Genomic DNA, 57,671 nt, shown 5'->3' on the forward strand with positions numbered 1-57,671 from the left:
TATTGACATTAAGTCCTAATAAGCGTCCTTTCTACCAACAAGGTCAAAGAGCTATGAGACTTATTCTGTCTGCATTCTAGCCCTTTTTGTAGCCCCTTAAGGCTTAAGAGCTTATCAAGCAAATTAGCGAAACATTTAGGTAAACCCGAATCATATGTCATGACAGCTTTTGAAGCAGAGGTTTCCATGACTTTTGCAGGCACTACAGACCCCGTTTGTTACATCGAAATTAAGAGTATTGGTACAATGAAGCCCAATCAAACGGAAGCAATGAGTCAGGATTTTTGCCAACAGATTAATCAAACTTTAGGTGTACCGGAAAATCGGATTTACATAGAATTTGCGGATGCTAAAGGTGCTATGTGGGGCTGGGATAGCAAAACATTTGGTTAATTCACGTGATTTTGACAATAGTCGTAGACGGCATATACAAAGGTTTTTAACGCTAAATGCCTTAAGTGTAGTAGTTTTGTGGTTTCCGATTATTGAAGCCCTAATTAACCAACACTTTCAACTGGGGTCACAATTAACAATTGCGATGGATAGAACACAGTGGAAAGAAAATAATGTGTTGATGGTTAGTGTAATTTACCAAAAAAGAGCGTGGCCAATATATTGGTGTTTGTTAGAAAAAGATGGTTGCAGTAACCTCAGCCAACAGCAAAAAGTATTACGCCCAGTAATTCGTTTAAAAGAGCGGGAGCTATTTCATTCATCTGATTCTTTGGGGAATTGGAGCAATTTAGCTGACAACTTTAGGTTTTTGCTGCCATTTTCTGACGTAGACTTAACGGTCTCATGTCTGTCCAAACTTCCTTAATATATTCAAGACATTCTGATTTAAGCCCTGATTTACCTACATCTTTCCAGCCAAGAGGATTTTCTTTTTCTGCTGGCCAGATTGAATATTGTTCTTCGTGATTGACTACGACTTTGTAAATAGTTGTGTCTTCTTGATCTCTTTGATACATTGTTATTTCCTTGAAATTAAGTAAGTGTGGATGAATTAAATTCGCACTGATCAGATGTTGAAGATATTAAGGTAAAAATTCACCTTCTCGTAGTTGTGATATGCCATTTTTCACAGCCTGGATAATGTGATTGATGTCCTCATCTGTATGGGCTGTAGATAAAAACCCTCCATTACCTCTCAGCATAATTCCCTGGTCAAGTAGATGGTAATAAAGTAAATTATAAGCTAAGGAAATTTCATTATTTTCAGCATCTTCGTTGCTATCATTTTCTGAATAAACTGGGCCAAAAATTGAGCCAAAATTTGTAAGTTGGATAGGTAATTCTTCTTGCTCAAAGTAAGTATTCAGGGTTTTGACAAACTTAGTTGTACGTTGATTTAAGTCATTTTGTAGAGTAGAACCTTGGGTTTTTAAATGTTGTAAAACTGCTTTAGCTGCTGCTAAAGCTAGGGGATGTTTGCAGTAAGTTCCCGCAAAAAAAGTAGTTTGCTGGTGAGGATATGATAAATCTCCATAATTCCACATTCCACCATCGATCGCATCCATAAAATTGGCTTTACCTGCAATGATGCCGATCGCTATTCCACCACCGACGATTTTACCATAGGTAGCTATGTCTGCTTCAATGCCAAACCAAGCTTGTGCGCCACCTGGATGAATGCGAAAACCTGTAACCATTTCATCGAAAATTAATGCTATTCCCGATTCTTTTGTTAGTTTGCTGAGTTGTTGAAGAAAGGCTTGGGGTTGTAAATCCAAATTTTCTTTTTGAACTGGCTCAACTAAAACAGCAGCTAATTCTTGAGCATGATTAGCGATCGCGTCAAGCGATTCCTGTTCCCCATATTTTAAAACTAAAATATCTGCAACAAAATTAGCTAGTATTCCTGATGCAATGGGTACAGTTTGTAAGGCATCATTTATAGTTTTTACCTTCCCTAAAGTACCATCAAAATGACCATGATATGAGTTAGAAAATATAACAATTTTATTACGTCTTGTAATTGTTCGTGCCATCCTGATTGCTGTCATGATGGCTTCTGTACCTGTGTTGCTAAAGGCAACTCGCTCCATTTTTGTGAGTTCACAAATCAATTGAGCAACTTCACCAACAATTTCTGATTGGGAACCTAGTTGTAGACCTGTTTCTATTTGTACAGCTAATGCTTCTTTAATAAAAGGTGGATTATGACCAAATAGATTTACGCCAAATCCCATGACTAAATCTATATATTCATTACCATCTACATCCCAGATTTTGCAGCCAGAAGAATGTTTGGTAACAATAGGGTAATAAATCTCTTTCAGAGGTAATTGGAAATCAATAAAGGTTTTATTGTCAGCTAAAAATGGCCGACTAGCTTGGGCAAGATGTTTTGAGGTTTTAGTTTTATGGCTATAGCGATTGATAAAATCTTCTAAATATTCTCGCTGACGTGGAGTTAGATTTATAGTCGATAATATTTCACCGATTTTTTTGGTGTCTGTTGGATAAATTTCTTGGGCGATAACCATATATTTTTGCTGATTAATGATTACTTTTATTTAGTGCAAACAAAATAGGCTAAAGTAGCGTCTTCTGTTCCTGTGAGGATGTTTTCTTTGTTGTAGGATTCAACTTTTTTGAATCCTACATTTTGCAGAGCAGATAATACTTGTATTTGAGAATAGCCTTTAACTAACCAAGTAATATCGTGACGTTGCCAATTTTGGTTAATTAATTCAAATATAGTAATATCGATTGTACCGATTTTTTCTTCTGAGTTATAGCTACGTCTTAATGCCCAAGCATATTCGTCTTGGATATCTCCAACCATTGAGTTATTCCAATCAGATTGATACCGCCTATCTAGGCTTAAGTCGAACATGAATATGCCATTAGGGAGAAGTGCTGTATATACGTTTTTAAATACGTTGGTTAATTCGTCTAGATTGATAACATGATTGAGTCCGTAATCTGTTGAAACTACCCCATGAAAGTTTGATGATAATTTAAAATCACGCACGTCATCAATGATGAATTTAGCACTGGGAGCGTTATCTCTGGCATATTTTATGAGTCTTTCAGAGCCATCAATTCCAGTGACTTGATATCCTTTTTGGACTAGTTTCTTAGCTAAATGTCCTGCGCCACAGCAAATATCAAGAACTTGAGCTTTTTGGGGAAGATGATTAAGTAATAATTGTTCTATATCAGGAAATTGCGATTCGCTAACTTCTGGCCCCCAAGTTTCATTGATGATACGTGCAAAGGAATCGTAAGCAGAATAACGAGTTGATGAAAGCATAAGTTTTGGGTTTTAAACGCAGAGTGACGCTGAGATAAACGCAGAGGTTCGCAGAGTTGCATTGTTAGTTATGGTTTGAGGGATTTTCTAAGGAACCACGGCTAATTAAATAAGAAAGATAAGTGGTTAACAATTGCCTATCCAGTGGTGGACAAATAATTGTAGTTTCTGCTAATCCAGTCAGGGTATTTTGAAAGTCAATTTGTTGGTTTGGGGAATCTTCTGTATTGGTGTTTTGAGATTCGCTATCAGTCAGTGTGCCAATGAGAGGATACAATGCATTTTCAGGCGATCGCTCAATTTCTTTTAATAGTTTTGAATGCCATTCTGGGTAGTAAATTTGTTGAAGCGGATAGCCAAAAGAGACGATTGAGTTAACAACTTCCCTCCAATGTAAAGGTTGAGGGTTGATGATGTGAAAAACTTTGCCTAATGAGGTTGGTTGTTGTGATAAATAAATTATGGCTTGACTGGCATAATCGACAGGCGTTAAGTTAACCATCGCATCTTGCTTAGGTACACTGCCTAGTTGAATGCAGCCGCGAATCATTCTAAAAGTATGGTCATCAGGATTACAAACACCTGTTTTACTATCTCCAGAAATCCGTCCTGGTCGATATATAGATATGGGAATGCCGCGATCGCCTGCTATTTGGACTAATTTTTCTGCTACCCATTTACTTTGGGTATAGCCACTACTAATGTTTTGGCTGTGATTAATTGGTGTATGTTCTTGGATGAGTTCTACAGCAGAATCAGCCGCACCAATAACACCAATGGTAGAAATAAAATGTACTGGCTTAACTTTAGTTTGTGCGGCTAATCTTAATATTTCTTGAGTTCCCAAGACATTCGCGGCTTTGAGTTGAGAATAAGGATAGGTAAAATTGACAAATGCGCCGTTATGATAAATGACATCAATTTGAGATGCGATCGCCGCAAATTGCTCTGATGAAAGTCCTAAAAGTGGCTGAGATAAATCTCCTATTAAGGGAATGATCCGTTGATTAAAACTTTCATTCCATAACAAATAGGATTTTAAATGATTTTGCAATCGTTCTGTGGCGATCGCCGTTGTTTTTGCCCGAATCAAACAATAGATATCTGCTGTAGTTTTTTGTAGGAGTTCGTAAAGTAAAAAAGCTCCTAAGAAACCTGTCGCACCTGTTAATAAAATAGCAGCAGGTGGAGTTTGTTTCTGTATATATTTAGCTGCGGGAACAATGCTTGAATCTAAAACTGCTTCGGCATCAAGATTGATAGTTGAGCTATCTGCTATTTGTGTACTATCTATCTGTGCAGCTAACTCAGCAATAGTAGGTGCATCAAATAAAACTTTTAAGGGAAGTTCTACACAGAAGACTTTTCGGATTTTGGCGAGTAGTTGAGTGATGAGTAAAGAATGTCCACCCAACTCAAAGAAATTATCGTAGATTCCTATTTTTTCTAAACCTATTATTTCTGACCAAATTTGTGCTATTTGTCTTTCTAAATCTGTACCTGGTGCTACATAAAGTTGCTCTAGTTCGGCACGGGTTTGTTCAGGACTTGGTAGTGCTTGATAGTCAATTTTACCATTAGCTGTTAATGGTAATGCTTTGAGTAATACGAAAGTAGAGGGGATAGCGTATTCTGGAAGTTTATCTAAACAAAAGCTGCGAAGAACACTGGCGATCACCTGAGAATTCTGATTGCTCAAGCGGAACTGAGGACTAGTAACTATATATGCTACTAAACGTTTGTTACCAGATGTTTCTTCTGTTGCTATAACTACCACTTCTTGCACGCCTGAATGTTGTTTAAGCGTCGTTTCAATTTCCTCTAACTCGATGCGGAAACCTCTAATTTTTACTTGGCGATCAACTCGTCCCAAAAATTCTAAATTCCCATCATTTAAATAGCGTACTTTGTCTCCTGTCTTGTATAAACGTGCTTGAGAATCATATACAAAGGGATTTTGAATAAATCTGGCGTTTGTAAGTTCTGGTTGATTTAAATAACCCCTGGCTAATCCCGCACCACCGATATACAACTCACCCGGTACACCGATAGGTACGAGTTGTAATTGTTCGTCTAAAACATAAACTTGAGTATTAGCTAAAGGTTGTCCCAAAGGAACGGTTGATGATAGTTGTCTTGTTTGTTTAGTGATTGAGTAAGTTAACGCTCCTACAGTTGTTTCTGTAGGGCCATAATGATTAAAAATCTGGCATTCAGGCGATAATTGTTGAATCTGCTTTATTAGTTGCCAAGTGCTGGTTTCACCACCTAAGATTAAACTCTTTTGAGGTAGGATTGAAGAGGTTGGAGATACAGCCAAAAGCGCAGTCAGATGAGAAGGAACTATTTTGAGATAGTCTATCGGATGGCGTTGAAAATAATCAGCGAGTGCTTGAGGATCGGCTGCTGTTTCTTGAGCAATTATATGCAGACATCCGCCTGTACACAATGCGGGAAAGATGACGGTATTACCCAAATCTGCTGCAAAGGTGGAAACTGTAGCAAAGCTAGCACCTTTTGCTAAGTTTAATCTGGCGATGATGGCGTAAATATAGTTAACAAGTTGACGATGTTCGACTAAAACAGCTTTTGGTTGTCCTGTAGAACCAGAGGTATAGATGGCATATACTAAGTTTTCTGGCTGTACTGTAGTTGGGAACTCTTCTTGATTTTCTTGGTTGATTAGTTCCCAGTCCGTATCTAGACAAATTATTTGTGTAGTGTCAGTAGGAATTTTATCAACTAGCGATCGCTGTGTTAAAACCACAGATACACCAGCATCTTGTAAACGATACCCTAAGGCTGTGGCTGGTAATGCTGAATCTAGGGGTAGGTAAGCACCTCCAGCTTTGAGGATACCCAAGATTGCAACTATGGTTTCTAGGGAACGCTCCATGTATACCCCTACTAATACTTCTGGTTTAACCCCTAGTTTTTGCAGATAATTTGCTAATTGATTAGAGCGAGAATTTAGTTGAGCGTAAGTTAATTTTTGGTCGGCAAATACAACAGCAATACTATCAGGTGTGCGTAATGCTTGTTCTGCAAATAGTTGTTGAAAATATTTATCTTGGGGATAATCTACTTGGGTGTTATTAAATTCGATTAACAATTGCTGACGCTTGTTATCAGTTAATATTTCTAAATTATCAATTCGAGTGTCAGGAGCATCAACAGCACTTTCTAGTAAAGTCTGAAAATATCCAGCTAAAAGTTTGATAGCTTCTGCGCTAAATAAATTCACATCATAGTCAAACTTAGCTGTTAAATAATCTATTTTTTGGTAACAGGAAAGTTTGATTTTAAATCGGTCTGTACAAGCAAACTGATTGTCAATTGAAAAGGAAACTTCCTCAGCATAGTACTTTGCTGTTTCTGTTTGAAACTCAAAACTAAAAGGTATATTGTCTGTAAATTCCGTCAAATTCTCCCAGGTTAAATATTCTTGCCATTCTCCAGATGCTTGTACTGATTCTCTAACTATTTGCAATACTTCTCTAAATAGTAAGTTACTGGATAAATTTACTGATATTGGTACATATTTGCTAAGAAGTCCGATGACTGTTTCTAATTCTTCATATTTACGTCCATCCGCAGCGATACCAATAACAATGTTTTCTTGTTGAGTCAATCGCCATAATAAAATTTGCCACGAGCTAAGTAAAAAGTCAGAAATTGATGATTGATTTTTCTCAACTATCACTGCTATTTTAGCTAACAATCTAGACTCAATCTTACACTCATAAGAGCCAATGCTAAATTTACCAGAATCAGCTATTAGCTTATTCTCAAAAGGTAGCGATACTTTGGGTAGTTTAGAAAGAGAAAGATTATATTTTTCCCAATATTGTTTGCCAACTTCTGCGTCTGTATCTTCTAGTAATTCATTCTGCCATTCAGAAAATTGCAAATATTGTACAACTTCTTCGTTACTTAGCTCTAGACCTTGTAAGCAAGCACTATAACATTGACTAATTTCTTGGACTAAATTTTTGACTGACCAGCTATCAGCGCAAATTGCGGGGAGATTTAGCAGTAAAATTGACTTGTTTAGCGACAACTTAATTAGGGAAGTACGCAACAGCGAACTTTGCTCAAAATCCCAAGGAATTAACCTTTCTTGTTGATATAAAGATTCAAGTTGATTTGATTCTTCTAAATAGGTGCGATTGCTTAAATCAATTTCTTGCCAAAATAGCAATCCTTGAGCATTTATTTTCTGGATGGGAGTTTTAATTCCCGGTGGCTTAATAAAGCTAGTTCGCAGGATTTCGTGACGATTTATGACTTTTTCTAATGCTAATTTTAAGAAATCTACTTTCAAATTGCCTTCTATAGTGACAGCAGCCTGAACGCGATAAACACTGCTATCTTTTTGTAAATTCCAAATACGTTTTTGTTGCGGTGAAAGTCGAAATCCATTGATAAGTTTTTCTTGAGTCTGCATTTATTTAACACCTAGTACTTCTATATTTTTAGCATTCACGATTTCGCCCATTGCTACGACAATCTTGCGACTTCCTACGTAGGGATTACGTGCGTGTGCAGCCAACATATTGTCGAGCATTAAAACATCTCCCTTTTGCCAAGGGAAAGCAATTTCAGCTTGTTGATAAACAGCAGTAACTTCATCAATTACTGATTGCTCAATTGGCTTACCATCACCGTAATAAACATTTCGCGGTAGGTTGTTTTCACCGAACAATGATAAGAGAGACTCGCGGACTGGTGTATCTAAATAAGCTATATGATGCAACTGAATTTGATTGAAAAATACTAATTCGCCTGTTTTGGAATGTTTAGCGATCGCTTGCCGAATTTCTTTCGTTTTTAAACCGCAGTCTGCCTTCCATTCCCACTCAATTCCATTTTGATTACAGAATCTTTCGACTGCTGATTTATCACTGGTATGAAAGAAGTTTTGCCAACTTACATCTAGTTCATCTGTGTAGTTACGGACATACATTAATCCCTTTTGGGCAAATTTTTCTCTGATTTCAGAATCTAGTAATTGATAAACTTTACGACAATCAACAATTGGTGTTTCTCCCCGTTCTTGTGCTGGTTGTACACAGTAAAACCAAATTTTCATCGGCCATCTGTGCAGGTGAGAACTTTCATTGTGGAATAAAATAGCTTTATCTGCGGGATAAGGTGTAGAACCATATACCTTTCCACCTAAACCTTCACGGGGTAAATCACCATATTCACCAAATAATTCTGCACAAATAGCTTGAGCAAAGTTTTCAAAATCCGCTACAGAAGTGGTGTTAAATCCTCTAAACAGAATAGCACCATGTTTCAATAAATTAGTTTCAATAAATTCTCGATTGTTTTTAGCCCAATCGATGATATCCAAGTCACAGACATTAGGTTGACAAACTAAAGGTAAAGTTTCTCCTGGCTGAAGATAACTAGTTTTAATTAATTGTTCTTGAGTCAAGCTGATAGCTTTAGGCTTGACCATTTTAAATTTTTGGAAGTTAGCAGACTGACGTTTAGTTTTTTCGCTAATTTGTTGTTGTTTCTCCTCTGGAGTCAGCATTTCTAAAGAATTAATCTTGGTATCTGGCTGCGCTACAATGCTAGTAAGGAGGGTTTTCAAGTGTGTGGAAAAGCAAGCGATCGCACTCTCATCAAATAAATCTGTTTTGTATCTCCAATTAAAGGAAATTTTCTGTTCTATTTCTACAGCAAATAAAGCTAAATCAAACTTTGATTGTCCATCTTCAATTTCTAGAGGATGTACTTTTAAATCAGTCAATTCAATTTCTGATGTAGGTGTATTTTGCAAAACAAACAGCACTTGAAATAGAGGCGTTTGCTGTAAATCTCTTTCTGTTTTTAACTCTTCTACTAGTTTGTCGAAAGGTAAATCTTGGTGAGCATAAGCTTGTAAAGTAACTTCACGCACTCGTTGTAATAACTCTTTAAAACTGGGATTCCCACGCATATCTGTGCGTAACACTAACAGGTTAATAAAAAACCCAATTAGTAATTCAGTTTTGCTCTGAGTACGATTAGCAATATCTGTACCGACAACAATATCATCTAGATTGGTGTAGCGGTAAAGCAAAGTTTGTAAACCTGCCAGTAAAGTCATAAATAAACTGACATTTTCTTGGCGACTCAATTCGAGAATCTGTTGCGATAAATCTCCAGATAGTTCAAAACTGTAACTCGCACCTTTAAAAGTAGGATTAGCGGGTTGAGGACGCTGAATAGGTAACTTTAAGGTTGGTAAATTACCACCTAATAATTGTTTTTTCCAATAGGCTAATTGAGATTCTAAAACATTTCCTTGTAACCATTGCCTTTGCCAAACAGCAAAATCAGCATATTGTATTGGTAAAGGTGCTAAAGGGTTAGGCTTACCATGAGAAAAAGCCTCATACAAAGTTACCAGTTCTTGAACTAAAATCCCCATCGACCAACCATCAGAAATAATGTGGTGCATTGTCAGCAGCAATATGTGTTCTGTCTCATGCAGCCGCAGCAGTTTGACTCGTAATAAAGGACAACAAGTGAGATCAAAAGGCGTTAATTCTTCTTCTGTAGCCAATTTCTGCACTTGGTTAGCTTGTTCTGATGCTTCTAATGCTTGCAAGTCTACAATCGGCAATGACAAATCTAAATTTGGCACAATAACTTGCATTGGCTGTCCTTCTACAGCAACAAAGCTAGTCCGTAAACTTTCGTGTCTTTGTACAACCGCATCGAAGCTATCTTTTAGTGCAGATATATCTAGTAAACCCGTAAGACGAACAGGTAGAGAAACGTTGTAGAGGGGACTATCGGGTACTAGCTGGCTGATAAACCATAACCGTTGTTGAGCAAAGGAGAGGGGTAAATCTCCATTGCGCGAAACAGGTTGAATAGGAGGATATTCGATAATTTTTGCCGACTGCAACGAGGTTTGGATATTTTCGGCTAACCCAGCAACAGTAGGGTTGGTAAATAAACAACTCAACGGTACTTCCACATTGAAAGCATCTCGCACCCGTGAGATAACTTGAGTAGCCAGCAGTGAGTGTCCACCAAGATTGAAGAAGTTATCGTGAATACCTATCTGCTGTACAGCTAAAATTTCAGACCAGATTGATACTAGTTTTTCTTCGATGGGATTACTTGCAACCACATAATCAGCTTCTAACTCTAGTCTTGTCTGATTGGGAGAGGGAAGCGATCGCCTGTCTATCTTACCATTTGCTGTCAGTGGCCAAGCATCAACTAGCACAAACGCTGAAGGCAACATATACTCAGGCAGCTTTGATTGGAGATACTGGCGCAGTTCTGGTACAAGCTGGCGAGCAATTTTACCCTGCAAGGGATTGTTTGCGTAATTATGCCAAGATTTGAGGTATTGTTTTTTTATTGGAAAAGCAACTATTTTTCCTGTTGCTGGGGTTTGTCGCTGGAATAGAACATCATAACAGCCATCAATACCACCATTCGTCCAAATAATTTCTATTTTGTAAGGTAATTTGTCACTTAAAGCCCATATATCTTCGGGTTCTACAGCTTCTTTTAAAATCTCTGGCTGCAAAGACCGCAGTTCACCCACTGTTTGCGGTGCTGATTCCTGTTTGAGCAATTCTAAAGTTTTCACTTCTGCTATCAAACGCGCATCTAGTACTCGGCGCAGTCCTAGTATTTGCGGTTGGGTGGACTCTAATAACTGTACAAGCGCAGTTAATGTTAATCCTTGCTGTTGCCAGTCTAACCATGTAACATCTCGTGGAATGTCAACTTGATTACCAACATGAAGAATTACGTCATAACGAAACAGGGTAAGTTCGTTGCGGTCATAGCCACGCTTCGGTTGAATTTGGACATAGGTAATTTGAGGTAAATGCTGCGGTAATGTGAGAAAGAAAGCCGGATCAACCACCAGTTCTTCTTCTTGATTCAGGCATTTTTGAACTTGCTGTTGTAATTCCTCAATCGATAAAGAATCAGGCGCATTATACAAAGCAATTGAAGTGTGAAACGCACTCAGTAGTGCTAAATTACGCACATCTCCGACAAAAATTTTACCTCCAGATTCAACTAATTGACTTGCCCCTTCTAGAACGCGCAATAGATAGTTAATACTCGGAAAATATTGGATAACTGAGTTAATAATTACAGTATCAAAACTAGTAGATTGAATTTCCTCAAAGTTATCTGCTAGCCTTTGAAACAACCGGACTTGAGGTAGTGGCTTTTGTTGAGTGTCTAAAACTTTTCGTACATAATTCAAAGCGGTGGCTGAGAAATCTGTTGCCCAATATTGGCTACAGTGGGGTGCAACACGCAGCAGCAATAATCCAGTTCCACAACCAATTTCTAGGACACGCTTTGGTTGACAAGCTAAAATTCTCTCAACTGTCGAATTGACCCAATACTGCATTTGGTCTTGCGGTATTGGTAAATTTGTATAGCTACTATTCCAACCAGTAAGATTTAACGATGCCTCGTGATTGGAATTAGTCTGACTATAGGTTTCATCATAGAGCGATCGCCACTCTGAAACTTGTTGTGCCAGCAATTCCTGTTCATTATATAAAGAAGACGGAATCAAATAAGATATCAATCGATTATCTTTGCTGATGACTAAAGCATCTTCTACAGACTCATGTTGTCTGAGACTCGCTTCTATTTCCCCTAACTCAATACGAAAGCCACGAATTTTAACTTGCTGATCGATGCGTCCGAGGTATTCAATATTGCCATCTGAAAGATAACGGGCTAAATCACCAGTTTTATATAACTTTGCTCCTGGCTGATTACTAAAAGGATTGTCAATAAATCTTTCTAAAGTTAATTCGGGACGATTTAAATAACCTCTAGCGACACCAGCACCACCAATATACAGTTCACCCACAACTCCAATAGGAACTAGCTGTAAATGGTTATCTAAAATATATATTTCAGTATTGGCAATCGGACGACCAATGGGAATATTCCCTAAAGGGAAGCTTTTTTTGTCCACTTCATAAATACAGCATCCTACTACTGTTTCTGTGGGGCCATATTCGTTAATTAATCTAGTATGTGGTGCTTGTTTTTGCCAGAAGGAAGTGATTTTCTCTGATAAAGCTTCACCACCAATAATAAATGCTTGCGTGTTGATGTTTACTTCTTCACCACCTAATAAATCCTTAAGTATTTCTAAATGAGCAGGGGTAATTTTTACCAAACTGAACTTACAAGCAGAACACAAAGCTTGTCTAAGTGCTTCTATTTCATCTTCCTCTGGTAAAAGGACTACTTTACGCCCTACTAATAAAGGAGAGAATAAACTGGTAATCGTGGCATCAAAAGCAATAGAGGAATTAACTGTAGATCCTTCTCCATCAGCAACATTATAGGCTTTTGTACACCAGCTTAAATAATTCACCATACCACTATGAACAATCATTGTGCCTTTAGGCTTTCCAGTGGAACCGGAAGTATAAATTATGTAAGCCAAATTGTCTGGTTTGACGGCACTGTCAGGGTTATTTTGAGAGTAATCAGCAAAGTTTTGCCAATCCTTATCCAGACAGATTGTTTGTGCTTGGTGTTGTGGAAGTTTGTCTAATAGTTTGTTTTGAGTTAATAGGACTGGTAATTGTGAATCTGCTAGCATATATGCTAAACGTTCTGGCGGATATGTAGGGTCTAAGGGTAGATAAGCACCACCAGCTTTGAGAATTCCTAACAGTCCTACCATCATTTCTAGAGAACGATTGATGCATATACCTACCAATACTTCTGGTGCAACTCCCAATGTTTGTAAATGATGTGCTAGTTGGTTAGCCTGGTTGTTTAATTCCCGGTAAGTTAATTGTTGTTCTTTAAATACAACCGCTACTGCATCCGGTGTTTTTTCTGCCTGGATTTCAATTAACTGATGAACACACAAATCCTGCGCCCAGGTTTTTTGAGTATCATTCCACTCTACAAGCAGTTGGCGTTTTTCAGTCTCTGCTAATAATGGCAATTCAGACAGCTTGGCTTGAGGGTTAGCAACAATACCAGCAAGCAAGGTTTGGAAATTTTCTATTATCCGCGCAATTGTAGCTGCATCAAATAATTCAGTGCTATATTCCAAACTGGCGCTAATTTCCCCATTAATTTCTTCTGATAATGTCAAATTTAAATCAAATGCTGCTGTTTGATTTTCGTATTCCACCATGCTTAAAGTCAAATCAGGTAAATCCAGCACTTCCATAGGTGTATTCTGGAGTTGAAAAGACACCTGAAAAAGTGGATTGTAGCTTAATAAATTACGCTCTGGTTGAAGTTCTTCAACTATTTTTTCAAAAGGAAAATCTTGGCGATCGTAAGCTCCTAATGTCACTTCACGCACTCTCACCAGCAACTCTCTAAAAGTCAGGTTGCTATCAAGATGAGTTCGCAATACTAAAGAGTTGACAAAAAAACCAATGAGTTTTTCCGTTTCGGCTCGGTTACGATTAGCAATTGGTGAACCTATGCAGATATCCTCTTGACCAGTGTAGCGGTGCAATAAAACTTTAAAAGCTGCTAGCAAAGTCATAAACAAAGTTACTCCTTCACTGCGACTTAAAGAATTTAATGCTTCAGTTAAATCCTTGGATAAAACAAAACATTGAGTCGCACCTTCCAAAGTAGAAATTGTTGGTCGTGGTCGGTCAGTGGGTAGATGCAGTATTGGAGGATTGGCTAATTGCTGCTTCCAGTAAGCTAGTTGCTCGTCCCAAACCTTACCTTGTAGCCAATTTCTTTGCCAAACAGCAAAGTCAGGGTATTGAATGGGCAATTCTGGCAGAGAAGGTACTTTACCATGATAAAAAGCTGGATAGAGTACGGCTAATTCATCCACTAGCACCCCTATCGACCAAATATCAGAAACGATATGGTGCATGGTAAATACCATCACATATTCTGTTTGATTTAACTGCAATAGCTTTACCCGCAGTAACGGGTCTCGTGTCAAATCAAAAGGAATTAGAGATTCTTCAATAATTATTTTTTGTAATTCTTGCTCTTGATCTGCTGATGGTACTTCACACAAATCAATTATTGATAGTTTTAAGCTTAAGGATGAAGCAATTACTTGAACAGGTTTTCCTTCTACGGCAGTAAAAGTAGTTCTTAGAGCTTCATGTCGTCTAATAATCTCATTGATGCTTTGTTCTAGTGCTGCTATGTTTAGCTTACCTTGCAAACGCACAGCATGAGTAATGTTATAGAAAACATTACCTGGTTGCAGTTGTTCAATAAACCACAGCCTTTCTTGGGCAAAAGATAAAGGAAAAGAGTTAGATTCTCGACTTTGAGCAGTAAGAACGGTAGGTGCAATTTTCTCTGTTTGCTGGTTCAGCCGTTGCAATAGCAGTTCGCGCTTTTCAGGAGAAAGAGCAGCAATTCGTTTAGTAATGTCTGTCATAGTTTTCGTTCTCCCTGATTAAATATTGTCTGCTTCTAACTCTGCTAACATTTCGGACAGCATTGCCTCATCTGTTTGTTGTGCTAATGTTTGGGCTACCATAACCGCTAAATCAGCAACAGTAGGAGCATCAAAAAACTGGCGCAAAGGTAACTCTACTTGCAAAGTTTGACGTAATCGCGAAATTACTTGTGTGGCTAGTAGAGAATGTCCTCCTAACTCAAAGAAACGGTCATGAATTCCCACTTGCTCAACACCGAGAATCTCTGACCAAATTTGAGCGATCGCTTCTTCTACAGGTGTCCGAGGTGCGACAAAATTAGCTGATACTTTAATTTTTTCTGGTGCGGGTAGTGCTTTGATGTCTACTTTCCCGTTAGGCAGATGGGGTAAAGAATCTAACTGCACAAATGCCGATGGCATCATGTACTCAGGTAACTTTTCTTGGAGGAAATGCCGTAGTTCATCAGAAGTGGGTGAGTATTCCTGATGCGGTACTATGTAAGCTACTAAACGCTTGTTTCCTGGTTCATCTTCTCTGGCAATAACTACAAGCGATCGCACTTGTGGATGTTGACTTAGTACTGCTTCAATCTCACTTAATTCAATCCGAAAACCTCGGATTTTCACTTGCTGATCGATTCGTCCTAGAAACTCAATATTACCGTTTGGAAGATAACGTGCTAAATCTCCAGTTTTGTAAAGGCGAACCCCTTCTTGATTGCTAAATGGATTTGGGATAAATTTTTGTGCAGTCAAATCAGGGCGATTGAGGTAGCCTTGCGCTAAACCCTCGCCACTAATATATAGTTCTCCAGCTACGCCTAAAGGAACTGGATGCAAATGCGAATCTAGTAAATAGATTTGCGTGTTAGCGATCGGGCGACCGATAGATATTTGCGTTCCTATTTCCGTCCTATGACAATGATATACGGTACTCCAAACGGTTCCTTCAGTAGGGCCATATTCATTAAACAGAGACGTGTTTGGTCGCAATTCCCAATGACGCATCACCAGAATTTTTGGACAAGGTTCGCCAGCCACAATCACGGTACGCAGTGATGCCAACTTTTCTGGTTGTGCTTGTTCTAAAAGTAGGGCATAAAGTGAAGGCAGGGTTAATGTATGTGATATCTGATTTTGGGCAATTAGTTCAATCAGTTCGGGTAAATCCAGTTCTCCACCTTCTTGAGGAAAGAACAGCGTTCCGCCTTGACATAAAGTCCAAAAAATTCCGGCAACTGAACTATCAAAAGCAAAAGATGAGAGTAATAAGAAACTGGTTAAAGGCTCTTGATAGTAATTAATCCGAGCAATGGTTGAGTGAACTAGATTACGATGGGTAATTTTTACGCCTTTAGGTTTACCTGTAGAACCAGAGGTGTAGATAACATAAACTAAATTTTCAGATGTGACTTCAGTAATGGGGTTAGCTGAATTTTGTTGGGTAATAATGTCCCATTCTGCATCTAAACAGATTAATTTGGCTTTGTGTTCAGGCAAATTTTCTACTAGGTGTTGCTGCGTCAGTAAAACAGGTGTTTGAGTATCTAATAATAAAAATTCTAGTCGTTCTTTGGGATATTTTGGATCTAGTGGTAGATATGCGCCGCCAGCTTTGAGGATACCCAGAATGCCAACAATCATATCCAGGGAACGCTCAACGCAAATCCCCACCAATACCTCTGGTTTTACTCCTAATTGTCTGAGGTAATGTGCTAGTTGATTAGCACGAATATTTAATTCACTATAAGTTAGTTTTTGATTGTTAAAGCTAACAGCTATTTTGTTTGGTGCTTTTTCGACTTGCTCCTCAAATAGCTGATGTATGCACTTGTTTTTTGGGTAATCAACCTGCGTATTGTTAAATTCAACTAATAGTTGCTGTAATTCATAGAAATTGAGGATTTCTAACTCACTGATAGTAGCTGACGGCTGGTTGACTGTACTTTTTAACAACGTCTCAAAATTTCCTGCCACGCTTTGAATAGTTTCTGCGGAAAATAAGTGAGAATCATAATAAAAATCAACAATCAACGCATCATTTTGATACCAACAGGAGCATTTAACTTTAAACCTGTCAGTACAAATATATTGTTTGTAAATTGAAAATTTAACATCCGTATTACAATAACTAGCTGGCTGTAAATTCGATTCAAAACCAAAAGGACAATAGCTGGCAATATTTATATTTGAAATTAGTTCCCAATTAAAACTATCCTGCCATTCATAAATTTCTGCAATAGATTTATTATTGTAATTTAATATATTCTTAATTTGGCTACTTTCTGATAAATAACAATGTAGAGGTAAATATTTTGTCAATAGTCCTAAAGCACTACTTAATTCCTCATATTGACGGCCATCACTTGCCATACCAATTACAATATCTGGCTGTCCAGTCAAACGCATTAGTAATATTTGCCAGCAAGTTAATAAAAATATATCTACAGAAGTCTGATATTCTTGCGCCAATGATAATATTTTTTCTGTAATTTCAGGATTGATTTTTACAGAAAAAACTTGCGGTTGCAAATCTGAATCAACTTCTTGCTTATTTTCTAATGGTAGATGCAAATCCAAAAACTGAAAAATATCTTGCTTACGCCAATATTCTCTTCCTATTTTTGTATCTTCAGCCTCAAGTAACTCATTTTGCCATTCAGCGATATCAGCATATTGAATTGAGTCATCAGATGATTCTTCACCAGTTGAGAAAAGTTGATAATAATTGCTAAGTTCACGTACTAAGTTTCTCAGCGTTGCCGAATCAGCGCAAAGTGCTGGCAAACTAATTATCAATAGATATTTTTGAGACGATAGAGTAAATAAAGATGCGTAAACAATAGAGTTCTGCTCTAAATTGAAAGGTAGTTGAAGCATTTGAGCAAAATTTTTGTCAATCTCTATCTCTTGCTGAGAAGGAGAATAATCACTCAAGTTACATTCTTCTTGCCATAAGATGCTGCCATCTGTTATTACCTGCACAGGAATATTCATACCAGGTAAGCATTTAAAATTAGTACGAAAAATTTCCTGCCGATTGACAATTTCTTGCAAAGCTTGTTTGAGGATAGCTGTATTGAGACTGCCTTCTATCAGAACAGCACATTGAGAGCGATAAGGCTGTTGATTATTATTTTCTTGCTGCAACAGCCACAGATATTTCTGCTGTGGTGAAAGTCGTATTCCTTCTAAAACTTCTGTTCGCATCTTCCTATCCTTTCGTGATGATAAATAAAGTTAACTAGTTTTTATTATTGTTATTAACTATTGCTAATATTCTCATTTTTAATAAACAAAAATAAATAGTAATCTTATCGATTGCCAAACGGTTCTGCCATGCCTACTAAAACTTGCCTTTGACCTATAAATGGCTCTCTTCCGTGGGCTATTGACATATTATCTAGCATTAATATATCTCCTGCTTTCCAAGGAAAAGATATTTTTTCTTGGTAATAGGCATCTCGCAATTCATCTAATACTGAAGCTTCTATTGGAGAACCATCACCATAATAGGTATTGTTGGGTAAATTTTCTTCTTTTAATGTTAGTAATGCTTCTCTTATTTTAGTTTCTAGTGTTGAGATATGAAAAAATGTAGCATGATTAAACCAGCTAAATTCGCCTGTTTGGGGATGTTGAGCCACAGCTTGACGACAGAAACGAGTTCGGAGCCGTTCGCCATCTTTCCACTCAAATTCAATATCGTTTTTACGGCAATATTCTTCTACTTCTGCTTTGTTTGTAGTTTGAAAAACTGTTTGCCAAGGAAGTCCCAACCCATCATTATAGTTGCGAACATATAAGACTTTCTTTTCGATAAAACGCTCTCTGACTTCGGGATTTATACGTGCAAAAATCTGGCGACAATCAGCGATGGGTGTTTCGCCTCCTTGTTGCGAAGGTTGCAGACAGCAAAAGTAGATTTTTAAAGGCCAGCGCAACCAATATGTACCTTCGTTATGCAAGAAGATACTATGCTCGGCAGGGTAATCTGTAGAAGTATAGATTTTATCACTAATAGAGTGACGAGGTGAGGAGCGATCGCGGTATTCTAATAACTCCCCGTTAGAAGTTGCTTGGATAAACTGGTTGAATTGGTTGGCTGTAGAGACACCGAAGTTTCTAAACAGTAAAGCTCTATGTTCTAACAACAGCTTGTCAATAATTTCTCGATTATTATTCGCCCAACTTGCAAGATTCACTCCTTCAACAACAGGTTGAATCAAGACAGGAATATTTTTTCCAGGAAGCAGTGGTTTGATTTCTACTAATTCTGCTGGTGACACCTTGATAGTTTTTCTTTTGATGTTTCCCAGATTGCCGATACTTTGTTTTTTTTGTGAGTCAAGATTGTTCATAATATTGATTAACGATGAGATTTCTGCTTAATTTGACTGAGCTTTTGACGAATTGTATTTTTATACTCTTGTTCCCTAACGATCTGTTTTTCTTGGTTTAATTCATGCAGTTTTACAACTAATTGATTGAGTCGAATCTCTGGTTGGGTAACTACAGATTGCAAAATCATTTCTAATACTTCTGTCATACCGATTATGGTGCTGGATGCAAATAAATCAGTTTTATACTCAAAGCAACCACTAATACCTTCCGCTTCTTCTGCAAGTAGAAGTCCTAAATCAAAGGGTGAACTTTGCTTGTCAATTTCAAATGGGCTAAGGGTGAGTTCAGGTAAAGACAAAGTGAGTTTTTGAATATCTGGTGTGGCTATATTCTGAAAAGCAAACCACACTTGGAATATAGGATTAGAATTCAAGTCTCTTTCTAGCTGCAATTCTGCAACTAACTTTTCAAAGGGCAAATCTTGATGAGAGTATGCTCCTAAACTTACTTTACGTGTCCGGCGTAGCAATTCACTAAAACTAGGATTTCCGGAAAGGTCTGTCCGCAGAGCTAAACTATTGACAAAAAAGCCAATTAATCCTTCAATTTCACTGCGGTTACGGTTAGCAATCGGCGAACCTACAACAATATCCTCTTGCTTAGTGTAATAGTGCAGCAAAACGTTAAACGTTGTTAGCAAGGTCATAGAGAGAGTCACATCCTCTCGCTTGCTAAGTAATTTCAGTGCATCGCTGAGGTCTTTGGATAGTTGAAATGATTGAATTGTGCCAGTATAGGTTGGTTGTAAAGGTCGAGGTTTATCTGTGGGTAATTCTAGCTTTGTTGGAGCATTTTTTAGTTGCTGTTTCCAGTAATTTAATTGAGTTTCTAGTACCTTTCCTTGCATCCATTCTCTTTGCCAAACAGCAAAATCTGCATACTGAATTGGCAAGTCTGGAAGTGTTAGTGATTTACCTTGGCTAAAAGCTGTGTAAAAGTCTGCTAGTTCTTGAATGAGTATTGTCATTGACCACAAATCAGAGATAATGTGGTGCATTGTGAGTAGTAAGACATACTCTGTTTTGTCTAGTTGGAGTAGGGTAGCTCGTATTAGTGGCCCTTGAGCTAGGTTGAATGGGCGTTGTGCTTCTTTGAGTGCGAGGTACTGTGCTTCTGCTTCTTTTTGTTGGGGCGATCGCTCATCTCCTCTTAAGTCTACTATCGGTATAGTAATCTGGGTAATCGGTTGAATTTTCTGAACTGGTTCCCCTGCGACTGTAACGAAAACTGTACGTAAGATTTCGTGACGATTGACGACTGCATTTAGACTTTGTTCTAAAGCGGTGATGTTGAGAGAACCCGTTAAGCGTACAGCCGTAGGATCGTTATAAGTATGGCTATCTGGATGTAATTGATCGAGTAACCATAGTCTTTGTTGAGCAAAAGATAAAGGTAAGTTTTCACTTCTGCTAATAGGTTTGATTGGCGGAATCTCTAATTCTTCCCCAGTTCTGATTTTCGTTTCTATTCGCTGGGCGCATTCTGCTATAGTTGGCGACTCAAACAAATAACTTAGCGGTATCTCTATTCTAAAGGTATCTCGGAGGCGAGATATTACCTGAGTTGCTAATAGTGAATGTCCGCCTAAATCAAAAAAATTATCATGATTGCCTATACATTTTTTACCAAGAATTTCTGTCCATATCCCTGCTAGTACTTCTTCTATGGGGGTGCGTTGAATTTGTACAACTTGTTCTTCTGGAACAGGCGCAGATTTTTGTAAAGGTCTAACTTTGGGAATTTGCTCTAGAGGAATTTGTGCTAAAAGTGTTTGCAGTGTTGCTGCTGGATCAGAAATAATTCTATTTAATAGGGTTAAAAAATGTTCTAAAATTTGCTTTACATCAGCCCTATCAAAACGGCGTTTGTCATAAACGCATTTTAAGTGTAAATCTGAATTAACAGTTGCTAAAAAGGTGAGAGCATATTTAGTTTGTGCGCCAATAGTATGCGAATCAGAGATGTTAATTTTTAACTCATCAGACTGTAAAGCATTTATATCTACAGGATAATTCTCAAAAACTAAAAGGCTTTCATAAAGAGGTAGATGTCCTGGTAATTCACTGCATTGATGAACTTGTCCTGCATTGCTGTGTTCATATTGACGTAACTCAAGATTATAAGTTTGGATTTTGTTCAGCCAGTGCAATAACTTTTCATGACTATTAATTTTAACTCTTAAAGGTAGAGTATTAATAAATAGCCCAATAGTTGATTCTATTCCTGGTAAATTTGCTGGACGACCAGAGACTGTAATGCCAAAAACAATATCATTTTCATTACTATAGCGGCAAAGAAGTAATGCCCAAATACCTTGGAATATAGTATTTAATGTGAGGCGATGAGATTTAGCTAGAAATTTGAGATGTTCTGTGGTTGTAGCATTTAAATATATTTCTTGTTCGCTATATTTCGCTTGATTCTTACTATCATTTATGGGTTCTGCTGTTATTCCTAAAGAGGTGGGTTTGGTAAAATCTTTTAAGTTTTTTTGCCAAAATTCTATAACTTGTAGTTCATCTTGTTGTTTAAGCCAAGCAATATAATCTTTGTAAGGGCGAACTGGTTTAAGCTGTAAATCTTGACCTTGGCTTAAAGATTGGTAAAAAGATAAGAATTCCTGAAATAATAAAGGATTACACCAGCCGTCCATGAGAATATGATGAGAAGTCCAAACTAATTGATAAGTATGATTATCAGTTTGGAAAAGTGCCAAACGCATCAAAGGTGGTTGAGATAAATTGAAACTGCGATCGCGATCGCTCTCAAGATACGCTTGCAATTTTGCTTGTTGTTCTAGTAAGGAATATTCTCGCCAGTCTTGCTGTGCTAGGGGAACTGCTACTTGTCGCAAAACTACCTGAAGTGGCTGTTCCTGCTCTTTCCAGACAAAGCCTGTTCTTAAAACTGAATGTCGTGCAATAATCTTTTGCCAAGCTTGCTCGCAAGCCAATACATTTACATCTCCCTGTAAGGTAAATATAGATTGCTCAAGATGAATACCTGAATGGGGAGTAAATAATGTTTCAAATAACATCCCTTGCTGAGTCGGAGATAATGGATAAATCGCGTCAATATTTTTTTTATTCATTGTATTTATCTCCTAATCCAAACCCATTTCTGCAAGAACTTTTTCTAATTGATATTCATTAAGCATGGCATCAGGAAAGTCTGAAGGAGTATAACCACCAGCTTCTGGAGATAGACAATGCGTAATGAGTTTACACAGCAATTCTTTAAATTTTTCGGCTATAAACTTGACTGTATTTTGACGATGAATATTTTTACTATAAGTCCAATCTACTTGGAGTTTATTATTAGCTATTAAAGCGTTGATTTCTAATAGATGACTTCTTTGATTTTGCTGACTCACAGCTAATCCGCTAGATTCTTGAGCAAAATTAAACGTAGAATATTCAGAAAATGTCTGGTCAAATTGACCCAAGTAATTAAACAGAACTTCGGCTTTAGGAATACTATCGAGCGTTTTTGTAATTTGTTGATTTTGACTTAAATAGCGCAGTACACCATAATCAATACCTCGATTGGGAATACTCCGCAGTTCTTCTTTGACTCTCTTTAAAGCTGTTGCTGGGTCTAAATCTGCTGCTAAATCTATATAAACTGGAAAGATAGTTGTAAACCAGCCGATAGTACGAGATAAATCTACATTATTAAAAATTTCTTCCCGTCCGTGACCTTCTAATTCTATTAATAGAGATTGATTTCCAGTCCAACTAACAAAAGCTTGCCCCAATGCTGTAAGCAATACATCATTAATCTGAGTGTTATAAGCTTGGGGAACTTCTTTTAAAAGTGCTTGAGTTTCTTCAACACTTAGCTCTATTGATACGATATCTATAGAAGCTTCTGTGTTTTCTCCATCTACATAATCTACTGGGAGAGGGAAAACTTTCTTTTGAGACAAAGCTAACCAGTAATGCTGTTCTTGTGCTAAGGCTGCTGATTTTGCATACTCCTGTAAATAATATGACCATTGTTTAAAAGAAGTAGTTTTCGTTGGTAAATCAACAGTTTTTCCTTGACTAAGCTGCTGATAAATTGTTTGTAAATCCTCTAGCAAAATTCGCCAAGAAACACCATCTACAGCTAAGTGGTGGATGATAATTAATAATCGGCTTGGCTGATGACTACCTAAATCAAACAATGCTACTTGAATGAAAATTCCACTAGACAAATCGAAACTTGCTTGTAATTTGGTAGCTGCTGCTTCAATAGCTGGCTGTTGTTCTGCTGCTGATAGTTTGGAAAAATCGAATCTTGTGAAATTAACTTCTGTTTCCGGTGGTGCAATTACCTGCTGCCATCCAGACTCAGTTTGCTCAAACTGTAGCCTTAGGGCATCGTGATGAATGTATAAATATTGTATACTCTGCCTTAAGATATCTGGTGCGATCGCTTGTTGAACTTCCAATAAAACAGCTTGGTTGTAATGGTGTGACTCTGGTAAATTTTGCCGGAAAAACCAATCCTGTATAGGTGTCAGAGGTACTAAACCTGTCACCATCCCTTGCTCGGCTTGAGTAGTTTCCTCAGTAGTCGCACAGACGGTAGCTAATTCAGCAATATTTTGATACTGAAATATATGTTTTGCAGTCAACCGTAAACCTGCTTGGTTAGCTTTAGCAACTATCTGAATAGTTAAAATTGAATCTCCACCCAACTCAAAGAAGTTATCGTAAATCCCCACCTGCTTTACACGCAGAACTTCAGCCCAAATTTGGGCTAATTTACTTTCCACAAGAGTAGAGGGAGCGACAAAGGTGTTTGCTACTTCTAAGTTACTGGGAACAGGTAAAGCCCGACGATCTATTTTGCCATTTGGTGTGAGTGGTAGGACATCAAGCTGCACAAAAGCCGAGGGAATCATGTAATCTGGCAGCTTGTCTTTGAGAAAGTTGCGAATATCAGAAGTTTGCAAGATGCTATTAGCAACGATATAGGCAACTAATCTTTTATTACCTGGGATATCTTCCCTAACTACAACTACAGTTTCACTTATCGCCGGATTTTGACTAAGCAGTGCCTCAATTTCTCCCAGTTCAATTCGGAAACCGCGAAGTTTCACTTGGTTGTCAATGCGTCCTAAAAACTCGATATTCCCATCTGAAAGATAGCGGGCTAAATCACCTGTTTTATACAACCTTGCTCGTGATTTTTGACTAAATATATTAGATATAAACTTTTCGGCAGTTAAATCTGGGCGTTTATGATAGCCTCTGGCTAAACCGTTACCACCAATGTAAAGTTCACCCATAACTCCTATGGGTACTGGTTGCAAGTTAGCATCTAATATATATAGTTGACTGTTAGCATAGGGTCTACCAATTGGTACTAATTGTTCAGATGCTAACTCTCCTGTAGTGTGTTCAAAATAAGAACTGTCAATAGTAGCCTCGGTAACGCCAAAAGAGTTAATCAATCGTGTCTCTTCACCAAGAACAGCGCGGAATCTTTGGTACTCTGCCCCATACCAGCTATCAGAACCGCAAATGACTAGCCGCATAAAATCGAGTTTCTGCTGGCTTTTTTCTAAGTACTCAACGAGGTTTCTTAAAACCACTGGCACAAATTCCGCGCAATCAACTTGTTGTTGACACATCAATTCGTATAGTTGTTGGGATTCTAGCAGTAACTCCCGTGGACACAGCACTAATTTACCGCCAGAACATAAAGCCCTAACAAAATCTCCAGTAAACACATCGAAGGAAAAGTTCGCCATCTGAAGATGACAACGGACTTGAGAACCAAGTTGATAAGCTTTTTCCCAGCTATAGTAGGCATTTACAAGGCTACTATGCTCAACCATCACTCCCTTTGATTTGCCAGTAGAGCCAGAGGTGTAAATCAGATAGGCTAAATTGGTTGCTTGTACGTTGCTGGTTAAGTTAGATTCTTGTTCTTGAGCAATTAATTCCCAGTCTGCATCCAAATAGATGACTTTTCCTGTATATGTGCGAAGAGTTTCAGTTAGTTGCTTTTGAGTTATTAGGACACTACACTCCGCATCCTGCAACATAAAATCTAAGCGTTGCTGTGGTTGATCTGGGTCTAATGGTACGTATGCGCCACCAGCTTTTAAAATACCTAAAAGTGCGATCGCCATATCGAGCGATCGCTCTACACAAATCCCCACTAACACCTCTGCACCAACACCCAATTTTTGCAAGTAATGTCCTAGTTGGTTGGCTCGTTGATTGAGTTGGTGATAGGTAAGTTGCTGATTTCCAAATACTACTGCAACTGCATCTGGTGTTTTTTCTACCTGTGCTTCAAATAGTTGATGGATGCACTGATCTGAGGAATACTCAACCTGAGTTTGATTCCAGTCTACTATTAGTTGGCTTTGTTCCTCTGCTGTTAACAGGGGTAATTCCGAAAGCCGTTCCTCTGGATTGGCAATAATACCGCATACTAATGTCTGTAAATGCCCTGCCATTCTTTGTATAGTTTGCGGCTGGAATAAGTCGATACTGTACTCTAGAGTGCCTACTAATCCTTCATCGGTCTCTTTCATATCTAAAGTCAAATCAAACTTCGCCGTACCACTGTCAGTTTCGAGAGTTGTTAAAGTCAAACCCGGTAACTCAATTTCTGAGTTTTGGGTATTTTGCAGCGCAAACATTACCTGAAATAGAGGTGTATGGCTTAAGTCTCGCTGTGGCTGCATTTTATCTACTAGCAGTTCAAAAGGCGTATCTTGGTGAGTATAAGCCCCTAAAGCTACTTCTTTAACTCGATGCAGCAACTCTGAAAAACTGGGATTGCCTGCAAGATTAGTTCGCAAAACTAGGGTATTGACAAAGAAACCAATCAACCCTTCTATCTGGCTGTGGTTACGATTAGCGATGGGAGAACCGATAACAATATCATTGCTGCCAGTGTAGCGGTGTAGTAATAGCTTAAAAGCTGCCAGCAAGGTCATAAATAAAGTGCTTCCCTGTTGCCGACTCAAAGATTTGAGTGCCAGAGATTGGTCTTTTGACAAACAAAAACAATAGGTGGCACCACGGGAGGATTGAATAGCTGGTCGCGGATAGTCAGTTGGTAACTCTAGTACTGCTGGCGCACCATCTAGCTGTTTTCGCCAGTAAGCAAGCTGGGATTCTAGGACTTCGCGTTCAAACCATTGTCTCTGCCAAGCGGCGAAGTCTGCATACTGAATTTCCAGTTCAGGTAAAGGTGACGGTTGCCCCTGACAAAAAGCTTGATAAAGTGTTGCTAATTCACGCACTAGCACATCTATTGACCAACCATCAGAGACAATGTGGTGCATAGTCAAGAGTGTCACATATTCCCGATCGCTCAGGCGGAGTAATTTCACTCGTAGCAGAGTGTCAGCCTCCAGGTTAAATGGCTGTTGCGCCTCGGCTAGAGCTAGTTGTTTGACCTGGGTTTCTTGTTGAGCCAGAGGTAATTCGCTCAGATCAATTACTGATAATAACTGCGGTGTTGCTGGCGAAATAACGGCTATGGCTTGCCCTGCAACTGTGCGGAAATTAGTTCGTAAGACTTCGTGACGACGGAGAATTTCGTTAAAACTCTGTTCTAGTGCTGTGAGATTCAATTGTCCTTCTAAGCGCACAGCCGCAGGAATATTGTAAAAAGGGCTATTCGGCTCTAATTCGCTCAAAAACCATAATCGCTGTTGAGCAAAGGATAAGGGTAATTGTGGCGATGGGCAAAGCCCCGTCTCCGACGATCGCGCAATGGGTTTGATGGGCGGTACTTCTAATCCTTTATCGGCTTGAATCGCTGCTTGAATCTCTTTGGCTAACTCGCTGACTGTTGACAACTCAAACAAGCGACGTAAAGGTATCTCAACCGCAAATACTTGCCGTATCTGAGATATAACACGAGTTGCAATTAAGGAATGTCCCCCCAAATCAAAGAAGTTATCGTTTACACCTACCTTTTCTAAACCTAGTACCTGCGCCCAAATCCCAGCTAACATTTCTTCTACTGGTGTGGTAGGAGCCACAAAATTAGATTCAGATATGAGCTGTGTTAGATCAGGTGCTGGTAATGCTCGTCTGTCTATCTTGCCATTAGGTGTCAAAGGTAACGCCTCTAATACCACAATAGCCATTGGCACCATATAATTTGGCAGTTTTGATTCTAAAAAGCGGCGCAGTTCGGGAATGGCTATTGCCTGCTGTGGCTGGACGGTTATGTAAGCTACTAGGCTTTTATTCTCGGTTTCATCTTCTCGAACAATTACCACACTCGCAGATATCGATGGATATTGGTTAATTACTGCCTCAATTTCACCCAACTCAATGCGGAAACCCCGGATTTTGACCTGATGGTCAATCCGACCAAGATATTCGATATCACCATTAGGTAAATAACGAGCCAAGTCCCCCGATTTATACAGGCGTGCGCCTGGTTTTTTGCTAAAGAAGTCGGGGATAAACCTTAGGGGAGTGAGGTCTGGTCGGTTTAAATAACCCCTGACCACACCAGCACCACCAATATACATTTCACCTGGTACGCCCATCGGGACTGGCTGTTGCTCACTATCTAGTAAGTAAACTTGCAAGTCAGGAATTGGACGACCAATCACACTCGCTGATGACAATTGCAAGTCGGCCATTGTCAGAGGACGATATGTCACATGGACGGTTGTTTCCGTAATCCCGTACATATTCACTAACTGGGGTCTTGAGTCGCCATAACGCTCAAACCAAGGTCTTAAACTCTCCATCTGTAATGCTTCACCACCAAAAATCACTGTTCGCAAATTGAGGTTGTGAATGTTATGAGTATTTTCCAGAGATTCTTCTACTTGCACCAGTTGACGGAAAGCCGAAGGTGTCTGGTTGAGTACGGTGACTTGCTGTGTCAGGAGTAATTGATAAAAGTCTTGTGGTGAACGACTCACCCAATAGGGTACGACTACCAATCGTCCACCATAAAGCAAGGCTCCCCAAATTTCCCAAACGGAAAAGTCAAAGGCGATGGAATGGAATAGTGTCCAAATATCCTGTTGATTAAAGTTATACCAGTGTTGTGTCGCAGCAAACAAACGCACAACATGACTGTGATTAACTAGTACACCCTTCGGTTGACCTGTAGAGCCGGATGTATAGATGATATATGCAAGGTTATCAGTTGTCGATTCACTAAGGGGATTTTGTGAGCTTTGCTCAACTATGTTTTGATGATGTGTATCTAAACAAACAATATTAATTTCATTTAACGGTAGATTTTCTAGAAGATGCTGTTGGGTGAGTAGTACTGGCACTTGAGCATCTTGCAATATAAAGGCTAAACGTTGTTTTGGATAGGTGGGATCAAGCGGTACATAAGCACCGCCCGCTTTGAGGATGGCGAGTAACCCAATTACCATTTCTAGGGAACGCTCTAGACAAATCCCGACCTTAACTTCTGATTTGACTCCCAAGCAACGTAAATAATGTGCGAGTTGATTGGCTTTGGTGTTGAGTTCGCTATAAGTTAGTTGCTGATTTACTCTTCTCCTGTCGGAGACGCTACGCGAACGAGAAGCCGGGCAAAGCCCGTCTACATAAACAACTGCAACTGCATCGGGTGTTTTTTCTACTTGTTGTTCAAATAGTTGATGGAGACATTTATCTACAGGATAAGCAATTTCTGTATTATCCCACTCTCGTAATAATTGATGCTGCTCCGATGCTGTTAGCAGTGGCAATTGGGATAAACGCTGCTGTGGATTGGCGACAATTCCCTCCAGTAAAGTTTGTAAATGCCCAGCCATCCGCTTGATTGTGCTTTCTTGGAATAAATCGCTGTTGTATTCAAAAGTAGCAACTAACCCCTCGACAGTTTCTGTCATATCGAGGGTTAAATCAAATTTAGCGGTGACACCATCCCCTTCTAATAAATTCAAAGTCAAATTCGGTAACTCTAAAGCTGACATCGGTGCATTTTGCAGCACAAACATGACTTGAAATAGCGGTGTGTGGCTCAAGTTGCGTTGGGGTTGTAGTTCTTCAACTAACAACTCAAAGGGTAAATCTTGATGGGCGTAAGCAGCTAAAGAAACTTCCCGTACTCGTTTTAGTAGTTCAGCAAAACTGGGATTTCCGTCTAAGTTAGTTCGCAGTACAAGGGTGTTGACAAAAACACCAATTAACCCTTCTATTTCGGCGCGGTTGCGATTAGCGATCGCGGAACCAATTACCACATCTTCGCTACCTGTGTAACGGTATAGTAAGGTTTGGAAAGCTGCCAGCAATGTCATAAATAAGGTGGTTCCCTGTTGCTGGCTTAATTTATTCAGAGCAAGCGAGAGTTGATGAGACAGGTTAAATGAGTAGGTTGCACCCCGGAAAGTTTGAATTGCTGGTCTGGGGTAGTCAGTGGGTAATTCCAAGACTTTTGGCGCGTCTGCTAACTGTTTTCGCCAGTAAGTCATTTGAGTTTCTAGTACTTCTCCTTGCAGCCATTTTCGTTGCCAAGCAGCAAAGTCAACATATTGTATTGGTAGTGGTGCTAATGGTGATAAAGATTCCCCATGACAATAGGCTTGATAAAGAGTTGCTAACTCCTGTACTAATACACCTGTTGACCAACCATCCGAGACGATGTGGTGCATTGTCAACAGTAATACGTGTTCTTCTGCACCAAGTCGCAATAGTTTTACCCTTAGCAGTAAGTCTTCTTTTAAGTCAAAAGGTGTTTGGGCTGCTTGTAAAGCTTGTTGTTTGACTTCGGCTTCGAGTTGATGTGCGCTGAGGTGGCTAAGATCCAATATTGATAATACTAAGTTTGCTGCTTGATGAATAACAGCGATCGCTTGTCCTTCTATAGTGTGAAAATTAGTCCGCAACGCTTCATGACGATTGATAATTTCGTTGAAGCTTTGTTGTAATGCTGTTACATTTAGTTGTCCTTGGAGACGCACAGAAATGGGAATATTGTATGATGGGCTGTTTGGTTCTAATTGGGACAGAAACCACAATCTTTGTTGAGCAAAAGATAGGGGTAATTTTTCTAAGCGTGAAACTGGCTCAATCTTGCTTTGGGCAACTCCTGAGCCTTGCTGCATGGCTTGGGTAATTTCTATTGCTAACTGAGCAATTGTTGGTTTTTCAAATAAACAACGCAAAGGCAATTCTATTTGAAATACTTGGCGAATTTGGGAAATGACGCGAGTTGCAATTAAGGAATGCCCACCTAATTCAAAAAAGTTATGCTCAATACTTATTTTTTCAATACCGAGAACTTCTGCCCAAATACCTGTGAGTAATTTCTCAATTGGTGTGGACGCAGGAACAATATCAGAGGATGATAATAATTGTGTAGATTCAGGTGTGGGTAGAGCTTTGCGGTCAACTTTACCATTAGGGGTCAGTGGTAGTGTTTCCAGTTCCACAAAAGTTGCAGGAATCATATAGTTGGGCAACTTTGACTCCAAGAACTGGCGCAGTTGAGCAATTATCAGCGTTTGCTCAACTTGTGGAACCATATAAGCGACGATTCGTGGAGAATCTGTGGCATCTTCTCGTACAGTAACTACGGTTTCTCGCACTTGAGGGTATTGGCTAATTACTGTTTCAATTTCACCCAGTTCAATGCGGAAACCACGAATTTTTACTTGGTTATCAATTCGACCAAGATATTCGATTTCGCCATTGGGTAAATATCTCGCTAAGTCCCCAGTTTTATATAACCGCGCCGATGGTTCATCGCTAAAAGGATTGGGAATAAATTTTTCGGCTGTTAAATCCGGACGCTGGAAATAACCACGGGCTAAACCAGCACCACCTATATACAACTCGCCTGCTACACCAACAGGAACTAATTGATTATATTGGTCGAGGATGTAGAGTTGTGTGTTAGCAATTGGTGAACTAATTGGTACAGTGTCGTTAACAGTTTCTATTCGCCTCGCGGCTGACCAAATGGTGGTTTCTGTGGGGCCGTACATATTCCAAACAAAACTACACCGTTCTAATAATTTCCTCGCTAAATTTGCGGATAAAGCTTCTCCACCACAAAGAATTTTTAATTGCTCACTTCCATCCCAACCTGCTGCTAAAAGTAACTGCCATGTTGCTGGTGTGGCTTGCATGACTGTCGCTTTTGAGTCTTTGATTTTGGCTAATAACTGATTGCCATCGGAGATAATTTCTTGACTAGCGACTATTAAACAAGCACCAACTATGATCGGTAGAAAAATCTCTAATGCGGCAATATCAAAAGAATAAGTTGTAACTGCTAGTAATTTGTCTTGAGATGTTAGCCCTGGGGCTTGTTTCATGGAGTACAAAAAGTTGCTCAGAGCAATGTGGGGAATTTGTACACCTTTTGGTTTGCCCGTGGAACCAGAAGTATAAATAATATAAGCTAAGTTCTCTGCCGTGAGTTCGGAATATAAATTATTCTGGCTTTGCTGGGCTATCAGATGCCAATCGCTATCTAGACAAATTATTTGCGCTTGATGCTGTGGCAATACTTGTACTAATGAGACTTGAGTTAGTAATACTGGGGCTTGAGTATCTTCTAAGATATATTCCAACCGTTGTTGAGGATAATTAGGATCAAGGGGTACATAAGCACCGCCTGTTTTGAGGATGGCGAGTAACCCAATTACCATTTCTAGGGAACGCTCTAGACAAATCCCTACCTTAACTTCTGGTTTGACTCCCAGTGAACGTAAATAATGGGCGAGTTGATTGGCTTTGGTGTTGAGTTCGGTGTAAGTTAATTGCTGATGTTCATAAACAACTGCAACTGCGTCGGGTGTAAGTTCTACTTGTTGCTCAAATAGTTCATGAATACATTTATCGACAGGATAGGCAACTTCTGTATTATTCCACTCTCGCAATAACTGTTGCTGTTCAGATGCGGTTAATAATGGTAGCTGAGATAAATGCTGCTGTGGATTTGCAATAATTCCTTCTAGCAATATTTGAAAATGTTCTGCTATTCGGGTAATTGTATCTGCATTAAATAAATCGCTACTATATTCAAATATACCTATCAGTTCTTCTTGCTGTTCTACCATATTTAGGCTTAAGTCAAACTGAGACGTTTCACTTTCTGCCTCTGATATGGTCAAAGTTAGTTCCCCTATTTCTAAAGTTGGCATGGGGCTATTATTGAGGGAAAACCAAACTTGAAAAAGCGGGTTATGGCTGAGGTTACGTTCTGGCTGAATTTCTTCTACTAATTTCTCAAAAGGTAAATCTTGGTGGGTATAAGCGTCTAATGTTATCTCTTTAACTCGTGCCAAGAAATCTAGGAAACTAGGATTACCACTGACATTAGTTCGCAGCACTAAAGTATTGACAAAAAACCCGATTAACTTTTCAATTTGCGGAAGATTACGGTTAGCGATCGCAGTCCCAATAATAATATCCTCTTGTTGACTATAGCGATACAAAAGGATTTTGAAAGCTGTCAGCAAGGTCATAAATAAAGTGGCTCCTGCTTGCTGACTAAGTGCTTTCAGTTCAGTAGTTAAAGATTTAGAAAGGGTCAAAGAATGGGTTTTCCCTTTATAAGATTGCACCGCAGGGCGAGGATAATCTGTTGGGAGTTGTAATACTGGTAAAGAGCCACCTAATTTTTGCTTCCAGTAATTTTTTTGGGCTGTTAGTACTTCTCCTTGTAAGTAATCTTGTTGCCAAGTAGCAAAGTCTCCATACTGAATTGGTAACTCAGGTAAGGATGAGTTTTTACCATCACACAAAGCTTTATATAGGGTTGCTAATTCATGTATCAATACACCTATTGACCACCCATCAGAAACAATATGGTGCATTGAAAATAATAATATATACTCTTCTGGATTGAGCCGCAGTAACTTAGCTCTTAATAACAAATCATTATTGATGTCAAATGGTTGTTTTGCTTCTTGAGATGCTAATTTTTTTACTTCTACTGTTTGTTGATGTATATCTAGTTCACTAATATTAAATACTGGCAACAAGAATGTTTTTGATAAATGAATAAATGCTACAGGTTTATCTTCTATAGTTTGAAAATTACAGCGCAAAACTTCATGACGATTGATAATTTCTTGCAAACTAGCTTGTAAAGCATCAAAATTTAGTTTACCTTTGAGATTAACTACAGCAGACACATTATAAAATGGGTTTTCTGGCTCTAACTGAGTCAAAAACCATAATCTTTGTTGAGAGAAAGATAAAGGAACAGGATTATGTTGGGAACGACGGGAAATAGATTTTTGTTGATTATCTAACTTTAATTCACCCCGCAAGCGTTTTTCTAAAAGTGTTCGTTTTGCAGGTGATAGTTGAGAACGTCTAATAGAAATTTCATTTTTTTTATTACTCATAATAATATCTGAATAAATTTTTAAATATATGTACCTATTCTTGACTCTCAAAAATTAACTCACCTGAAATTTAATATATGCAGGTACAGGTTGAATGCGCGTTAAATCATTTTCCATAACTATCAAGCCATCATTGTTGACTACAGTTTCTTTAAAGCCAGCAAATTTATAAGATATATACATCATGCGATTGCGATTATTAAAGACAAATTCTGCTATGAGGCGGACGTTGTTGGTTTGAGCTAAACTCATCACATAATTCAACATAACTGTTCCCACACCTCTTGACATCACACGACAAGACATCAGTAAAAGCTTGATTTTCCAAACATCCGCTTGACATTCAATTAGCACTAAACCGATTTTTCCATAACTGCCATACTTATCTTCTAAACTAGCAATTAGCAATTTATGATTTTCGGAAGTGCGAAAATTATTGAGTTCATTATATGAATATGTATAACCAGTTGTATTTAATTGGTTAGTGCGTAAGGTTAATTCTTCTGCGCGTTGCAAATCTTCTTCTTGTGCCAATGATATTGTGAAATTCATCTTTAAAGTAGCTAAGAATTCTTCTGCTGTGCCGACAAAATCTTTCTCAGCATTTTGACGCTCAATATCACTAAGGTACATCAACCTTCTTATGCGAGAATCTTCCGTAATAAAGCGAGGATTCATCACAGGCATATCTAGAATATTACCGATTTCATCAGCATTTATACAAAGAATTTCTGGTAGAGAAAACTTTACTTCTTCAAGTTCAAATAATTGGTCATCAACAAAAGCGATCGCGTCTAGTCCAATATTCAATAATTTAGCAATCTCTTTCAAGGAAGATGCTTTTGAATTCCAGTTAATTTGGGGATATAAAAAATATTCTTTTAAACCATATTCTTCTAATTTAGCTATTGCTGTAGCATAATCATTTTTGCTGGCAATAGATTGTAAAATGCCACGATTATCTAAAGTCTGAATAATATTGACTATATCTTTTCGCAGCGAAATTTTATCATCTTCTAATAAAACTCCATCCCATAAAGTATTATCTAAATCCCAAACTAGGCATTTAATAACTTTTTTATCTTCTTGTTGACTATCGACGTTTTTTTCTTGAGTCCCAACCATAGTCTATTTTCTCAGATATTTAATGCAATATATTAAACTTTCTCAGTTAATTTACTTTGCCAAGCAGTAGCAACGTTGGAAATAAAATAATCTTGGTATCCTGATTCTGCAATCGTAATTTCTTGAATTTGAGTACTACCTTCAATAATTTCCATAATTTTGGAATCTCGTAAATATCTTTCTACAGGATACTCATTACTACAACCATTTCCACCATGAATTTGTACAGCATCATTGGCTATTTTAGTTGCTGCTGTAGATGCAAAATACTTGGCAATAGAAGTTTCTATAATTGAGTTAGGATGGTTAATATCTTTGAGATAACCAGCTTGATAACATAACAGTCTTGCTGCTTTGATGTTAGTTATCATCTGACTAATCTTTTGGCGAATTAATTGATGTTCTTTAAGGTACACATCAAATTGTTTGCGATCGCTAGTATACTCGATGCAAGCTTCTAAACAAGCTTGAGCAATACCTACACAACCACAGGCGACACTATATCTACCATAATCAAGTGCAGAAGCAGCAATGTAAGAAAATCCAAAACCTAATTTACCGACTAAATTTTCTTCAGCAACCTCACAGTTATTAAACTGCAATTCTGCTACCATTGATGCTCTAGTACCTAAAATACCAGACATTGGTTTTACCAATAAACCTGGGTTATTTTTTTCCACTAAAAAAGCAGTCTGTTTACCTTCACATTTAGCAAATACCAAAAATAAATCTGCTATTTGTCCATAGGTAATCCATTTTTTTCGTCCATTTAAAATATAAGTATTACCTGTAAATATTGCTGTGGTTTCTACATTTTTAGCATCGCTACCTACATTCGGTTCGCTCAATGCAAAAGCAGCGATAATTTCTCCCGTTGCTAGTTTAGAAAGCCAATAATCTTTTTGCAATTTACTTCCCCATTTGCATATAGCCTGGGAAACCATGTTATGGACTGTCAGCAAACTCCGTACAGAAGAACATCCGCGTCCAATTTCTTCGTTGAGAATACCGTAACTAATCATGTCCATTCCTTCGCCGCCATATTCTTGTGGTAATACAGCACCGAAGAAACCACGTTGAGCAATTTTTTTGATGAGTTTAGGGGAAGTAAATTCTTTTTGATCCCATTCACCAGCGTGAGGAAATATTTCCTGATTTACAAAAACTCTAATTTCAGCTTGGTATTTTTTTTGTTGGGGAGTTAGTTCTAGTTTCATGATACTATTTTTGCTATAGAAGCATTTTTACGCTCAACTAAATTGGTGAGGGAATTGATAGTGCGGAAATTATCAAACTCCAAGTCTTCGTTTTCAATAGTGATTTGAAATTCTTGTTCTATAAATAAAACAAGTTGCATAGCAAACATAGAATTAACAAACCCTAAAGAAAAAATATCTTCGTCAACTTGCAAATCATGATTGCCAAAAAATCTAGAAAGGAATGCTTTAATTTGGGTTTGAATTTTGTTCATTGTGCTTGATAATTCCTATTTATTGATATACATAAAAACCTTTACCATTTTTTCTACCATATAGTCCCGCATCTACCATTTTTTTGAGTAGTGGGCATGGTCGATATTTACTATCGTTAAAGTTTTCGTACAAAACTTCAATAGAAAATAAAATTGTATCTAACCCAATTAAATCTGCTGTTTCTAAAGGCCCCATTTTATGACCAAAACAGCCTTTAAAGATTTTATCTACATCTTCTGCCGTGGCAACTTGGTCTTGCAATAAAAACACTGCTTCATTAATAGTTAACATTAATACACGGTTAGATACAAAACCGGGTGCATCATTAACTATTACGCATTCTTTACCCATTTGAGATAGCATTTGTTTGGCTATCTCAATTGTGTTTTCTGAAGTATGGTAGCCCCGAATCATCTCTACCATTGGCTTCATTGGTACAGGGTTCATAAAGTGAATTCCAATCACTTTATCGGCTCGTTGAGTAGCCGAAGCAATGCGGGTAATAGGAATTGCTGACGTGTTAGCAGCAAATACACAATCTGCTGGGCAGATAGCATCAATCAAAGAATATACTTGTTTTTTAGTATCCCATTTTTCAGTGACATTTTCTATAACAAAATCAGTATTTTCTAAAAGTTTATAGTTTGTCGAAAATTCTATTTTATTGATGATTTCTTCTAGATTGGTTGTTTTGTCTTTTTTCTGAAACAAAGATTGAAAGCGAATATTATTTCTAATTTCGTGTTGAGCTTTATCGAGAATTTCTTCTTTAATATCTACCAAAATTACATTATGGTTTGTTTGAGCAATATTTTGGGCGACTCCTATCCCCATGACACCAGCACCGACAACACCAACAGTTTGAATTTTCATAATTGTTATCCTGAATAAATTAAGGTTTTTTAACTTATTAGAGAATGCGGTGCGTTTTCCCTGTAACGCACCCTACATATACTGTTAGTTTGACAGTTGCATATCAGATGTTTCTTCTAATTCCTCTAATTCTTCTATGAGAATTTCTTCAATTACTAAGGCGAATTCGGCAATAGTAGGAGCTTCAAACAACAGGCGTACTGGTAAGTCAATTTGAAAGATTGTGCGAAGTTGAGAAATTAAGACTGTTCCTGTTAGTGAATCTCCGCCCAATGCAAAGAAGCTGTCATGAATACCTATTTGTTCAATACCTAGAAACTCTTGATAAACTTCAACCAGTTTTTTCTCTAACTCGTTAGTAGGAGGAGCATAAGCATTTTTTAATTTTGGTCGGGAATGATGAGTAGTTAAATTAGCTTGGGTAACAGTATTTTTATCAGTAAATGCGGCTGATGTAGTTGCCTGAGCTAAAATTATATGGTCTGTAAAAGGTGCAAATTCTGAAAACGCTATTACTTGATCAAAACCATGAGATTTGAGTTCTTGTTCCCATTTTTCTTGAGATAAAAAGGGATTGCACATATTCCGATCGCCTTGTGCATCTTCTATCGGACTCATCAGCAGCGCGTCAATAAACTCAAACTCTAGACGGGGTTGAGTTGTTTCCCAAAGTAGTAGTAAACCGCCAGGTGCAAGTAAAGAACGAAGCTTTTCGAGAGTCTCTCCAATATTTTTAGAAACGTGCAGCACTTGGAAAGCTACGATGACATCAAAGCTGTAACTTGAGTATCCCTGTTCTTGTGGCGATCGCTCAATGTCTAACAACTCATATTCCACAAATGGATAATCGCTAAATTTCTTTTTGGCCGTATTCAAAAAGAAGCTACCAACATCGGTAAAAGTATATTTTGTCCTCTGTGGTGGTAGCATGGGTAATAATTCTGCTGTACCTGTACCAGTTCCTCCACCAATTTCCAGAATTCTCAGATTTACATTGGATGGTACTACTTTTAACACCTGTTGTAAGCATACGCGCATGATGGAGTTATAGTACAAATCTTCGGGTAATTGTTGAACTGAAAATTCTCCTTCTTTTAATAAGGTGGAAACATGAAACTCTAATGGTTCTTTTTCCCCAGTTAGTAACGCCACCATATTTTCACCATAGAGTTGTAATAGCTCTATTGGTTGTGGTGTGTCTCTCCATTTGACTTTAACTTCTACCAACAATTGATTAACCAACTCTGCGGAAATTGGTGATAAATTGGCAAACAATTCTTGTTCTTGATTTAACTTACCTTGCTCTACTAATATCTCCAGCCATCGACTTAGTAATTCTTTGTAGGGTGGAATAATCTTAGATTCTGTAAAAAATTCTTCTAAGGAATACTTGTGATTAGGATTCTGGAAAATTCCTAGTTGTGATATTGCTAGATGAATATAAGCAATACACAAGCGATCGCACCATTCTCTTTTCTCTTGGAAAATTTGCTCGTCAAAGTTTGCAACACCCATACTAGCTTGGCGTTGACCAACTTCTACTAGAGATTGCCAAAGTCTTGATGTAGATTTGGGTTGCGAAGTTATTTCTACAGGTGATAATTCTTGTGGTTCAATCCAATATCTTTGGCGCTCAAAAGGATAAGTTGGTAAAGGAAGGCGATATCGACGCTCATGGCTATGAAATCCTGTCCAATCAATCTTGACTCCCTCTAACCATAGCTGACCTAATGTATTCAAAATAAAAGCAATATCTGATTGTTTCTCATAAACATAGCGCAGGGAAGATAATACTACTAAGTCATCTCCAGCAATATTATCTAAACATTGCCTTGCTAAACTGCTGAGTGCTTGTCCCGCGCCTACTTCTAATAAAATCGGACTGTGCTGTTCCCATAGTTGCTGTAATCCATCAGCAAAGCGTACTGGTTGACATAGATGCTGTGTCCAATAGCTGGGGTTTGTAGCTTGTTCAGATGTAATCCAGGTTCCTGTGACGTTGGAGAGATAAGGAATTTGCGGTGGTTGAAGATTGATAGTTTGTACCAGTTGGGTGAAAGAGTCTGCGATCGCTTCCATCATGAAAGAATGAAAAGCATGGGATGTCTGCAATTGACGACAGGCTAAACCCTTAGCGCGTAACTCCTGTGATAATTCCTCTACAGCTTGGATAGTTCCTGCCACAACACATTGAAATGCGCCATTAACTGCTGATAGAGAAAGGTTTTCATTTAAATAAGGTTGGACTTGTTGCTCTGTTAAAGGAACCGCTAACATCGCTCCCCCTGGCAACTTTTGAATCATTTGCGCCCTAGCAGCCACCAGAGCGATCGCATCTTCTAAAGATAATACCCCGGCTAAGGTTGCGGCTACATATTCACCAATGCTGTAACCAATCATCGCTACGGGACGAACACCCCAAGACATCCATAATTGAGCTAAAGCATACTCAACAGCAAATAAAGCAGGCTGAGTCAAATAAGTTTGATTGAGTTTCTCTGTAGCCGGGTCGATTGCTTGAGTATCACGCCCCAACATTTGGCGTAAATTGATACCTGGCTTTTCCTGAGTTTCTGTTGGCTGATGAGGAGGATAGATAACTTGTTGGAGGTCAATATCTAGCAAAGGCTGGAACAGAGCAAAACAACGGTCAAGATGTTCCCGAAAAGTCGGCTCTAATTGATAAAGTTCAAGAGCCATATTGAGGTACTGAGTTCCTAACCCAGTAAACATAAAGGCTATGGGGCGTTGATTCGTCTCTTGAGTGTTAGTCAAAACTCGTTTGGGATTTTGCAGCGCAATTATCGCATCTGGTATGTCTTGACAAACAACCGCGCGCCGATGAGTAAAAGGATGACGACCAACTTGTAATGTATAAGCTACATCTGCAAGGTTCAATTCTGGGTGCTGTTGCAGATGGTTAACTAAATTTGCTGTCGCCGTCTCTAAAGCCGATTCAGTTTTGGCAGAAAGTACCAACAGCTGATAACTTCTCCCCTGCTCCCCTGCTCCCCTGCTCCCCTGCTCCAAAAAGGGTGCTTCTTCTAAAACAACATGAGCATTAGTTCCTCCAAGACCAAAAGAACTCACTCCAGCACGGCGGGGTGTGCCATTTTTTTCCCATTCGCAAAGTTGGGTATTGACGTAAAAAGGACTGTTGGCAAAGTCTATTTCTGGGTTAGGTGCTTCAAAATGCAAACTAGGTGGTATTTGCTGATACTTAATAGCCAGAGCAGTCTTAATTAAGCCTGTGACCCCGGCTGCTGTATTTAAATGGCTGACATTCGGTTTAACTGAACCAATCGCACAATAATTTTTTTGATGAGTTTTGGCCCGAAATACCTTTTCTAAAGCGCGAATTTCAATCGGATCGCCCAAAGGTGTACCACTCCCATGAGTTTCAATATAGGTGATTGTTTCCGGGTTGAAATCAGCTATCGCTTGAGCTTCGGCAATTACCTCTGCTTGTCCAGCCACGCTTGGTGCCGTGAAACTGACCTTTTCTGCACCATCGTTATTAATTGCTGAACCTTTAATTACTCCATAGATATAATCACCATCGGCGACAGCATCCTCTAGTCTTTTGAGAACAACTATCCCTGCGCCTCTACCAAAAGGCCCGCCAGAAGCTTTGGCATCAAAAGCACGAGTGTGCGCGTCAGGAGAGGCCATACCATCAGCTTGATAGAGATAACCCTCGATTTGTGGCACTTGGATCGCAATGCCTCCAGCCAGTGCCATATCACATTGGTAACTCAGCAGTCCTTTACAAGCCAGATGAACAGCAACTAAGGAAGTAGAGCAAGCACAACCTACACTGACACTTGGCCCCTTAAGGTTCAATTTATAGGAAACTCTTGTAGGTATAAAATCTTTATCGTTGCCAAGCGTAATAGGCAGATTTAAGGATTTGAGGAGGTCGGGATGAGAAGCAAGATTGTGAAATAAATAAGTGCTGAGGTTTCCGCCTGCATATATAGCAGTGAGATTATTTTCTACTTTTGGATCGTAACCCGCATTTTCTAAAGCCTCCCAAGCACACTCTAAAAAGATGCGTTGCTGTGGGTCTATAACTTCAGCTTCTCTAGGAGAGTAACCAAAGAAAGCAGCATCAAACATTTCAATGTCATCTAAAATAAACCCGGCTTTCACATAACTAGGGTCGCGTAAATCAACTGGATCTACCCCAGATGCGAGTAATTCTGCATCGCTAAAAAATGAAATAGACTCTACACCGTTGCATAAATTTTGCCAAAATTGAGCCACATTTTTAGCTCCAGGAAACCGTCCAGCCATACCAATGATTGCTATACCCTTTAATCGATTATCCATATTTATGCACCTTCCGCCTTTGCTTCATCTGTTCCATTTCTTCAGCGATCGCAGCTTCTTGTCTCTGGACACGCTTCTCTACTTGCTCAAACACGGGTTGTTGATTTTCTTGCTGATTTAGATGTTCTGCTAAGGCAGTTATTGTGGGATATTCAAATAATTCAGATGTTGATATCTTGCGGTTTAAAGCTGCTTGTAGTTTGCCCCGCACTTGCACCACAAGCAGTGAGTCTCCACCTAATTCAAAGAAATTATCGTAACATCCAATCTCTTGCAAACTGAGAACTTCTTGCCAAATATTGGCAATTAATTTTTCTGTCTCATTCTGCGGAGGAATACAGGGATTTTGTAAATTCGGTCTGGGATAAAGCAATGATAATTTGGCTTGCTGACTATCAGTTTTTGAGGTCAAATTATCAAAGTTAATCCATTGTTTAATTCTCGCTGCTAATGCCCCTGTAGAGACAACTATTTGGCTGAATGCAGCATAATTCAATTTAACATAATTAACGATATTTGTAAAAACCTTTATTCCTTCCTCAGGCTGAATGGCTAAACTAGCCAAATTTGTCGAAATGTATGATTCTTTTTCTTTGCTAATTTGCCAACCATCCCAATTCACACTCACCCAAGGAACAGAACTAATCTGATTGTGTTGATAAACAAAATTATCCATGAAAATATTAGCAGCAGCATAAGCGACAAATCCTAATCCCCCTAATATTGAAGCAAGGGAAGACATTAATAAACAAAAATCTAGTTGGCGATTTTGGAGGATTTGCTCTAATACAATTACGCCTCTAACTTTGGCAGCAAATTGCAGATAGCAATCATGAATATTAGTCTGTTCAATATATGAAAATGACTGGCCTTCAGTAATCCCAGCCGCATGAATTACACCATTGATTTGACCAAATAGTAATTCTCCTTGAGCAATCACGTTTTGCATTTGTGCTAAATTGGCCACATCCGCGCTGATTACCAAAACTTCAGCACCTAAATCTTCCAGTGCTTGCAATTTTTTAATCTTGCGACTAGTGCGATCGCTTTCATCATGAACGCTCAACCACTGCTCCCACTCTGACTTGAGAGGAATTATGGAACGGCTTGTTAAAATTAGTTTTGCTTTGACTGTTTTTGCCAAATGTTCTGCTATTACAAGTCCAATACCACCCATTCCCCCGGTGATTAAATAAACTCCTTCTTCCTTTAATTTTGATGTTGCTGGTGGAAATTTATGTAATTTTATCGGTTCAAAAGTTTGGAGCCAACGATTATTTCCCCGATAAGCAACCACAGAATCAAAATTATGACTAATCAATTCTTGCACTAGCAGATTTATTAGTTGCTGCTGCTGCAAACTTCTTTCCTCAGGAAGAACAATATCAATACTGCGACAATGAATATGAGAATATTCTTGAGGAATTACCTTTACCGCTCCCAGCAAAGTTGTCTTTTCTGGATAGAGAATTTCGCTTCCGGTTACTGATTGCATCTGATTAGAAATAACCGTGATTTGAACCTCGCTGGTAATATTTAATTTAGCTAATGCTTGGACTATGAATAGCAAACTGAACAATCCTTGCTCTTGCGCCAGTTCCAGTTCTACTGATGCTGAAGCTGAATGATTTTGTGATGTAATACTCCAGAGATGAACTATCTTTGTTGGGAGATTATTTTGCCTGTGCAACTCTCGCAATAAACTATCATAGTCACTACTTAGTTGAGGATTGAGGCTATATTGGCGATCGCTTAATTTGGTGAACTTCGATCCAATCTTGATCGCGATCGCATCTTCTCCCAGTTGTTCAACTAAATCAGAACTGAAGCTCAACTCATTAGTGAATATTAAAGTTTTAGATTCTTTAACTGGTAATTTTTGCTGTTCTAAAGGCGTTGGCGGTAAAGATTGTTTCCACAAAGGTACATAAAACCAATCCGCTATATCAGGCTTTTTCGCTAATGGTTCAGATTTAGTACGTTCTTGTTCAATCCAGTAACGCTGACGCTCAAAGGGATAAGTTGGTAAGGGGAGACGATGACGGAACTCGCCGCTATAGAATCCTGACCAATCTATCTGTACTCCATATAACCAAAGTTTACCTAGAGAGTTAAGTACAAATGCTGCATCTGACTGCTTTTCTCTAGGATGGGGTAATGAACACAATGCGGCCGAATGAGAATGTTTTTTTGCTAAAGTACCTAAACTGCGTCCTGGCCCTACTTCCAGCAAGATATAATTTGGCTCTTGCAGTAATGTGGAGATACCTGCACTAAACTGCACTGTTTGTCTTAAATGTGTTACCCAGTAATTAGGATCTGTAGCTTGTTGGGCTGTAATCCAGGTTCCGGTGACGTTAGAAATAAAGGGTATTTGGGGAGGATTGAGTGTAACTTGTTGAACTGCTTTGATAAATGGCTCTAAAATCGGTTCCATCATCCCAGAATGAAAAGCATGGGATGTATGCAAACGGCGACACTCTACACCTAATGCTGTGAGTCTTTGTTGAAGTGCGTCTATAGCATCGTGGGTTCCAGAAACGACGCAGGAAGAAGGTGCATTACTAGCAGCTAAAGATAAATTGTCATTTAATAAACTTTGAACTTCTGCTGCTGATTGAGAAATAGAAAGCATAGCACCTGCTGGAAGTTGTTGCATCAGTCGCCCACGCCTAGCAACTAAAGTTAAAGCATCTTCTAGGGAAAATACACCAGCAAGACAAGCTGCAACATATTCACCAATGCTATGACCAATCATGGCACTAGGAGAAATCCCCCAAGACATCCATAATTTAGCTAAAGCATATTCAATTACAAATAAAGTGGGTTGAGCGATCGCAGTTTGTTGGAGTTTTTCGTCTACTAGTGATTCATTTTCCTGAGGATAAATAACTGAACGCAAATCCAATCCAAGATGAGGTTGGAGTAATTGACAGCATAAATCAACCTGTTCTTGAAAAATTACCTCAGTCTGGTAAAGTTCTTTACCCATATCTACATACTGAGAACCTTGTCCGGGAAACATAAAGGCGATCGCCCGATAAGCAGACTCTTGGTATCTCGTTACTGCTGTATTAAAGGTATTTACGGCATCTTCAGTATCTTGACACACCAGCATTCGCCGATGATTAAACTCTTTACGTCCTACTTGCAGCGTATAAGCGACATCTGCAAGATTTAGGTCTGGATGCTGCTGAAGGTGGTTGAATAAATTTGTAGTTGCAGTCTCTAAAGCCGTTTCAGTCTTGGCTGAAAGCAGCAATAATTTATACTTTCTCCCCTCGTTACTCTCCTCCAACAAGGGGGCTTCTTCAAGAATTACATGAGCATTAGTGCCACCCATACCTAAAGAACTCACACCAGCACGACGAGGGGTAAATCCCTGTTTCCATTGAGTCAGTTTCGTATTGACGTAAAAAGGACTATTAGCAAAATCAATTTTAGGATTGGGTTGCTCAAAATTCAGACTAGGCGGTATTTGCTGATGTTTGAGGGCTAGAACAGTTTTGATTAATCCGGCAATTCCGGCGGCAGCGTCAAGATGACCAATATTGGGTTTCACTGAACCGATCGCACAAAAACCCTTTTGCTCGGTATGGGCGCGAAAAACCTTGGTGAGGGCAGCAATTTCTATGGGATCGCCCAAAGCTGTACCTGTACCGTGAGTTTCGATGTAACTAATAGTGTTAGGTTCAACCTCAGCCAATATCATTGCTTCGGCGATCGCTTCTGCTTGACCATCCACACTAGGGGCTGTAAAGCCGACTTTGGCAGCACCATCATTATTAATAGCAGCACCTTTAATTACCGCATGAATGTAGTCACCATCTGCAACAGCTTCACTCAATCGCTTGAGTACCACCACACCTAAACCATTACCAATAGTGATTCCTTGTGCTTTTGCATCAAAGGCGTAGCAATGACCATCGGGGGATAAAGTTCCGCCTGGTTCATGTAAATAACCAGTTTTTTGGGGGATATGAATTGATACTCCTCCCGCCAAAGCCATATCACATTGGTAATTTAATAAGCTTTGACAAGCGAGGGTGATACTAACTAATGAAGTCGAGCAAGCTGTTTGAACAGTTAAACTTGGCCCGGTCAGATTCAATTTGTAGGATACGCGAGTCGCCAGATAATCTTTGTCATTTCCAATCGAAGTTTGATAACAAGTTACCGAGCCAACACTATCTTTATTTAAATCAAAACTTAAATAGTTATTATGACTAGCACCAGCATAAACCCCAATGCGTTCTTTGCACCTAGTAGAGTCATAACCAGCATTTTCTAGGGCAGTATAAGCACATTCTAAAAATAAGCGCTGTTGTGGATCTGTAGTTTCAGCTTCCTTGGGATTAATATCAAAAAATGCGGCATCAAATAGTTCAATATCTTCTAAGATGCACCCAGATTTTACGTAATTTTTATCGTTAAGAAAAGATGAGTTGATGCCTGCGGCGGTTAATTCCTCATCTGTAAAATAGGAAATAGACTCTACCCCAGTGGATAAATTCTGCCAAAATTCTGCAATATTTTTGGCTCCAGGGAAACGCCCCGCCATGCCGATAATAGCTATCTCTTCTATAGATTCACTCATTTCCAGCCTACTCTCGCATCAATTATTTTTGTCTTTTCTCTGCATCAAATTCTTTTGGCGATTTAAAGCTTGCTTCTGTTTCTGCGCTCGATTATGAATCAAATTAAAAGCAGCTTCTCCAGTATTTTGTTGATGAAAATGCTCTGATAATTTGCTAATTGTTGGGTATTGAAATAGTTCTACAACCGATAACTCGCGTCCAAAACTTTCGCGTATTTCGTTATGCAACTGCACAATCAGTAAGGAATTACCACCAAGGTCAAAGAAATTGTCATGAATACCAATTTTATCTACCTGCAATATCTCTTGCCAAATCGCTGCAATTCTTTGTTCAACTTGAGTTTGCGGAGGTACATAAGCAATGCCCAAATCAACACGAGAATTTTCTGGGTGTGGGAGAGATCGCTTATCAATTTTACCATTAGGTAGTAAAGGTAACTTATCTAATAATACATAGCTGCTAGGCAACATATAAACGGGTAATTTTTCCTTCAAAAAACCGCGTAATTGAGGTATTAACTTTTGAGGATCTGTAGGTTGCGATCGCAGATTGCCGTATTCTTGCCAAGGTCGGATATTTTCTATTACTTGTAATTCTGCAAAAGTCGTTATTTTATCATCAGCAGTAGTCTGAGTTTGCTGTTTAAATATTACATCATAACAACCGTTTGCACCCGCATCAGACCAAATAATTTCTACAGCGTATGGTATTTCTTGACTTAGTTGCCAGAGGTCTTCAGGTTCTAATCCCTGGGTAGGAGAATCTAGAAAAGTTTTTTGCAGATTGCTAATTGTTTGTGATGATTCAGCCGTTACCATCCATTGCAAAATTTGAATTTCTTTGAATAAACGCGGATTAGAAACTTTCTCTACTCTGCAATATTCTGGCTCTCTATCTACAAGCAACTGACGAATTTCAGCTATATTTAATTGCTCTTCCTGCCAATCTATAGAAGGTATGTTTTGTATTGTTTCAACGGGAGTATCTACATAGAGAATAACATCGTATTTAAACTTAGTTAACTCGTTATTATATCGACCCCCCTTGAGTTGAATTTGTACATGACTAATTTGAGGGATATGTTGCTTAATAGCCGTAAATAAAGCTGGGTCAATCACTAGTTCATTATCAGCAGCAAGATAATCCTGGACTCGTTGCTTAAACTTGTCTACAGTCAGAGAATCGGGTGCGCGATGTAGTTGCACAGAGGCATGAAAAGCTGCTAAAAGTGGTAAACTGCGAACGCCACCAATAAAAATTTGACCCCCAGATTTAACGAGATTAACTACCTTTTTCAAAACATCGACTAAATAATCAATGCTAGGAAAATTCTGAATAATTTCATTGAGAATAACTGTGTCTATTTCTGGCGGTGCAATGTTCGTTAGGTCATGCGCCATTCCTTGTATCAGTTTGACCTTAGATAACAATTGTGGCTGGTTTTTGTCTAACTGCTGTTCCAGATATTGTAATGCTACCTCGGAAATATCCATCCCATTGTAATGTTCGCAATGAGGTGCAACTCTCGACAAAATTAAACCTGTACCGCAGCCAATTTCTAACACCTGCTGAGGTTGTAAAGCCAAAATTCGCTTGACAGTACAATCTACACTTTCGAGAATTTCTGACTCTGGTAATGGCTGTTCGGTGTAGCTACTTTTCCAAACTCTTAAATTAATTGAAGGGTCAGAGGGAGAAAATTCCCAACTATAAAATTGATCATAAACGGTTTGAATTTGGGACAAATATTCAACTTCTGCGGTTGTAGATATTTCGGTATCAAGATGAGGATGATTTTGCTTTGCAACTAAGTAAGCTACTAATCGCTGTTCGCCAGGAATATCTTCTCGCAGTAAAACAACAGCATCTTTTACCAGAGGGTTTTGTCGCAAAACTGACTCAATTTCCCCTAATTCCACGCGGAAACCACGGAACTTAATTTGGCTATCTAATCGTCCCAAGACTTCTAGATTACCATCAGGAAGATATTTAGCGCGATCGCCTGTTTTATATAGATAGTCTCCCGGTTGATGACTGAAGGGATTGGGTAGGAATCTTTCGGCGGTTAAATCAGGACGATTTAAATATCCTCGCGCCAACCCGACACCAGCAATGTATATTTCTCCAGGAATTCCCACAGGAACAGGTTGTAAGTTCTCATCCAACAGATAAATTTTTGTATTTTGTACCGGACGACCAATTGGTGTTTTCCTATTAGCAGAATTTTCTAGATTAAAATCATACAGAGTAGTGCAAATCGTGGCTTCTGTAGGGCCATAACCATTGATAATTTGCAATCCCGGAATTTGCTTTTGGATTGAAATTAATAGATTTTCAGGTATAGGTTCTACACCTACAAGTAACCTCTGCAAGGCTAGTTTTTGTGACTTTCCTGACAACCAATCAGAAAGTGCTTGAAGATGAAAAGGAGGGACATAAGCACTCTTGATTTGATGAACCTCTAGCCAATTTGCAAAGTTGCTACCATCAGAACGGATAACTTCAGGAACAATATGTAGAGTTCCTCCTGCTAACAGTGCAGAAAATATTTCATACACCGAAACATCAAAATTGAGGCTTGTCCACAAACTACAAGCATCACCAGCTTGAATTTGCTGTCTATTTGTAAAATCTGCTAATAAATTAACTACTCCCGAATGATGACAGCAAACGCCTTTACTTTGTCCTGTAGAACCGGAGGTATATAGTACATAAGCAAGGTTAGAGGGTAAGGCTTGATTAATAGGATTTAGTTGGTTTTTTTGAGTATTTACCTGCCAAATATCGAGATAAACAACTGTAGCCTTACTATGTAAACCTAACTCTTGATACAGTTTTTCTTGAGTTAATAAAACCGCTACTTGAGTATCATGGAGCATAAACTCCAGACGCTCTTGAGGGTAGGTTGGATCTAGGGGTAGATATGCACCACTAGCTTTGAGAATTGCTAAAATCCCCACTATCATCTCTAAAGAGCGTTCTACACAAATTCCTACCAAAACTTCAGGTTTTACCCCTAGTTTTCGTAAGTGGTGCGCGAGTTTATTAGCTCGTTGATTCAGTTGATGATATGTGATTTTTTCTTGTTCAAATACGACTGCAAAAGTATCTGGTGTCTTGGCTACCTGCTCCTCAAATAACTCATGCAAGCATTTATTTTGCCAATTATTATTGTGAGTATGATTCCAATTAATCAGTAACTCTTGTTGTTCGGCTATCGTCAACATTGGCACGTTGGCGATAGTTTGTTCTGGATTTTGGACAATGCTTTCTAACAACGTTGTAAAATGCCCAATCATCCGATTAATAGTATCAGCATTAAACAAGTCTGTACTATACTCAATCCAACCAATCAGCCCTTGGGGAGTTTCTTCCATATCGAAACTCAAGTCAAGCTGTACTGTTCCCACATCCACAGTCAACCGAGTTAAAGTGATATCTGCGACTTGCAACGCTGGTAGTGGTGTATTGTGCAGCGCAAACCACACTTGGAATAGGGGATGTCTACTCAAGTCTCGTTCTGGTTGTATCGCTTCTACTAGTTGGTCAAAAGGTAAATCTTGATGAGAGTATGCGCCTAAGGTGACTTCCCGAATTTGCTTGAGTAATTGTGTAAATGTTGGATTTCCACTGAGATTTGTTCGCAACGCCAATGTATTGACGAAGCAGCCAATTAGTGGTTGTACGTCTTTATGGTTGCGGTTAGCAACAGGTGAACCAACTAAAATATCCGACTGACCGCTATAACGATAGAGTAAAAGTTTAAACCCTGCTAAGAGCGTCATAAATAATGTTACTCCCTCTTGGCGTGAGAGGGTTTTCAAGGCTTCGGTTAAAGACTTGGATAAGGCAAATTCTCGCTTGTTACCGATAAAACTTTGGATTGGTGGGCGGGAATAATCTGTAGGTAAATCTAATATTGGCAAAGGTTTACTTAATTGCTGCTCCCAATATCTGAGTTGGGAGTTTAATACATCTCCTTGCAGCCAGTTGCGTTGCCAAACAGCAAAATCTGTGTATTGGATAGGAAGTTCAGTCAGTGCTGGGGGTTTTCCTGTCGAAAAGGCTTCATAAAATGCTGCAAGTTCTTGGAGAAAGACTCCCATAGACCAACCATCCGCAGCAATATGATGAATTGTCAGCAGTAGAATATGCTCTTTCGGATGGAGTCTGACGAGGGTACAGCGTAGTAAAGATCCACTGGTTAAATCAAAAGCTTGTCGTGCTTCTAAACGTATTAATCTGTCTAAAGCTGCTGTTTGCTCAGTTGTTTCTAACCTCTCTAAGTCAATTATCGGTATACTGACAGTCAAACTAGGAGCAATAACTTGCAGAGCTTTTCCTCTTCTATTGGTAAAGCTAGTCCGTAATACTGCGTGACGTTGGATAATTGCATTCAAACTTTGTTCTAGTACAGCAAGGTTCACAGAGCCAGTTAATTTTGCCGCGATCGCCATATTATAAAATGGGTTACCTGGTTCTAACTGGTCAAAGAACCATAAACGTTGTTGAGCAAAGGAAAGAGGATATTCGTCAATATTAGTGTCAACTCGTGATATGGTCGGTAAGGCGATCGCTTTTTCCTCTTTGAGTTGTTCGCTTACCTGCATCGCCAATTGAGCAATACTAATACCATCGAGAAAATTCACTGCGGGTATTTGTACGCCAAAATTAGTTTCAATACAGTTCTGTAAATCAATTGCCATAATCGAATCTAACCCCAGAGTATTCAACGATTGCTGGGAGTTGAATTGTGATGGCTCTACTTTTAAAATCTGCGCTAACACCTGATGCAGATAAGCTTCTAAAAGTTGCTGATGATTTTCTGATTTTGCAGCTAGAAGCACCTCACGCCGCAAATCATCGTGATGATCAGACTCAAAATCAATACTTAATTTATCGTTTAAAATACTACTTTCAATTACTGCTAACTCACCCGCAAGAAACTGGACACGAGTTGCACGTCGCTGAATCTTACCACTAGAAGTTTTGGGTATACTTCCTGGTTTAATTAAAACTACTGCATAAACTTGTACTTCATGCTTTTCAGTAACCGCTTGACGAATTGCATTTACTACTTCTTCTAAATCCGGTTTGGCGCGAAATTCTAATTCTTGTACGATTACTAGCTTTTCTTCATTGTCAACTTCAACTGTAAATGCAGCACTAGCACTAGCACGTAAAGATGGATGACTGCGTTCAGAGGTTAATTCTATATCTTGTGGGTAAAGATTGCGCCCTCTAATGATAATTAAATCTTTAGCTCTACCTGTAATAAATAACTCTCCATCCTGCAAAAAGCCTAAATCTCCCGTCCGCAGGAAAGGCCCTTCTTTTGTATCTGCTAAAGAAGCGCGGAATGTCTCTTCTGTCTCTTCCTCCCGATGCCAATAACCTTGCCCAACACTCAATCCTGATACCCAAATTTCGCCAATTTCATCAGGTTGACAAGCCTTAAGCGTGTCTGGATTGGTAATGACTACTTTTTGTTGTGGGATGACTCGACCACAACTGACAAAATGAGATGCATTCTCATCTGCAACCGCTAATTCTACAACTCGATTGCATTCTAAGGCAGATTTCTCAATTGCTTTGACTAATGGTGCGGTAGCTTTATCTACACCTGAGACCATGAGGGTGGTTTCCGCCATGCCGTAACATGGATAGAACGCCTCTTTACGGAAGCCGCATTCTGCAAACGCTTCTGCAAACCTCTCCAAGGTTTCGTGACGAATCGGTTCAGCACCATTAAATGCTACACTCCAGCTACTCAGGTCAAGAGTTGCTTTTTGTTCAGGAGTGATTTTCTGCACGCATAAATCATAAGCAAAATTGGGGCCGCCACTGGTTGTCCCCTGATATTGCGAAATTGCCTGTAACCATCGATATGGACGTTGGAGGAAGGCAGCCGGAGGCATGATAATGCAAGGAAAACCCCCATATAAAGGTTGCAATATACCACCGATGAGACCCATATCATGGTACATAGGCAGCCACGTGACAAATTTACTATCTGCGGAATGCTCCATGAATTGGCAAGTGGTCTGAGCATTGTGCAGGAGGTTGTCGTGACTAATCATCACACCCTTGGGTGTACCTGTGGAACCGGAGGTATATTGCAGAAAAGCTAGGCTATCTCGATCAATATTGGGTTGTTGCCAACTATCTTCTAAGCCCTGTGTCAGATTATCAGTAGTGAGCCATTGCAATGATTTTGTGTCAGTCTTTGCTGTCATGAGAGACTGGACTGTTGAGAAAAGTTCCGTAGTTGTTAGGGCGATCGCTGCTTGTGCATCTGTGGCAATTGCCTTTATTCTTGGTGTATTGCGTTGATTTCTGGGAGGATATGCAGTTACCGCCACAACTCCTGCATATAAGCAACCAAAAAAGGCAATTAAAAAATCTAATCCAGCCGGATAAAGCAGTAAAGCCCGTTCGCCTGTTAAGCCCAATGCTTGTAACCGCGCTGCAACTCGACGTGCTAGCCGATCTAATTCTTGATAGGTTAGGGTTGCTTGCTCTGTTTCCCCATCTAACAAAAATGTAAAAGCATCTCGATTTGGTTGGGTAGAACTTCTCAAACGCAAGAGTTCCACAACAGTAAAACAGCTAGGATGGCTTTGAACAGAGGAATGGCTGTGTTGACTCATTTTTATTTTCAACAGATGCACTTAATAAACTGCTGGTTTTCGCTCTCACCAAGAAAAATCGGTCATCAATCCTGAATATCTAGGCAAATTGCAACCGTAATAAAAATAAACTTGCAATTACTGAATTTGCATTTGTTTGTTTACTTAGCTGTAGGTCTTGACCATTGATGATTAGTTTAGCCAACCACCGCTTATACCGAAATTAGAAGGCTGATGCTCATTTATGCAATTAATTCTCAATATTATTGAGAGTTATTTTTATTTAGACTGAATTACTTTACCGAGAATTAATACTATTAAGCAATAGAATAGTAATGAGTAGATTTTATGAAAATTAAGTTTATGATAATTTTTTAATATATGTTTAGATATGACCAAGTCCTGTTGAGACAGGGTGTAGAGGGTAGGAGGTAATAAAGACAGCACCATCTGGAGCTTGGAACCAACAGATGGTGCTATCGTCTTGACTCATACGGGGCTTGTATCCCAAGGGTGGTTTAATACTCTCTCTTCCCCTACACTCCACATCCGACACCCTATTTTTAACAACAGGCGATCGCTAAATTTCTATTTTTCACCATTAAACTGTGCGTATTCAGCATCATGGTCGGGTAAAATTTTCTCCACATCCCGCAGTTGGGTAATATAAAATCCAGCACACCCAACCAATAACATACACACAGCACAGATAACATATAGCAGTGCGATCGCCGCGCCTGTGTTAGTGCCAAATATTTCTCCAAAAATCCCAGCAAAACCATTGCCTGTGGCTAATGCAGGGGCAAATATATTATCTGCTAAAGGCCCGGCGATCAGATAAGCTGTTGCTGATCCACATTGCATAACTAGTGAATGGGCTGCAAATACCCGTCCCTGAACGTTGGGATCAACTTTAGCTAACCAAATGGCGTTATCAGAACTCCCTTTGAAAGGGAAATTAAAAGAAGAGCAAAACTGTGCAGGTATCCAAGTCCAAGGCGTTCGACCCAAACCAAAGACAATTTTACTTAATCCTGCGCCAATCATCCCCAATAACACCCCATTGATTTTCTTTTTAAAACCACCCCAGGTACTAACAATAATTGCTCCGGTGACACCGCCAAAACCAGCCGCAGCCGCTAAACTGCCCAAAATCACAGTATCATTACCGGTTCTAGATAAAATCATCGCTGAATAAAGGGAATCCCCAATATCATGAGCAAACTGAAACAAAAAGGTGATTGTTAAAAGCGCAAGTAAGCTTTTACGAACTAAAATATAGCGCAGCCCAAATCCTAAACCTTGCCAGATATGGGTGGGATTTTGATGTTCGTTAGTTTTTGGTGGCTTAGGGATGTGAGCATACAATAAACTACTAATAGCGATCGCAAAGGTAGAAATATCAATCAGCCAAATTCCCAATAAACCAATAATTTGATAAAGATATCCTGCTAAGGCGGGAGCAATAATATTACTTCCATAACCTGACACAAATTCAAGACTGCTAACCCTGGTGTAATGTTTTTTAGGGACTAACAATGATACTGATGCAGAGTAGGCTAAAGATTGGAATTGATTGAATGTCCCGACTATCGCACTACTAAGATAGAGATGCCAAATTTGCAAATGATTGGTGAGATACAACAGCATCATTGTGACTGTCATTACGACTGCTACTGTATCACCCATCATCATTAGTAATTTGCGATTGAAACGGTCAATAATTGCACCACTGATGGAAGCGATCACTATACTAGGCAGCAAGCCAAAAAAGCCCACTAGAGTTAGAGTTGTTGCCTTACCTGTAATTTCCCATGCCCAAATTGCGATCGCAAAGCTACTCATACTACTACCAATGGTAGAAACCATTTGCCCTGCCCAGATCGTCAAAAAATTACGCATACTGCTGTGATTTGATGATTGTGACATTTAATTTCCTGTTACCGTAGTTATGGCAGCATTAAAGGCGATCGCAAAGTCTATTCTAAGGAAAATTACTTGGTGTTTCTCAATTTATATAGCTTTTAATCAACAGATATTTTTTTCACTTACTCCCCCAAACCTATCCCCACGAGTAGTTTAGAAATCAAATAGGATTGTAGTGAATTAAGATTCAGGATTTTCTTGGTTCATGACAGAAGGAATACAGCCACAAAAAGCAGATTCCAACTGTTTAGGAAGTATGTCCCAATTAACTGCTCCCTGACTATCATTAATATACATCTGCATAAATTCTAGTAATGCGGAGGCGTTTTCCTCTTCAGCAGGTAAATCAACCAGCATATATGTTGGCTTATCTGGGTGAGAAACAGCAACAACACAACCACGACAATTCCACAAACATTCTACAGGCTGAATTTTTAATTCTTCTGTTGGAAATTTATCAGTTGATAAAGTAGTTATTTTGTCAAGTAAAATACTGCCCTCATAAGGCTGATTTTCTGCTAATTCTTGTGATGAATGGTTACAGGATGTGCAAACGAATAGAGTATATTTAGACATAAGTTTAGGTAGGTAAAAGCAATAGTGAAGGTAATTGTTCTAATATTAAATAACTAGCTATAGGCGCGCCTATTACATCACTCCAGAGGGTGTAGTCCACAAAGTAAACTCTGCCTTCTTTCCATGCTCTTGAGTTGTGCAATATAGGACTTGCAGCCCATTTTTGCTTTAATTGTTGGAAGGGAACGGTGTAAGCTGATTTACCATTCCAATTGTCTATCCAGGTATTAATAATGATAATATCTGCATCTATTTGGCCCAAAGTTTCCAGATTAATTTGCGGTCTTAATCCTAGTTTTTGGACTAAATCTGGCAGAAATACAGGTTGAAAACCTATTTTTTTCAGAAGTTCATTTGTCTTTCCTTGGGATATGACCTCTATGTAATCCATTGAGAGGCTGCAAGCAAGATTTAGCACTCGCGGATGGGTATTGACGAGAGGGGCTAATTGAGTACGGACTTGAGCTATTTTTTGCTGTTGTGAAGTAATGATTGAAGAAATATTTTTCTGACTATCCAGTGCTTTGGCAACAATTTTAATGTTGTCTTGCCAGTTCTGCTCACTATCTATTAAAACAGTGGGCGCGATCGCCGAGAATAACTGATTATCTTGATAATTTAAGCCTAGAATTAAATCTGGTTTAAGTAAAGTCAGCTTTTCTAGAGAGGGACTGGAACGATCTCCTAAATTAATCGGTTGACTAGTGACGAAATTACCCAGGTAGGGAATTTGTTGACTAGGGTTGTCGAATTGAGGCGATCGCACTAAATAGGCATCAGCGTAAGCAGCAGGCTGCACATCGAGTGCTAACACTAGACTCAGCATCTTAGGTTCGAGAACCGCGATTTTTTGAGGTTTACCACAAATCTTGGTTTTTCCTACTGCGTGTTCCACCACTCGACAATCAGCAGAGAGCGATCGCCCTTTTTCTAAACTCGTGTTTTGGGGACTACCACTATGACAAGCTGTAATTAAAAAGGCTGTCAGCAATACCCAGCCAATATATTTATATACGAGCGCGATCGCTTTGCAGCAAGTTTCCCAGAACATTGTGGATTCAATAAAAATCAAGGTTAGAACTGAATTGAAAACGATCCAATGACAGTAAAAGGTGCGCCAGGGTAGATTGTACTTCTGGCTTGAGATGTCTCATAATAAGTTTCGTTGAAAAGGTTGCGGAAATTTAGTGCTAACCTCCAGTTATCCTGTTTGTAAAAAATAGCTGAATCTGTTCGGAAATAGCTGGGCATAATGCTGGTATTTTCCAAATCGGCGTATCTATCTCCCACATAGTAAAGTCCCAAACCAAAGCCCAAACCTTTTAAATCACCACTTTGCAATTCATAGGTTGTCCACAAACTAGCCGCGTGTTCGGGTACATTATCGATGCGATTGCCAACAGGAATTGTATTGTCTTTTGAGGTAATGGCATCGGTGTAGGTGTAAGAAGCAATGATATTCCAACCTGGCACAATTTCGCCGCCAATGTCTAATTCAATACCTCTACTTCTCTGTTCTCCCACCTGTATGAAGATATTGGGATCGGGATTGTTGGGATCGTCTGTGACAACATTAGTTTTGGTAATTTCGTAGGCCGCTAGAGTTGCCGAAAGTTTTTCGCTAATATCTGCCTTAATACCAACTTCGTACTGCGTTCCTCTTGTTGGCTTAAAGGGTTCGTCTGGTGTTCCCCCCAAAAATCGATCTGGTTTAAACGATTGAGAATAACTAGCATAGAGAGAAATTGGTTGAACTGGTTGATAAACAATACCAACACGGGGGCTGAAAGCACTGAGAGATTCTTCAGTTGTTGTTTCTGCAAAACCTGTTTCTTTTCGTTGGAAGGCATCAAAGCGACCACCAATCAAGACCTTGAGATTATCTGCAAAAGTAATTTGATCTTGGAGGTAAATCCCTAAAGTATCTCTACGAGTTGTGTAAGCGAAAGTTTGTTCATCAGGTATATCAGGTAAATCAACATCATAATTAGGATTGAAAATGTCTAGCTGTATGGGGTCTGCCACATCGAATGAGGTATATTCCCAAGTGGTGCGTCTTAATTCCACGCCGATTAAAGGTTGATGGATAATCGCTCCTGTCTTGAACCGTCCGACTAATTCTGTTTGTAGGGTATAAATTTTTCGTGAGAAACTATCACGGCCTATATATATTGGGGCAAATTGGTTATCAACTGGGTCATTACCACCAATGGCAAAATCCCCTGCTAATCGACCAGAGACAAAAGAAAAAGCATTGCGAAGTTGCCAGTCTTTACTAAATTCATGCTCCAATCTATAGCCAACCCGCAAATTGCTATCCTCATAAACACTTTGTGGCAGACCGATGAAGCGACTAATGGGGATGGGAGCGGGACGATTGCCAATGGAAGGAAGTCCACGATCAAAGCGGTAACTATTGTTGAGATATTCAAGGTCGAAGGTTAATGAAGTGCGATCGCTGATATTCCAGGTAATTACAGGCGCAACAAATACACGGTCTGTAAAGTTGTAATCTCTAAAACTGCCAGCGTTTTGATAAGCCACATTCAGCCTATATAACACCGAACCATCATCTGTGAGTGGCCCAGAAATATCAAAACTAGGGCGATAGAAACTATAATTGCCGACATCAAATTCAGCCGAATAATAGGGAGTACTAAGGGGTTGTTTTGTGACAATATTGACAATTCCTCCTGGTTCAGCCTGACCAAATAGAACAGAAGCCGGCCCTTTAAGAACCTCAATGCGATCAATATTTGCTG

21 protein-coding genes (1 of these 21 running past the window's edge) are annotated in these 57,671 nt (G+C 39.1%); 1 reads left to right on the top strand and 20 read right to left on the bottom strand.

Going from position 1 to position 57,671, the window contains the following annotated elements; translation table 11 throughout:
* Window positions 1-69 precede the first annotated feature (69 nt).
* Complete coding sequence (locus H6G76_RS17405; protein WP_190703160.1) at window positions 70-393, top strand: phenylpyruvate tautomerase MIF-related protein; 324 nt, start codon at window positions 70-72, stop codon at window positions 391-393.
* A 362-nt stretch (window positions 394-755) separates the two neighbouring features.
* Here H6G76_RS17405 and H6G76_RS17410 read toward each other — a convergent pair whose 3' ends face one another.
* The 20 genes from H6G76_RS17410 to H6G76_RS17515 form a co-directional block, all read right to left on the bottom strand.
* Window positions 756-971, bottom strand: coding sequence for an MbtH family NRPS accessory protein (locus H6G76_RS17410; protein ID WP_190703061.1), 216 nt, complete (start codon window positions 969-971; stop codon window positions 756-758).
* A 66-nt stretch (window positions 972-1,037) separates the two neighbouring features.
* A complete protein-coding gene (locus H6G76_RS17415; protein ID WP_190703064.1) occupies window positions 1,038-2,489 on the bottom strand; it encodes an aminotransferase class III-fold pyridoxal phosphate-dependent enzyme in 1,452 nt (483 codons plus the stop codon).
* A 26-nt stretch (window positions 2,490-2,515) separates the two neighbouring features.
* The gene (locus tag H6G76_RS17420; RefSeq protein WP_190703067.1) at window positions 2,516-3,262 is read right to left on the bottom strand and encodes a bifunctional 2-polyprenyl-6-hydroxyphenol methylase/3-demethylubiquinol 3-O-methyltransferase UbiG; all 747 of its coding nucleotides are present in this window, start codon (window positions 3,260-3,262) and stop codon (window positions 2,516-2,518) included.
* Between the two features lie 64 nt (window positions 3,263-3,326).
* Window positions 3,327-7,709, bottom strand: a complete 4,383-nt coding sequence (locus H6G76_RS17425) for a non-ribosomal peptide synthetase (RefSeq protein WP_190703070.1) — start codon at window positions 7,707-7,709, stop codon at window positions 3,327-3,329.
* Entirely contained in the window at window positions 7,710-14,660 is a 6,951-nt protein-coding gene (locus H6G76_RS37105; protein WP_242056437.1) for a non-ribosomal peptide synthetase, read from the bottom strand.
* An 18-nt stretch (window positions 14,661-14,678) separates the two neighbouring features.
* Window positions 14,679-17,873, bottom strand: coding sequence for a non-ribosomal peptide synthetase (locus tag H6G76_RS17445; protein WP_190703072.1), 3,195 nt, complete (start codon window positions 17,871-17,873; stop codon window positions 14,679-14,681).
* A 104-nt stretch (window positions 17,874-17,977) separates the two neighbouring features.
* Window positions 17,978-19,024 carry a TauD/TfdA family dioxygenase gene (locus tag H6G76_RS17450; protein ID WP_190703074.1) on the bottom strand — a complete coding sequence of 349 codons (1,047 nt, stop codon included), beginning with the start codon at window positions 19,022-19,024 and terminating at the stop codon, window positions 17,978-17,980.
* Between the two features lie 8 nt (window positions 19,025-19,032).
* Window positions 19,033-22,158 (bottom strand): condensation domain-containing protein, encoded by a 3,126-nt coding sequence (locus H6G76_RS17455; RefSeq protein ID WP_190703076.1) that lies wholly within the window; start codon window positions 22,156-22,158, stop codon window positions 19,033-19,035.
* Between the two features lie 12 nt (window positions 22,159-22,170).
* Window positions 22,171-33,378, bottom strand: coding sequence for a non-ribosomal peptide synthetase (locus H6G76_RS17460; protein WP_190703078.1), 11,208 nt, complete (start codon window positions 33,376-33,378; stop codon window positions 22,171-22,173).
* 54 nt (window positions 33,379-33,432) lie between these two features.
* Entirely contained in the window at window positions 33,433-34,503 is a 1,071-nt protein-coding gene (locus H6G76_RS17465; protein ID WP_190703080.1) for an HAD family hydrolase, read from the bottom strand.
* 32 nt (window positions 34,504-34,535) lie between these two features.
* A complete protein-coding gene (locus H6G76_RS17470; protein WP_190703082.1) occupies window positions 34,536-35,720 on the bottom strand; it encodes an acyl-CoA dehydrogenase family protein in 1,185 nt (394 codons plus the stop codon).
* Window positions 35,717-35,974, bottom strand: a complete 258-nt coding sequence (locus H6G76_RS17475) for an acyl carrier protein (RefSeq protein WP_190703085.1) — start codon at window positions 35,972-35,974, stop codon at window positions 35,717-35,719. Before H6G76_RS17475 ends, H6G76_RS17470 begins: the two co-directional genes overlap by 4 nt.
* 19 nt (window positions 35,975-35,993) lie before the next feature.
* Window positions 35,994-36,848 (bottom strand): 3-hydroxyacyl-CoA dehydrogenase family protein, encoded by an 855-nt coding sequence (locus H6G76_RS17480; RefSeq protein WP_190703087.1) that lies wholly within the window; start codon window positions 36,846-36,848, stop codon window positions 35,994-35,996.
* 84 nt (window positions 36,849-36,932) lie between these two features.
* Window positions 36,933-41,180, bottom strand: a complete 4,248-nt coding sequence (locus H6G76_RS17485; RefSeq protein WP_190703090.1) for a type I polyketide synthase — start codon at window positions 41,178-41,180, stop codon at window positions 36,933-36,935.
* On the bottom strand, window positions 41,173-45,777 hold the full coding sequence (locus H6G76_RS17490) for a type I polyketide synthase (protein ID WP_190703093.1): 4,605 nt from the start codon (window positions 45,775-45,777) through the stop codon (window positions 41,173-41,175). The genes H6G76_RS17485 and H6G76_RS17490 overlap by 8 nt, the downstream gene beginning before the upstream one ends.
* Before the next feature lie 18 nt (window positions 45,778-45,795).
* Window positions 45,796-52,428: a non-ribosomal peptide synthetase gene (locus tag H6G76_RS17495; RefSeq protein ID WP_190703094.1), complete on the bottom strand. Its 6,633-nt coding sequence runs from the start codon at window positions 52,426-52,428 to the stop codon at window positions 45,796-45,798.
* Window positions 52,429-52,995: 567 nt separating this feature from the next.
* A complete protein-coding gene (locus H6G76_RS17500; protein ID WP_242056438.1) occupies window positions 52,996-54,336 on the bottom strand; it encodes an MFS transporter in 1,341 nt (446 codons plus the stop codon).
* Between the two features lie 177 nt (window positions 54,337-54,513).
* Window positions 54,514-54,909, bottom strand: coding sequence for a DUF1636 family protein (locus H6G76_RS17505; RefSeq protein ID WP_190703098.1), 396 nt, complete (start codon window positions 54,907-54,909; stop codon window positions 54,514-54,516).
* Between the two features lie 4 nt (window positions 54,910-54,913).
* Window positions 54,914-55,960 carry an iron-siderophore ABC transporter substrate-binding protein gene (locus H6G76_RS17510; protein ID WP_190703100.1) on the bottom strand — a complete coding sequence of 349 codons (1,047 nt, stop codon included), beginning with the start codon at window positions 55,958-55,960 and terminating at the stop codon, window positions 54,914-54,916.
* Window positions 55,961-55,983: 23 nt separating this feature from the next.
* Window positions 55,984-57,671 carry the 3' portion of a TonB-dependent siderophore receptor gene (locus H6G76_RS17515; protein WP_190703102.1) on the bottom strand. 940 nt of this gene lie beyond the right edge of the window, so the window shows 1,688 of its 2,628 coding nt (coding positions 941-2,628); its start codon lies beyond the right edge, outside the window; it ends in the stop codon at window positions 55,984-55,986.

This window comes from Nostoc sp. FACHB-152, from assembly GCF_014697475.1.
GTDB lineage: Bacteria > Cyanobacteriota > Cyanobacteriia > Cyanobacteriales > Nostocaceae > Nostoc_B.

Excerpts from the sequence above, each read along its gene's own strand:
- H6G76_RS17495 (WP_190703094.1), bottom strand. The coding sequence starts at position 52,428 with ATGAGTCAACACAGCCATTCCTCTGTTCAAAGCCATCCTAGCTGTTTT.
- H6G76_RS17450 (WP_190703074.1), bottom strand. The coding sequence starts at position 19,024 with ATGAACAATCTTGACTCACAAAAAAAACAAAGTATCGGCAATCTGGGA.
- H6G76_RS17410 (WP_190703061.1), bottom strand. The coding sequence starts at position 971 with ATGTATCAAAGAGATCAAGAAGACACAACTATTTACAAAGTCGTAGTC.
- H6G76_RS17460 (WP_190703078.1), bottom strand. The coding sequence starts at position 33,378 with ATGAGTAATAAAAAAAATGAAATTTCTATTAGACGTTCTCAACTATCA.
- H6G76_RS17415 (WP_190703064.1), bottom strand. The coding sequence starts at position 2,489 with ATGGTTATCGCCCAAGAAATTTATCCAACAGACACCAAAAAAATCGGT.
- H6G76_RS17510 (WP_190703100.1), bottom strand. The coding sequence starts at position 55,960 with ATGTTCTGGGAAACTTGCTGCAAAGCGATCGCGCTCGTATATAAATAT.
- H6G76_RS17505 (WP_190703098.1), bottom strand. The coding sequence starts at position 54,909 with ATGTCTAAATATACTCTATTCGTTTGCACATCCTGTAACCATTCATCA.
- H6G76_RS17475 (WP_190703085.1), bottom strand. The coding sequence starts at position 35,974 with ATGAACAAAATTCAAACCCAAATTAAAGCATTCCTTTCTAGATTTTTT.
- H6G76_RS17445 (WP_190703072.1), bottom strand. The coding sequence starts at position 17,873 with ATGCGAACAGAAGTTTTAGAAGGAATACGACTTTCACCACAGCAGAAA.
- H6G76_RS17455 (WP_190703076.1), bottom strand. The coding sequence starts at position 22,158 with ATGAATAAAAAAAATATTGACGCGATTTATCCATTATCTCCGACTCAG.
- H6G76_RS17480 (WP_190703087.1), bottom strand. The coding sequence starts at position 36,848 with ATGAAAATTCAAACTGTTGGTGTTGTCGGTGCTGGTGTCATGGGGATA.
- H6G76_RS17425 (WP_190703070.1), bottom strand. The coding sequence starts at position 7,709 with ATGCAGACTCAAGAAAAACTTATCAATGGATTTCGACTTTCACCGCAA.
- H6G76_RS17500 (WP_242056438.1), bottom strand. The coding sequence starts at position 54,336 with ATGTCACAATCATCAAATCACAGCAGTATGCGTAATTTTTTGACGATC.
- H6G76_RS37105 (WP_242056437.1), bottom strand. The coding sequence starts at position 14,660 with ATGACAGACATTACTAAACGAATTGCTGCTCTTTCTCCTGAAAAGCGC.
- H6G76_RS17470 (WP_190703082.1), bottom strand. The coding sequence starts at position 35,720 with ATGAAACTAGAACTAACTCCCCAACAAAAAAAATACCAAGCTGAAATT.
- H6G76_RS17465 (WP_190703080.1), bottom strand. The coding sequence starts at position 34,503 with ATGGTTGGGACTCAAGAAAAAAACGTCGATAGTCAACAAGAAGATAAA.
- H6G76_RS17485 (WP_190703090.1), bottom strand. The coding sequence starts at position 41,180 with ATGGATAATCGATTAAAGGGTATAGCAATCATTGGTATGGCTGGACGG.
- H6G76_RS17420 (WP_190703067.1), bottom strand. The coding sequence starts at position 3,262 with ATGCTTTCATCAACTCGTTATTCTGCTTACGATTCCTTTGCACGTATC.
- H6G76_RS17490 (WP_190703093.1), bottom strand. The coding sequence starts at position 45,777 with ATGAGTGAATCTATAGAAGAGATAGCTATTATCGGCATGGCGGGGCGT.